Source organism: Prochlorococcus marinus str. MIT 9313 (assembly GCF_000011485.1).
In the GTDB taxonomy this organism is placed as follows: Bacteria; Cyanobacteriota; Cyanobacteriia; order PCC-6307; family Cyanobiaceae; genus Prochlorococcus; species Prochlorococcus marinus_D.
Genome location: NC_005071.1, coordinates 287,672 through 345,342, shown reverse-complemented (window position 1 = coordinate 345,342; position 57,671 = coordinate 287,672). Strand labels below are relative to the sequence as shown.

Sequence of the window (57,671 nt, the reverse complement as noted above, 5' to 3'; positions counted from 1 at the left end):
ATTTAAATCTTTTCAGGAACCATTGGTGAATTCGGTCTTGACCAAAATTATTTATCAATAGGATTCTCCAATCCTTAGCAATTATCTTAAAGTTTATACTTATCCTTTGCATGTTTCCAAGCGGCATTGAATTTGTGTATTGCGCCAAAAAGTTCCTCTGTTGAAGCAACACTGGAGTACTGACGGGCACCCTTTCGAAAATTTTTATAAGCATTAGGCAGATTATCTGCTTCTTCCCTAAACTCTGAAATGAACTCACGGATAACTTTGTCCGTTTTTGCTGCTTCAGCAGATTTGCTTGTAGACCTGAATTTATAGGACAGTACTACTGCTGATGAACCTAAAGCAGCAGAAGATGCAATAGTCATTGTTCTTTGTGCTCCAATTGCAGAAACACCAATAGCAGTGATCGCAGCAACACCAATTCCTATCCCTACAGATGGTCCATACGTACGAATAGGTGAAACAGACGTGTTTTCCTCAACAGTACTATTTTTGAATTGATCCTCTTTCTTTAATTGAGATCTATATGCACTATTGAACTTTTCGATGACTAGTTTATTGGCATCATAAAGATCATCCTCACTATATTTTATTGCTTTTTCTTTGAGTTTATCTTCCACAATGCACATAACTTCTTCCTCACCCTGATCAATCGAAATATTCATTTTGTCTAGATTTCTCCTGATTTCGCCCAGGGAAACAAGATCGGCAATCTCACTTGGAGTCATTTTCGACCTCTTCCAGGGCAATAGTCACTTTCTCATAATCCTTAGATGCGCGTGATCAGCACTGGATTAACGGGTCTTGATATCCCTTGAGATGCTGTCAGGGAGAGACTTCTTGCCTGTTACAGACCGATCTGAAAGCACTGAGAGGTCACTGACAGTGCTCCTCCAGCAACAAGGCAGCATCTTCACTTCCTAGTTCTTCTAAGGTTTTAAGGATTAGAAGAGGAGAAAAAAAGAAAAAGAGTTTTTAAATGATATAATTGTTACGCAAGAGAACTTGGAATGCCTTTTTAACTATTATAATTTTCTAGTTAGATTCTATTGCTCAAAATGACAACTACTCCTGACGATTCTAGTTTATTTGAGTTTATACGTCAGGATATTCCGGATTTGACTGATGAATTATTCGAAAAGATTTTAGATCTAGGTATAAATGATATGTACTGGGGAGACGCTTACGTGTCTACTCTACCTACAGATATTCGCGTTGAGGCAACATTTTCCAGGAATTTATGCCGCGAATTAGGTTATCTAGATGATTCAGTTATTCCCGAATTTATTACCTGTCAGATTGATTGGCAGGCAGTGTGGGATGAAACATTAATCCATGATTATTTCACTATTGAATCGCAAGGCAGCACTCATTTCTTTTCTAATGATTACTGATCTCTATATTTCCAAGGTATTACCATTTATTGGCAGTCAGGTTCCATTTCAAGATCCAATCGAGTTTATTTGATCCTTTATATTAGTAGATTCATTCTAAAAGAGACTTCTATACATTGGGTCAAACCTCTGAAGCAACGCCTAGGAAACTGACAGTGCTCCTCCAAGCACTTGGCAGCATCTTCATTTCCTAGTTCTGCTGATTTATTCCAGTCCTCACAGGTACTTTTGAGGTCTTTTAGTTCTTTTTTTGCATCTCCGCGGTTTTTATAGGCATTGGCATACTGTGGATCAATCTCTATTGCCTTGTTGTAATCATAATTTACGCCTTCATAATTTTCTTATTCACCCTTGGTATTCCCTACATCGTTGTAATCTTCAGCACTTAGACTCGTCCTGCTTTTGGATGGTTGGCAAAGCATATAAAAGACATAGAGTACAGTTGCTATTTTTAGAAAACTAAAAACTATCGAATTTGGAAGAAGTATTAACACGAGTGTCCATAACCACCAAGTCCCATTACCTCCATCTCCAAGGCGCCTCAGAGTAAGAGTTCCTGGAGGAATGAATAAAATAGAGAAGATAACTGTATTGATAATAATGTATGCTAATGGACTGAGCGATTTCAACTTCTGTGTGGCATGATTGACTATTGAGAGATAAATTAGTCCATTTATTATCAACCCTAAAATAGACCACACATATTCCTCCCGCGAACAGAGTCCATCAATATCAAGACATCTTTCCCACATTAGAAAATAATGTCTAAGTATTTTCTTAGGCAATTTGATTAGAGGATTTTTCACTGACAGTGCTCCTCCACCAATTTGGCAGCATCTTCGTATCCTAGTTCTGCCGCTTTCTTCCAATCCTCACAGGCACCTTTGAGGTCTCCTATTTCTTTTTTTGCCTCTCCACGGTTGTAGTAAGCAATGGCAAGTTGGGGATTAATCTCTATCGCCTTTGTGTAATCAGCAATTGCTCCTTGATAGTCATGTAATGCAACCCTTAGGTCGCCACGTTTAGCATAGAGAAACGGATCATCAGGATCAACCTCTAGCGCCAGATTATAATCATCAATCGCGCCTTTATGGTCATCTAACACATACTTTATATCGCCACGATTGAAGTAAGGGGCAGCAGAACTAGGGTTGATCTCTATTGATTTATTGTAATCCTCAATAGCACTCTGATAGTCTTCCAACTTACGCTTAGCATTACCGCGGTTGTTATAGATAACTGCATCATTAGGACTCAGTTCAAGCGCTTTGTCGTAAGCATTAATTTCACCTTCAAAATCGCCAGATTCACATCTATCACTTCCAAGGTTTAAATAATAACTCAGACTGGCAAGTACACCCTGTGAGGCACATTCCTGATCTAAAAGTAGGTCAGCAGTTTTATTTTCCAATTCCGATGCTTTCTTCCAGTAAGCACAGGCACCTTTTACATCAGAACTATGAAACTTTATGCTTCCTATATTGAGATAAGCATTACTATATTTTGGATTTAAATCAACTGCCTTCAAAAAATCACAAATTGCTCTTTCCTGATGCCCTGAGTCCCTTAAAGTAACACCACGTTCATAGTATGCATCTGCAAAATCCGGATTAATTTCTATTGCCTTGCAATAATCACTAATTGCGGATTCAGGGTCCCCTGACATATCCCTATAAATCCCTCTATTTACATACAAATGACAGTCTCTAGGTTCTAGTTCTATTGCCTTGCTGAAATCATCAATTGCGCCTGGGAAGTTCTTTAAATCTGCTTTTCTGATACCTCTCAAATTATACTCTAATGAATCACTAGGTGTAATTTTAGGTTCACGCACCAATATTACCCCTATCAAGTCGCCTGCGTCTTGATAGGGTTCAGATTTCCCATCTAATAGATAGTTTACAAAGTTACGAAGTTCAAAATACTCCTTGAGAAGGAGATTTCCTGCTTCGATATCTAATGCTCTTCTGCAATCTTCAATTGCTTGTTTGGGATATCCTGCTTTATTCTTGACTAAAGCAAGATAGAAGTAAACATCGACACGCTCAGAATCAATTTCTAATATTTTTGAATAATCCGCTATTGCTCCATTCGGGTCAAACTTTTCTTTAAGGAGAGCACGTCTTATGTAATGTTCAAAATTAGAAGCATCCTTCTCAATTTTCTTTGTTTCTAAATCAATTAAATTCTGTACATTTGGATAAAAACACTTCTTGAGCATCTCCATAGCATGTTTGTCGCCCAACTCGGATGCCTTGTACAAATCATTACGCGCTAATTCCTTTTCATCACTAATAATCCTCGCAAGACCACGAATGTGGTAGGCACTCGAGTCCTTTGGATCAATTTCTATTGCCTTGCTGCAATCAGAGATCGCACCTCGATAATTTTTCAATAGGAACTTTTCCTTAGCACGTTTTATATATTCCTCAGCGGTGTTTCGTTCATGCATCAGCAGAAAGCATCTTCCTATGACCTCACACTAGGCAGGGAGAGACTTCTTGCCCTCCTAGGGGGTCTTGGAGGCGTTCCTCTCAGCAATGATCGCCAACCACTCAAAAACGCTCTTAGATGGTCCTATAGGCAGAAGGTCAGAGCACGACCATGAACCTCCCGGCACTGGTTGGATCACTCCTACTCGTGACTGGAACTCAAGTGCCCCTACAGGTAAGGCAAGACCATGTACTTCCTGTCTTTGGATGTGGGACAGGTTGCAGTGTTGAGACAGAGCAACTGACCTATCCAGAAACCATGGATGACGGGTGGATCAGGATCAAAGTCATCCAAAGAACTTGGATAAATTCCAAAGACGAGAATGGGGTCTATAGGACAAGACTATGTAGAGGTGATGAAGACGGATGTGGTCCTGCCGAATCTGAAATTTGGTTATTCGCAGATTGTGCTGGAGAGAAGTTTGCTACCAGTTCCAATGCCGACCGTTCCGACAGTTGGGAACAAGATGTCTTCTACAGAGAAGGGGACTGGAAAGGTCAACCAAAGTTTCAAACGGTTCATGGCAACCCCTTTATGAGATGGGCAAAGTTGTGTCCTGCAGAATCAGCAGAAGGCAGGGAGTACATACGCCAGTGGTATCAGAAGTTATTTGACTCCTTTAAGTCGATCAAAAACACCCCATGAGATTTCTGCCTGCTCTTTTGCCACTTGCATGTCTCCTCCAACTACCAAAAGTGATAGGGCAAGACCTCCAGTGCCCTGGTCAAAACACTCTTGAGATGAGGTACTGCGCTTCTCTTGATCTGGAGGACTCCAATAAGAACTTGAGATCTCAATTACCTGCTGGAACCTTTGAGCGATGGCAACAGACAACTAAAGAGGTTTGTGCCAAGGCATATGCCCCCTATAAAAAAGGCACTATTTACCCGCAGGTGATCATTCGCTGCGATGACAACCTCAACCGTGCCCTACTCAAGGAACTAAAAGGACTGGGCGAGAACTGATGGAGCACTTGCACTGGAGTTATCGCGAAGTTGGTTTGCTGGTTGTTTTCTACGGGGTTTTGATGATGTGGTGGATCAGGGGATCTAAGAGAAAGCAAGACCTTGCCAAACCGTTGACGGAGAAGGAGTTTGCCAATTGCTTGGATCGGATATGGGCAAGGGATTTCTAGTTCTGCTTCTTGCTCTTTGGGCAGTCCCTTCCAATGCAGCAGAAGTACTTTCGATCGGTGATGGCGACACTCTCACCGTCATAGAAGGCAATCAAAGAACCAAAGTGCGACTTGCCTGCATTGATGCTCCAGAGACTTCCCAATCGCCCTATGGCAAAGCAGCACGGCAAGCACTGAAGAGTCTTCTGCCGGTTGGTTCTGATGTGACTCTCCGCTCCAAGGCAACTGACCGCTATGGAAGAACCGTTGCTGAAGTCATTCTCAATGGCAGCAACATCAACCACTCATTAGTGAAGTCGGGGAATGCCTTTGTCTATTGGCAGTACATCAAAGGGTGTGATCGGCAGACCTACTCCCAACTAGAGACCTATGCCAGACGGGGAGGTATTGGGGTCTGGGTCTGTTCCTGGAGGAATACACCGACCTTGGGAATACAGGAAAAACAAGCAGACCAACAGCAGGAGAAAGCGTTATCGGTGCAAAGAGATCAGATCATGGAATGCAGCACAGGAACTGCTCAGGGAAGGGCACTCCTATCTGGATCGGGATAAAGACGGGGAGGCATGCGAGTCACTTAAATGAGGACTTCACTGACAGTGCTCCTCCACCAACAAGGCAGCATCTTCATTTCCTAGTTCTGCTGCTTTCTTCCAGTCCTCACAGGCACCTTTGAGGACTCCTAGTTCTTTTTTGGCATTACCACGATTTTTATAGGCATTGGCATACTGTGGATCAATCTCTATTGCCTTGTTGTAATCAGCAATTGTTCCTTGATAATCCTTTGAATCATACTTGGCAAGACCACGATTGTTGTAGGCAAGGGCAAGTTGCGGATTAATCTCTATTGCTTTGCTGTAATCAGCAATTGCTTCTTGATAATCTTTTAATTCACTCTTGGCATTACCACGGTTGTAGTAGGCAGGAGCATCCTTTGGATCAATCTCTATTGCCTTTGTGTAATCAGCAATTGCTTCTTGATAATCTTTTAATTCACTCTTGGCATTACCACGGTTGTAGTAGGCATTGGAATACTGCGGATTAATCTCTATTGCTTTTGTGTAATCAGCAATTGCTCCTTGATGGTCTCCTAGTTCTTCATCCTTTACAAGACCGCGGTTGGAGTAGGCATCGGCATCCTTTGGATCAATCTCTATTGCCTTGGTGTAATCAGCAATTGCTCCTTGAGTATCTCCTAAATGACTCTTGGCATAACCACGGTTGGAGTAGGCATCGGAATCCTTTGGATCAATCTCTATTGCCTTGGTGTAATCAGTAATTGCTCCTTGAGTATCTCCTAAATGACTCTTGGCATAACCACGGTTGTAGTAGGTAGGAGCATCCTTTGGATCAATCTCTATTGCCTTGGTGTAATCAGCAATTGCTCCTTGAGTATCTCCTAAATGACTCTTGGCATAACCACGGTTGGAGTAGGCATCGGCATCCTTTGGATCAATCTCTATTGCCTTGGTGTAATCAGCAATTGCTCCTTGATAATCCTTTGAATCATACTTGGCAAGACCACGATTGTTGTAAGCAAGGGCAAAGTGCGGATTAATCTCTATTGCTTTACTGCAATCAGCAATTGCTCCTTGATTATCTCCTAATTTTCTCTTGGCATTACCGCGGTTGTAGTAGGCAGCGGCATACTGCGGATTAATCTCTATTGACTTGCTGTAAACAGCGATTGCTCCTTGAGTATCTCCTAAATCACTCTTGGCATTACCACGGTTGAAGTAGGCATTGGCATACTGAGGTTTAATTTCTATTGCCTTGTTGTAATCTGCAATTGCTCCTTGATGATTACCTAATTCATCCTTGGCAAGACCGCGATTGTTGTAAGCAAGGGCAAAGTGCGGATTAATATCTAATGACTTGTTGTAATCAGCAATTGCTCCTTGATAATCCTTTGAATCATACTTGGCAAGACCACGATTGTTGTAGGCATCGGCAAGTTGAGGATTAATATCTAATGACTTGTTGTAATCTGCAATTGCCCCTTGATGATCACCTAATTCATCCTTGACTAGACCGCGATTGTTGTAGGCATCGGCAAGTTGCGGATCAATTTCTATTGCCTTGTTGTAATCTGCAATTGCTCCTTGATAATCCTTTGAATCGTACTTTGCAAGACCACGATTAGTGAATGCATCTGCATCTTTAGGATCAATTTCTATTGCTTTACTGTAATCAGAGATTGCTCCTTCAGTATCTCCTATTTCACCTTTCACATTACCGCGCATAAAATAAGTCTCAGCATCATTAGGATTAATTTCTAACGCATAATCGAAGTCTTCAAGTGCTCCTTGGTAATCATCTAATTGAAACTTAGCGACACCACGAAGACTGTATGCATCGGCATAATTAGGGTTCAGTTCTATTACCTTTGTTAATTCCTTGATTTTGCCATTAGTGTCACCTGTATCTGAAAGGTCTAGACCATCGGACTCATTAGAACTTTGCTTACCAATAGTTACTTGAAACATCTGATCAATCAATGAACCAGTCTTGAGTCTTTCCTCTTTCAGCAATTCTGCAGCGCCTTGATCTCCTAATTCTGCTGCTTTCTTCCAGTCCTCAGAGGCACCTATTAGGTCTCCTAATTCTTTTTTAGAATGTCCTCGGTTCCGATAGGCAAACGCATATTTTGAATCAATCTCTATCGCCTTTGTGCAATCAGAAATAGATCCTTGAAAATCATTTGATTTACTCTTTGCAACACCACGGTTGTTGTAAGCAAGGGCGTCCTGAGGATCAATCTCTATTGCCTTTGTGTAATCAGCAATTGCTCCTTGATGATTTCCTAATTCGTCCTTGGCAACGCCGCGTTTCAAATATATGTTATCAACCTGTGGATCAATATTTAAGGCATGATTGAAATCAGCAATTGCCCCATCAAAATCTCTCTGATTTAATTTTGTATGCCCCCGGTTGAGATATGCATCGGCATTGCTCGGGTTGATATCTATCGCCTTGTCGTAATCTGCAATTGCTAGTTGATAATAGAAATCATCAAGTTTACGCTGCCCTAAATCATCCTCGATGATCCCACGATTATTATAAGCGCTATCATTTTTAGGATCAATTTCAATTGCCTTTGAGTAATCAGCAATTGCTCCAGAAATATTTCCACTACTATGTTTTGCCTTACCACGGTGGAAATAGGCACTACACTCATCTCGATATTTATACAGTTGGTCAGGATCAATCTCAATCACCTTTGAGTAATCAGCAATTGCTCCATCAAAATTTCCGATTTGGTCTTTTGCCATGCCACGGAAGAAGTAGACATCCTTAAAGAGTGGATAAATTGCTAAAGCGTGATTGTAATCAGCAATTGCTCCTTGAATATCGCCTAATTGCCACTTAGAAAAACCACGATTGTAATATGGGTGGGCATGGTTAGGATCAATCTCTATTGCCTTTGTAAAATCATCAATTGCCCCTTTATGGTCACCTAATTTCTCTTTTAGATTCGCACGTTTACTATAAGCAGCGACATCCTGAGAATTGATCTCTATTTCTTTATTTAAGTCTTCAATCGCTCCATAAAAATCCTTTTTCTCTAACTTTGACTTTCCGCTTTCAAGATATTCATCAGCATTCTTCCCACCTCCCTTACGACCAGCAACAACCCCACCAGCAACACCTAAGGCAGCAGCACTCCCAATAACTACTGGTGTCTTTGCGCCTACTAGAGACAAAACAACAGCAGTAGCAGCACCAACCCCTATTGCAATGGCACCAGTACGACGGCGAGACATCAAGAGGTGGCGTACTCCGATGCCTTCAGACTAGGTGGGGAAAGACTTCTTGCCCGTTAGCGACCCCTCTGAAGCAACGCCTAGGTCACTGACAGTGCTCCGTCACAAACTTGGTTACTTCTTTATTGTTTTCCAACCGCACCTTCATATATGGATATTGATTGCCAAGTTCTGCTGCTTTCTTCCAGTCCTCACATGCTCCATTGAGGTCTCCTAGTTCTTTTTTAACTAATATTCGATTTATATAGGCATATATGTTCTCTGGGTCGATTTCAATAGATTCAGTAAAATCCTCTAATGCTCCTTCTCTATCATTAATCCTTGCTTTTGCTTCTCCACGGCGATTATATGCACCTACGATGAAACGTATTTCATCTTCATAAGGGTCAATTTCTAATACTTTCGTATAATCAGAAATTGCCCCTTGGTAATCACCAAGATCTGATTTAAGAGAGGCACGATTCATGTAACTACGTATATCAGGAGAGATGTCTATTGCCTTGGTAAAATCATCAATTGCCCCAGGATAATCTCCTAAATCTTCTTTGCTAATTCCACGATAGAAATATGCATCGTGACAGTATGGATTAATTTCCAATGCCTTCTCATAATCATACATTGCTCCTTCAAGATCTTCTAATTCAACTTTTGCAGCAGCACGCATAAGATAAATCTCAACATTGGGGTTAATTTCCAATGCCTTACTGTAAGCATCTATTGCAGAAGCATAATCATCATCAAAATTTTCATCTCCTAGTTTGGCAAATTGATATGAAGTGGTTTGCAATTCACAAGAGTCACAATGCTCTTCTAATAACCCTTTTGCTATTTCATCTCCTAAGTCTGACGCTTCATTCCAATCGCAACAAGCACTTTTTAATTCTGAATGTCTAAAGTGGAGATTCCCTCGATTCCTATATGCTAATGCATTCCATCTGTCTAATTTAATAGTTAGGGTAAAATCTGAAAGTGCACCTATATCATCACCGGAGTCCCTTAATGTAACTCCACGGGTGTAATAGATATCTGCATTAGAGGGATTCAGTTCTATGGATTCTGAATAATCATCAAGCGCTGCTTTTGAATCTCCACTTAAATCATGGCAAGCACCTCTGAACATATATGCCAAAGAGTTCTTACTGTCTAATTCTAGTGCTTTAGTATAATCTTCTATAGCGCCTTGATAATCACCTTCACTACATTTACTCGCAGCACGATAAGTATAGTTAAGCGAATCCTTTGGATTGATATCTGTATTTTGCCTTAAAAGATCACCCAGTAATCTCTTGATAAAAGTTTGATAACGCTTCTCAAGCACTTTCTCTCTTTTAACACATAAGCAATGATTATAGTCATTAATTGCTCCCATATAGTCTTCCATTATGCTCTTTACAAGACCACGCTCTCCATAAGCAGTAGAACTCTTCGGGTCAAGTTCAATCGCCGTGCTTAAATCAATCAACGCCCCTTCATTGTCTCCTATTCTCCTTTTTAACTTGCCGATAGAGATATAGTGTTCGGCATTAGAAGGTTCGATACTTAGTAGTGTTAAGTATCCATCAATTGCCTCCAGAGGATCAAAATCCTCTAGGAGAAGGCACCGCCTTGAGTGCCTTTCAACTTCTGTTAGGTCATCAGATTGAGCATCTATCATACTTTGAGAGTGACTATAAAATAAATCTCTCAAACAAATACTTGCATGCTTATCTCCTAATGCTGCTGCTTTAAACCAGTCCGATTTGGTCCCTTCTTGATCTTCCAACTTCAACTTTGGGAATCCTCGATTAAAGAAGAATTCAGCATTATTGTCATCTATTTCAATTGCTTTGCTGCAGTCAATAAGTGCTCCTTGATGATCCTTTAAGTCAAACTTAGCATTACCTCTTTTTGTATACGCAATAGCATGTAAAGGATTTATTTCAATTGCTTTGCTGTAATCTTCAATTGCTCCTTGATTATTGCCTAATTTTGCTTTAGCAAGTCCACGATTATAATATGAATCAGCATTGTAAGGGTGACTATCTAATAACTTATTGAAATCATCAATCGCCCCATGAAAATCCTTATTTTCTAACTTTGATTTTCCGCTTTCCATCAATTCATCAGCACTCTTTCCAATCCCCTTACGACCAGCAACAACCCCACCAGCGACTCCTAAGGCAGCAGCACTCCCAATAACCACTGGTGTCTTTGCTCCTACTAGAGACAACACAACAGCAGTAAGAGCACCAACCCCTATCGCAATGGCACCAGTACGACGACGGGACATCAAGTGGTGGCGTACTCCGATGTCTTCAGACTAGGTAGAGCAAACAGTCTCACCATTAGGGCAGCAACTGCATGACATGAAGAAGGGCACCCGCATCGGATGCCCTCAAGTCCAGGACAGGTTTTCAGGGTCTCTACGTCCTCGGACTCCTAATACAGGTCTAAGCACGGAGATTGAGTAGGGGTATGAGCAGTAGTGCCTATTTCTTATGTTCCAATAAGCGATCGGTTAACGATCAATCTGGTTAAGAAGCGTTCATCCCTCAAAATCCAGTGAAGTCAATCTCAGATGTGTTCCATTAAGGCGTTCTGGTTGCTAAAGTAGAAATACAGGTGAAACACCCCTCTTTTTGGAACACGCATGGGCAAATTCCAAAAGCGCAAGTTCGAGAGACCATCATTCATGGATAAACCCAACTACAAATCGATTGGTTATGCCCGCGTCAGTACCTCAGGGCAGACCACTGAAGGTCAGGTTGTTGATCTGAAAAAAGAAGGGTGCTGTGTTGTTTTCCAGGAAACGATCAGCACAACAGTCAAAGAGAAAGAACGACCTCAACTGATGGCAGCACTCAGTGCTCTTGATGAAGGTGATGAGTTGGTGGTCTCGAAGATGGATCGATTAGGTAGGACCCAGGTCGAGGTGGTTAATCGCATCCATGACCTGCAGCAGCAAGGCATCCATATCAGGACCTTGGATGGACTGATCAATACAAGAGGACTTGGGAAATTCGCTCCTGTGCTCATTGGTCTGCTCTCTGGTCTTGCAGAAGTAGAGCGCTCACTGACCAGAGAGAGAACGATTGAAAGCATCCAACACCGCAAAGACACTGGCGGGAACTTGGGAGGTAGACCCAAGACCAGTCGCATCAAAGAAGGTCTTGTCCTACGCCTAAGAAAGGAAGGGTGCTCTTACAGGTCCATAAGAGAGCAAACGGGTCTTGCTCTATCGACGATTAGAAGGATCATCGTGGAGCAAGAGGTCGTGACGGCATGATCAAAACTCTTCTACTTGCTGTCATCGTTGCCCTTCTGTGGTCTACACCTCAAGCAAGAGAGACAACAGCAAATGCACTACGAATTGCGGCAAACTGGTTAGACCCAAAGGAAGAACCAATAAAGATCCCCAAGCACCTACAAATTCAAATCCCTCCAAAGGAGTGAAATGGCGTAAAATAAAAGAGACAAACTAAGGTAATGGTTGCAAACCCTAATGGAAGAAGGTAGTTGGAGTGAAAAGGATGGAGAAAAAATCTTCACCTATGAAGGTGCTGATTATGTGCTTGACCCAGAGCACTCAGGAACACTACTTATTACACAAAAATGTATTGATGACAATAAGTTAGAGATACAAGAATATAAGTTGACTAAATTATCTGATTACCCAGAAACTTATGAAGAAGATATAGAGGATGGATATGACTACGTACTCAGCATAGAACACCTCTGTGCTGTGGATGACGATGGGGACGACGATGATGAAGAAGCAACACTTGCTGTTAATAACTTACCTACCAACCTACTGGAGTTAGACGGATGTGAAGAAAAGTATTGGCGTTATGGGTAAGAAACTCTTGGGCAGTAGATCAAGTAACTGATTATAAACTTTGTTGTTTAACCTAAAAGTTATTAATATTGATTGGAGCATCAACGGCATGAGTGTTACTTGTATTCTTGTTTATCTTGGTGGTCAAACCTTTAAGGAGACCTATATGGTGAAAGACCTGCAATCAGCAAAGAAGACAGCGGAGAATGAAACCCCACCGCCAAGTTTGTTGCTAAACCAGTTTTTTAGTTCCCCTTATGCCACTTACACGACTAAGAAGAGTGCATGACTCGACGATTGATCGCTATAGAAGGTTGGGTCTGAACAACTCCACGATTGCCTGGTTGCTTTTTGCAGAAGGACTATTTGTGCTTCTGGTAGGCAAAGCGCTTGTGGGGTTTATTGCTTTATAGATTTTCTGGCATTTGAGTAGTAAGTGAGAAGTAGAAGAGTGAGGAAAAAGCACCACCGAGTAATCGATGGTGCTGTAATGGTCATAAAGCAGATTAAAGAGTACTGATTTATATCCTTGCCTTACTATTCACCAGTAGCATCAAGATGAATCTTGACACACATATTTGCAGTGAACGTTACATCATTCATGATAAACTTTTCTGCAATTGAATAAATGTCAGAAGAAGTCCACAGATGAGTACGCTTATAACGACCAGAAGGAGCAGGAACCTTGTTAGTTCTCAATAGATCTTGAAAAGTGCTTTCGCTATTGATCCTCAAAATTGCTTTTACCTGTACACGATTAAGTAGTGGAGCAGGAGAAACAACTGAACACATAGAAAAAGTAAATCAAAGGACTCGTAACGCAATTTCCCTGATAGTTCCAGGGGTTAATTAGGCGGTTTGCGTTCGCCCTTGCCGTTTGCTTTGGCATGAACCAGGGTGGGAATGTCTGGTTAACTAAAGGATCCCTTTCGGGCGAAGAAGATATTAGATTTGTATCGCAGAGAGGGTTGCTTGCATCACCCCGTATCGATACCCTTATTCTAACCTAATAGAACCCGACCCGCAACTACTGGCACACACACTGAAATAGTGATGCCAACTGTTCTGCTCCTTTTTATTATGATAACTAGACAACCATTTTGCTATTCATATGCGACCTTGATAGACCATTTTTTTTACCCCAGAAAAATTTTAATCCGAAGTGTATTCAAAGGTCGATCTGGTCCGCATATAGATTAGATTTATGGAACCTTATAAACCCACTATTGGATTACTCATCTACTTTCTATTGAAAACCTCTTGTATTAACTCTTCTAGGTAATCAAGTGGTTTAATGTGCTTCTTCTTTGATAGTTCTAATAGCATCTGATAATGGACTGCTGATAGTTTGATTGTGTTCATTATTGTTCCTCTTTAAATCATTCTGATCTTTGCAAATGCATCCCTTACAAGAGTCTTATGTAATCCACTGTAGTCATATCCATAATAATCTTGTAGTTCTTTTTCCATCTTTAATACCTTCTGTTCTGTTCTCTTATAGGAAACTGATTTGATTAGTTGCTTTGGTTCTTGAATTGCTTGCATAGTTCTTGTAAATAAAGTAAGGATGGTCCTGATTCTCAATTGATGCTTTATCGCTAGAAAGTAGTCTTAGGTAGTAAACGTACTTATATTTATAAATACTTTTAAAATCACCTTTGATCCTTAAGATGACTTTGAGAACACTTAAGTGAACTTAGTTAACTCAAGAAGTCCAAAATTTCATACCCACTCTATCTATACAAGTTGTTGACTAATTGTTGATATTGTGTTAAGTTATGATAACAAGTAGAGAGATAATCTTATGGGTTATGAGTTTAAAACTGATCTCAAAATTGAATATCCATTCTTCATTGAAATGGCATCAAGATTAGGTGGAATCAAAAGAAGAGATAATTTCAACGGCAAAGAGACCTTCCAGGTTCAATGCCCTAACTGCAAGAAGCACAAGGCAGTGATGGGTTATGCACGCTCTAAGGACACCTATGTGCTGGCATGTCCTGTTGATGGATGCACTCTCAATGGTGTTGTTCTCCATGACCTGATCAAGCGTTATGGAGGCACGCAGATGTTTGATGAGTGGCGTAAGGCGAGATGGACCAGTACCTACTCAGAAGACTGGTTGCCAATTAAGAGCAGGTGCAAGAAGGGTTCCTCGACCAATGGAACTGCTTGATGCCCCTTCTCAAACCTCAAGTCCTTGATCCAGGAGAGCATCACACCAGGCACGCATGAACTTCCACCTCTCATCAAGAAGTTGGGACTTGTCGTATGCCTGACGAACCTTGTCCCCAACTGCATGGTCCATCTGCCGTTGAATGACCTCAGCAGAGAACTTGAGGACTTCCTGCCCTGCTGTTAGTGGCAAAGAACGAAGTCCATGAGCGGTTTGCCTTCCTCCATAACCAAGGCGCACTTTGAGGTGTTGGTTCAGTGCTGACTCATCGATATGGGGTTTGCTTCTACCCCTTGGACTCCAGAACACATAATCCTGGTCACCATTGATTTTCCTCAGATGTGCCAGCAGATCCTTAATTGGATCAGTCAGAGGAACCCAATGATTCTTGCCACTCTTCATCCTGGATCCAGGCACAGTCCATAGGTTTGCTGCGTAATCCACTTCATCCCAACGCATTGGAACCAATGACCCAACACGCAAGAAAGTCATTAAATCCAACTTGATCGCAGCAAGAACCACCTGTGACCCATTCCCCTTATTGCGGTTTAGGTCATCCAATAACTGCGGCAACTCATCCCACGACAAACAAGGGTTGTGTTGGACCTCATGCCCTGCACCAACACTCCTTGCTTGCACTGCAGGGTTTTGACCTCTCTCCATCCATCCCCGTTCTATGGCGTAGTCAAAGAGGTGCCTCATCACACCAAGCACCTTCCTTGCCTGATTTAGAGACCCCCTCTTCTCTATGGAGTCAGTGATCTCAAAGACCGCTTCTCTGCCAGTCCTACCTTTTGATTTCTCATCCCATCCCAAACGACTAACAGGAGTACTTCCACCTAATGCAGGGATAATTTCATTGGACAACTTATTTTTCTTGTCCTTAATGGTGGTCTCTGATTGTTTGTATTTCGTCTTACATGCAATCAAATAAGAATCAACCAACTCATTAAGTGTTTGATCAGAGGATTGTTTTGCTAATTGCCTTTTCTCATCCTTTTGCAATTCTCTTGGATCTCTGCCTGTCTCTCTATACCAACTCCGCAAACGAAACCATTCATCTCTTGCTGCTTTGAGAGTCCACTGCCCTGGACCTTTGCCAAAAACGCCGATACGAACATCAATTTGCTTGCCATTAGAACGCATTTTCCCTACAAAACTCTTGCCACCACTACCTTTTACAGGTTCTACTAATACATATAGGGAGTCTCCCACGGACCTGCTGTACCTCTTTGACTTGACTGATAGTGACCTGACTTCCCTTTCTGTCAGACCCATCTAACGAAATCCACCAACATACATTTTATCCACCAACACAACCACAATATCCACCAACATATCCACCAACAAATCAAGCGCTTCGGAGGGGTTTTCCGAGGACCTCTCAGGACAGCGTCACGTCCCAGACACATTGCTATGAAAGCACTCTGAGACCTGTCAGGTCCCGGCAGCACAAACTAAAAACGGAGAGGGTGGGATTCGAACCCACGGACGGTTGCCCGTCAAACGATTTCGAGTCGTTCGCTTTCGACCACTCAGCCACCTCTCCAGACGCCCGTAAAGACGCAAGGAAACTTTAAAACGCTAGACCACCATGCTGAAGGAGCCGCTGGCTCTACCACTGACCCAAAGCCGCCCTGCAGTGTGTTGTAGCAACCATCGCCGCTCAAGAGAGGTTGAGACAAAGCCAAGCCATACCCCTGTCAAACCCTCTGATTTGACTAAAGGTTGACGCTCCACGCCATCCAAACCCTGGCGATCACGCCAACTCCAATAGGCCTGACGCGTTGGCGCAGATGCCAACGCAAACAACAAGCTCGCAACTGCAAACTCTTCTCTGCCGCAGCAATTGGTCTCACCTCCAGGCCAGGACTAACTAACAGCTGTCCAACATGCAAAGGCATCACACCCTGATGCTCAGCCAGCACGGTATGGGCCAGATTCCGCCAACAAGACGCCGCCTCACTGGCAACCAGATCCAAGACCATCGCCCAATCAAGACGGGCATGGCCAAACGCTTCACTCAGCCGACGAGCCTGCCAACAGCTACGACCATCTCCATGCGTACTAACCAAAACCGCCCGCCCACGATGCCTAGCTAGCAACCATTGATGACTGCGCTGATGCACCACCACGAGTCCATCGCCCATCTGTACAACAGCCTGCGATAACGAACAAACCAACAACGCAACCACTCCCCAGTGACGCCAGTGACGCCAGTGACGCAATCCCGTTACCAACCAAAGCAGCAATCCCAACACCAACAACAGCACCAACCAAGGCTGGGGATGACCGGTGAACAACTGCGCCATTGGCCAAGTGCAGATCCAAAATGAACAATCTGTAGTGGCAGCGTCCAGACGATTGCGGACAAAGGAACAGCCAGCGCTGGTGCCAACCCTCGAAGCCATGTAGGTAGACGCTTGGATAGAGCCTGCTCTAGAGGCCCTGCTGTGATGACCAATCCTGCAGTAGCTGCCGCACTCAATTGAAAACCAATCGATCGCGCCCAGGCGGGATTCACCAACAGCATCAGCACCAACGTCGCTAGCAACACACCTAGAGGACGACTGCGGCCTCCGCCTTTGTTGATCAACAACACCGTGCTACCCATCAACACAGCTCTCACAACCGACGGTTGTGGTCCGGCCAGCATCAAAAAGCTGATCAGTGCCGTTGAAGCAAACGTCAAACGGAGGGGCCTTGGCAGCAACCGAGCAATCCCCAGCGACGCTCCCAACAGCACAGAAAGGTGAAAACCCGAGGCCTCCAAGGCATGGAAAAGGCCAGCAACGCGGAACGCCTTCACCAAATCAAGCGGCAGATCAACTTGGGCACGACCCAGCACCAAAGCCGCCAGCAATCCTCCCGAACGGGTCCTGCCAGTTGCTTTAAGCGCATGGCGAGCATCAGCGATGGGCGTCCAGGGACGTTGCAACACCTCAACCTGATCTCCCCAGAATTGGCTCCAACTTCCCTGCTGTTGAAGCCGCTCCGCTGGCCCAGGCAATAGCGGATGAGGCCCTAGAGCCGGAGCGCGCAACTGACCATGCACACGGATTCGCCAACCCTGCTGCAAAAGCTGAGGGCAAGGTCGTAGCTGAACTTCACTACGACCATGGCGCGACAAGCCATTAATCCGGTGCACCGCCAACAAGGCACGACAACTATCAGCCACAAACCTGCTATCACGAAGCAATCGGCCATCACTCAGCAGCCGGCCTTCGAGGCTGCTTCAAAGCGGTAGGCGCGATGAACCATCAAAAAGAACCGGCACTCGCCAACAAACGCACAGGGTCCAAAGGTCCAGGCCTCGGCTGCCCCCACCAGCAAGCCCATGCCAACAACAATGGCAACATCAACGCCAATGCTGTAGCCCTGCTTTGGGTCATGCCGAGACGAATCAAGCAGAAACGAGCCGTGATCAGCAACCCCACAGCAACGACAACCATTGCTTGAGAAGGAAAGGGCTGGGCACCAAGCACTAGTGCTGTAAGGGCCAAGCCTGCAACAAGCAAATGCGAAGAAAACCCTCTCAAACAAACTCAAACGACTATCTCGAGAATTCCCCTCTCTGCGCTTCGCAGTATGCAGGGTTCAAGGAAGAACCTGGCAAAGGATCTCCCTAAGAAGGGCTCTAGCCCTGAACCCACAAGCCTAAAACCCTATTTCCAACCTGATTGAGCCATCAACTGAATCGCCTTGGAATTATTCGCTCCGAGCTGGCTAATCGTGACCCGATCGGGGCGGAAAGTGCCGAACTTTTTGAGTTCTAACGACGTGCCATAGCCATTCAACGGATGTTCATAGGTGGGGCCAGCCATGCCTTGACTGCCATCGGGTGAAGCAAGAAATTCAAGCAACTCAATCGCCTCCTTCTTATTCTTTGCATACCTAGCCAACCCACCAGCACTGACATTGACGTGAGCGGGATCAGGTGTGATTACCGTGAGCTTATTAGCAAGAGCCTTGTCTTTCGATCCGCTCACACCAGCACGCATCCGCGCAACATAGTAGTGATTAACGATGCCAACGCCGCAGATGCCTTGTGACACAGCACGAGCCAGGGAGACATCTCCTCCAAAGTAAGGCTGGGAAACGTTAGAGATCATTCCCTGTAACCAACTCTTGGTTGCCGCCTCACCGCGCAACACAAGCTGATCAGCGACTAACGATTGGTTGTAGACGTTGTTGCGCTTGCGTAGACACACCTTCCCTTGAAGTGAGGGACTAGCCAAATCGGCATAAGTGCGAATACTGCCGACGTTCACCTTCGATGGATTGGCAACAATCACCCGCACGCGACGGGTCAGGCCATACCAACGACCTCGCGGATCGCGATAGGCACTGGGGACTTCGCTATCCAATTTTGCTGAGCGCGAAGGTTGCAAAAGACCCTCTTTTGCTGCATTACTAATCCGTGCAGCATCAACAAGGATGATCACATCGGCCTGAGAGTTTGCCCCCTCTCGTTTAAGACGCTCTAACAATGAAATCCCAGAAGATTCGATCAGCCGAACCTTGATCCCTGTTTGCTCGGAAAATTTCTTATAAATTTGACGATCAGTGTTGTAGTGCCGACCTGAATAAACACGTACTTCTCGAGCATTCGCAACACCGTTTTGGCTGAATCCAGTGCCAAGGGCGAGAACGGCCGCCAAGCCTGAATACGTAAGACGCGCCTTCAAACCCATTGCCAACAAACCATTAACGTTGCAAGCCTCACCCTATTGAGAGCACTCAAAGCCTCCTTGCGCATTCCATACCAGCTGCTGTAACAAATGATGCGCTCACGACCCAAGAGGCTCAACGCTCTGATGATGGAATTTCCTCAGCAATCTCTATGGAGCCCCTGACCCATCCATTGCTTGATGAGGCAACTGTGAGCCAATTGCGTGCAACTCTCTTGGCTGACGAAACCTCATGGCAGGACGGACGTAAAACAGCGGGCTATCAAGCAGCCGAAGTCAAGAACAACCTCCAGCTGGATCGCAACTCAAAAACCGCCAAAGAAAACAGCCAGCTGGTGATTAAGCAGCTCGAATCGGATCCGCTTGTGAAGAGCTTTGCCTTGCCAAGGCACATCCACGGGGTGATGTTCAGTCGGTCCGGCATTGGCCAGGGCTATGGAATGCATGTCGACAATGCCTACATGAGCTCAGGGCGTAGCGACCTCTCCTTCACGCTGTTTCTAAACGAGCCAGAAAGTTACGAGGGGGGGGCTCTGTGCATTCAAACCTTGCAAGACAGCAAACAAGTGAAGCTGCCAGCTGGCCAGGTGATCATTTATCCCAGCACAAGCCTGCATGCCGTGGAAACAGTCACTGCTGGTGAACGGCTGGTTTGTGTTGGCTGGATCCAGAGCTACATCAGCAGCAATGAAGACCGCACTATTCTGTTTGGCCTCAATGCTGGTGCCCGCGCCCTTCTTGCCGAGCATGGCCGTTCACCAGAACTGGACTTGATCTTTCAGGCCTACACCAACCTGCTCAGGCGCCTCGGCAGCTGAAGCCAGAGTCATTTGATACCAAGCCAAGTAACGAATCGCCAAACAATGGTGGCGTGGAGGAGCCAAAATGTATGTAGATTCACTTATCTGCAAAGCATGAGTAAAAAGTCTCCTGTAGCAATATTTCTTGCAGCTTCTGCACTGCTGGCGGCAAACGCACTTCAGCCAAATCTCAGTCACGCTGGCGAAGGCGGTGAAGGTGATATGGGTGGACTGAAAGAGTGGACCACTGATCAAGACATCGATGCTGAAAGCAAACCTGATGAAGATGCGAAGAAAGCTGCCAAAAAAGCAAAGAAATCTAATATTTGCGTCCCGATCGGCGAAGGAGAAAACTGCTGGTGAACCTATTCTGAAATAGTTTTCAAAAACACCGCTCTAAACGAAGACAATCAAGCTCATTCACAAGGCTTCTTCTGATCAGGAAGGAGCCTTTTTTATTAAGGCTAATAAAACTAATCTACTCAGAAAAGAGGCAATACTAATCCTGAAGAAATAGGGGAGCCATAGTTTCCCATCACTGTGATCGTGGATTGATTGATAAAAGAACAAGAGCTTGTTTGCGTGATGAAGTCTTCTGCTTTGCTCTCTTCAGCTTTAAATGACTTGCAAAGACAAAAAAAGGCGCCCGCTCTAGGGGCGCCTTGATGTTCTGACGAACCAGGGGGGGGGGTGATCCCCTCCCTCGCTCAGATCAGAACTTAAATGTCGTTTGAACGAGGCCACCGAAGGTACCGAAAGTATCAGCTCCTTTGCCACCGTACTTTGTAGCTGTTCCTGTTTTCTCTCCAAACGGACGGCTCAGATAGAAAACAGCTGGTGTCACAGAGATGTTATCTGTGACCTGGAACTTGTACCACAGCTCGAACGCCATGTTGCCGTCATCAGGAGTGTCATCACCCTTCTGTTGGGTCACCCACTGAAGCTCAGAGACTGCAGCGCCAAGGGTATTGCCCTCAATGAAGGCATCCTTCCACATCATGCCTGCGAACCAAGCCATGCTTTGCTCGCGGGTGCCATCTGCTGCCTCATCTGGCAGGTTGTAATCAGTGAAGTCGTAACCAACACTGAAGGAAGGAATCAAGCCTGGCTCATCTGGCTGCCAAAAAGCTCTAAACGCGACTCCATTGGAATCAGCACCACAAGAACTTGTGCCTCTGCACTTGCTATAGACGCTGGCACCACCATCTGACGTACCAAAGCCTTGAGTCATGCCTTGTTGGGTGTAGGCATAAGCCGCAGAAACTTGCCACTGAGGATTGCCGTAATCGACCTTGGCGAGAAACTTACCTTTGGAATTACCGTTGCCTACACCACCATCAGAAGGATCACCATTGTCGCCTTCTTTGGCCACATAATTGGCACTAATGCCAAACCTGGCATCCATCGGATCGTCGACTGGCGACTTCCAGGCCAAACCTAAGCCTTGCCCTGTACTTGCACCGTAAACACCATAGTTACCACCCAACTTGAAGGCTTTCAAGATTGGCTGGTAAAGTGATGGTGCACTACCAAGCATGTAGTAGTTTTCAATCTTGGCACCAATCCAAGCAGTGAAGTCGTCACCAATGGGGAAGGTATACCAAAGCTTGTCGACTTTAACGACATCTTGATTGTTATTGGCAACATTCAAGTAGGCGGGCTTCACATAACCCTTGCCACCAAATGCACTATCTGCAAAGTTACCTGTCTTCAGACGAGTATAGAGAAGATCCTTACCCGTGAAACTGGTGTTCAGATCTAACTGCAGAGTGTAGTTGAAAGTAAGTGCGTCAGTTCCCAGATAGTCCCCATCATCCGTAAGGTCATCGGTCTCGTCACCGGTATAGCTGGTTCCGCCAAGAACCATATGGGCCTTACCGTTCAGCTTGGTAGTGGTGGAGAACTGAGTGGCCTCGAGTTCACCAACGCGGGCTTCTAGCCCATCAACACGGCCCTTGAGGATGGCGAGCTCCTGCTCGAATTCCTGCATCAAGCGACGCAGTTCGTCAGTTACCTCAGTGATGCGATCGAGGCAGGCATTCAATAGAGCAGCCGCTTCAAAGCGGGTCATTGCTCTGTTGCCCAAGTAGCTACCGCTTGGATAGCCAGCTACACAGCCGTAGCGCTCAATCAGGTTGCTCAGCGCCTGATAAGCCCAGTCGGTTGGGTAAACATCTTGGAATTGGGAGATGCTGGTGACCTGCTCGCTGGAGGCCGAATAATCGGACACACCTTTGATGTCTAGGTCTGCGGCATTAGCAGCCATGGGGGCCATCAGGCCCAAGGCAGCAGGTGCCACCAGCAATTGCTGGAAGAGTTTCATTTAGTTCCTCACACAAAGAGCCCAAAACATGGGCCAGCAAAAGATAGTGAAAAGATCAGTGTTCACAACGGACACAATTAACAGCCCTAAGTATCAATTGATACAGGCAAGGTCAGGTGCGTGAAAACAGGCCCTTGAATTTTATTGAGTCATTTAAGATTGCAATGGCTGGTCTAAAGGAAGTGCCTTGTTATTAAGCAATGGGAATCCCATTGCCTCCCTTTCTGTTAACCAAGCCTCTGCCACCCCGCGAGCCAAACTGCGAATTCTGCCAATCGTGGCTGTTCGCTCCGTGACCGAAATCACGCCACGAGCCTCCAGGAGGTTGAAAGTATGGCTACATTTAAGAACGAAATCAAGTGCGGGTGCTGGAAGCTGCTTTGCGATCAGGTCTGACGCTTCCGCTTCATAAAGATCGAACAACTGTTTAAGGCGACTTGGATCCGATGATTCAAAATTAAAGTCGCACTGACCCTTTTCTAGAGAAAGCCAGATATCGCCATAGCTTCGTTTGTTATTCCAGCTGAGATCCCAAATATTCTCAACATTCTGTAAATACATGGCCAGTCTCTCAATGCCATAAGTGATCTCGATCGGCACAGGGCTGCAATCAAGACCACCACATTGCTGAAAATAAGTGAACTGTGTAACCTCCATACCATCAAGCCACACTTCCCAACCAACCCCCCAGGCTCCAAGAGTGGGTGATTCCCAGTTGTCTTCTACAAAGCGAATGTCATGTTCCGCCGTACAAACTCCTAAAGCTTCAAGCGATGCAAGATACGTCTCCTGAATACCAACTGGAGAGGGCTTGATCAATACCTGATATTGAAAATAGTGTTGAGCGCGATTGGGGTTGTCGCCGTAGCGACCATCGGTCGGCCGACGACAGGGCTCTGGATAAGCCACAGCCCAGGGCTCTGGTCCAATAGCGCGCAGAACGGTATGGGGACTCATCGTGCCGGCACCCTTTTCCGTGTCATAAGGCTGCAACAGCACACAGCCCTGATCAGCCCAAAAGGAATTCAGGGTCGTGATGATGTCCTGGAAGTGCACTAGCGTTGTTCTGAGGGGCTTTGATCGTAATTATATTGTATTCCTACTTATCCATTACCTAAGCAAAAGCTTGTTTAATTCGGATAGACTCGAAAACATGCAAATGCTATAGTCAGTTAGTTAAATCCACTAAAAAGTGATCAGAATACAGCTCAATCGGACGAAATACTCTTATTTAATAATCAGCATACTCATAGTAGCTCTAATGATTTATATTGCTCAATTTCTTGATGTATCAACGATAGGAAGTTGGCTAAAAGCTATCGATGGCGGAGTTGAATCGTTAGGGCTATGGGCAATTGGGATTATTTTCGCCCTACGGTCAATAAGTATCATCATTCCAATACTTCCTGGCACATAATGCTCTGTTCTCTCTGGTTATTTCTTTGGATTCCAACAAGGCTTGTTGGTTATTTTCGTAGCAGATCTGGTCGCTTGTTGTTCTTGCTTCACCCTTTCCAGGAAATTTGGCAGAGCTTTAATTGAGAAACTCGTAGGTAAGAATCTGATGAATCGTGTTGAAAATTTTAGCAAAAAACATTTAGAGCAAAACTTTTTCTTGATGACAAGTTTTTTAATGTCGAATTTATTTGATTTTGTTTGTTATGGATTAGGACTTACAAAAGTTACATGGAAAAAGTTTCTGCCTGCATTATTCTTTAGCATCATAATATCAGACGCCCCATTTGTTGCAAGTGGATATGCACTAAAACGCCTTGGAGGCATTGAAATCCAAGAAATTATTAATGGGAATATAAAGGCACTCCAGGGACAACCTCTAACAATATTCATTGCCTCTATCACAATAATATTTTCTCTGGCAATAATCAATATAGTCCTACAAAGAAGGCAAGATAATACCAAAAGAACAGCCAGTCAATGATTATCTCTTAAAGAGAAAGTCTTTGCAATTGTTTCTTTCAGCATCTCATTTCTAGATCATCAAATCAGAACAAGGTTAAGGCTCATTTATAGCCTTTTGATGTCATAGTCCGATTAGATTAGAAGAATGCGAATCGCAGAAAGTCATTATTCTATTCTCCAAAGTATATCTGCTTGTAGCAACTCAATAAAAGAATGGTAAACACCTAAAGGAATTAGAGCTATAAACCTATAGAATTTTCAAGATATAAAACAGTAAAAAATTCAAGGAAGTTCTAGTGAGCAGTATTTACACTACCTGATTCAAGCAGTCTTGGTGAATACATTAACAGCGAGCGAACAAACAATACGCTTTGAAAGCAAACAGCAAGATTAAGACAAGACTATTTATTTAGCATGTATGTAAAGTATCCAATAATTGCAATATTAACACCAATTAATCCAAAGAAGATCAACAACGGGTTCTGCATTCCCGCTGGTGCAGATAATTGTAGGCCTAACACATTAAGCACCTCTTTTTTAGGCATATCTTTTTCTTCTTTATCAGTTGCGAGCAAATATGGTATTCCAAATCTATTTTTTGGCGGCTCGAAGGCTTCCGTTTGGTCGTTACTCGAACTTGCATTGCTCTCAGGATCTTCCATGATCATTGTATTGATTATGAGCCAACATTATACCATTGGACTGGTTGCCAGGCAATCCACCCATATAAGCATGGTGTTCAACACCAAAATGATCATTATTTATGCAGAATATTTAGGCATAAGCCATTATCTTTGATTCGTCCAAAATTGGTACATTTGTCGAAAGGTGTTGGGATTGACTTGTTCATACTGTTGCCAATAGCCGAGGTCAGTCTGCATTGAATCAGATGGATAAGCTCTGCCATAATCCTTTTTAACAAAACTGGGTAACACAAAGCCTAAGAATCTAAGTTCAAATTGGTCAAGCAGAGATGCTATCATCTCTAGTGAATAACGATGTTCCATAATATGAAAACAAAGATCTCTACACATAGAAGTTGTGTAAAAGTCTGGCCAGTTTGAGATTGAACTAATGTTCGGATATTCACCATTAATTATTTTGTTCCTAAATAGACGAATACCTTCATTACTAGCCTCAAAAGATTCAGATTTAATAATTTTCCTAGCCTCGACAATATCTTGACGTGCTAACTCACTATAAAATCCTAATTTGAGCATTCCATCCGCTGCGAGTATTTTAAGTAGAGATTGCAGACCTTCAGATGGATCCTTCATATGATGAAGAACACCCGTACATTCTATGAGATCAAACTCTTCATTTAGTTTCGGAAGATCAAGAATATCCATCTCAATAAATCTTATATGCTCAATTCCATATTCATGAGCCTTACGCTTTGCATAAGCGATACTAGAAGAGCTGAGATCGATAGCAGTTAATTCAGAGTTAGAATAAGAGAGGGCATCGAATATTTGCTGTCCTGTTCCACAGCCAGCTATTAAAACTCGAGATCTCTGATTGGGCAAAATAATTGAGACCCGATTAGGGTTTATTTCGTTGTTAATCGCTGAAGATATAGTTTGAACATTTTCACATGAATAAGAAGCATATCTCCAACGCGGATAAGGGTTCTCTTCATACTGCTTTTTAACCTGAATAGAAGTACCATCATCTATAGATCCATATTTAGGAATAGATGCTGCAAGCTCATGTTCGCGTTCTGGTTCAACGAGTTGCATTATTTTTAAATTATTTAATTTCTCATTTGCATCGATGAATCCTCTTAATGAAGGGAACTGTTCACAAAGATGAGTAATGGGTATATAACAAGCTAAGATGGAAAGAGTTTTCAGATCAAAGTCACTTCTCAAGCAAGAAAGTTTAAACTGTTCGATTGCATCCAATTCTTGCTTGGTGCATGTAAAAATATATTCATTAAGGAAACACTGCTCCGCAAGAGCAATAGTCAAGTCAATAATCCTTTTATTAAAAACATTATTTTGGATTGAAATGCATATTTGCTTGCGTATATTAGTCAACGCCTTCTCCCAGGCTATTGTGGTGAATAACATCAAACCAAGAGCACTGATGATCTCATCATCAGCAAGAATTTTTTGAAAAGATGGGTGGTCAAATAAATTATGATTAATGCCTGAAATGTTGTCTAGTGTTTTTTCAGAGATCAAGAGATTAATTGCTGAAAATAGATTTTTATGTGCAATATCATTTCTCTTTAATAGGCCACGAAGCAAAACTCTAGACTGTCGTTCAGGCAAGAATGAAAGATCAGATTCCTCAAGTAGAGAGTTAAGAAGCAAATATGATGATTGCTTTTGTGGGTAAAGCTCAATTTCTCTTGTTACATGAAATACAGCCTCCTCAATTCTACCAAGGTCCTTTAGAATTATAGAAAGGTTTAAATTGACATCAGGCAGATCGGCCTGTAGATGCATTGCCTTTCTTGTATTCGCTTCTGCATCAGTTAAATCACCTTGGTCTTGCAGGATACCACCTAGATTCAGATAAATACTTGCTGAATCATCTTGCAATTCAATTGCCTGGCGTGTTGTATGTTCTGCTTCATCTAGTTTGCCTTGATTCTGTAGGATCTGACCAAGATTAACGTATGCATCAACCAAATCTGGCTGAAGTTCAATGGCCTTTCGGGTTATATCTTCTGCATCAGTTAGTCTTCCTTTTTCTCGTAAGACTAAACCCAAGTATGAATAAGCATTGGCAAGGTTAGGCTGTATAACAATTGCCTGGCGGATCGCTGCTTCAGCATCATCTAACATTCCTATCTGAAAGAAAAGATATCCCAAGTTTGCATGTGAAAAAGCATGGCGTGGAAATAGTTTGATGCTTCTCTTATAGATGTTTATTGCCTTGTCAATCTCTCCTTGGGATTGACAGATCAATGCGAAATTAGAGAATACATCTGGATCACTTAAACCACTATTAATAAATTCCTGATAGGCTTTTTGTGCCTCATTTATATTGCCTTGTTGGTGATGTTTAAAAGCGATAGCCTTGAGTTGATCAGGCGGTATTCGGGCAAACTTCTTGGAGGGCTGTTTATTTTTTATTTCTTTCTTTTCTCCAAATCCTTTCATGTTCGCAACGAGATATTCTTCTTTAATCTAATCGCCAAAGAAATTCTTGAACCTTGAAGGTAATAGCATGAAATGATGGACTTTTTTGATAGGCAAGAGCTCGACAAAAGAAAGGGAAAGAATCCTTGGACCTCAGAAGAACCGAGAATGTCATATTGAGGTTTCTTCAAGGAGATCATCGACAATTAAAGTCTGCCAATTCATTGACATTAATGCGTCAATGGCATGACATAATTCCCAAAAGCAACAGTCAAGGCATTGAAGCAAGTATTCCCCTTACTCCCCTTATTGATATGGACAGTACTTGTCCCATCCAAGGCAAATGAGTTCAAGTGCCCAGGAGACAACAACTATGAGCTTAGCTATTGCGCCTCCCAAGCCCTTAAACGATCAAATAGCCGTTTAGAGTCTCAACTAAAAGCTTCGACCTTTGAGGTCTGGAAGAGTGCGATCGGGGAGGTTTGCGCCGAAGCATATGCTGCATACAGTCAAGGTACGATCTATCCATTAATGATCATGAGATGTGATGATAACTTAAACCAAACTCTTCTTGAAGAAATGAAGGAACTCGGTGAACGTCAATAGAGAAAAGTAAAGCATAAAATTTTGCAGGGTATATATCACCCTCTTTGAGGTAGGATATAAAGCTCTATTCAACGATATTAGGGAGGTAGGAGGAGGACTATAAGCTGCCTAAATCCGTGAGCTAGCTTCTAACATAAATGATAAGTTCAAAACCATTTGATATTTCTAATGAAAAGCACTTGATAGGCTTGAAATGATTTCTCTACTCATCACACCAGCTTTTGGTGATCAGCTCTACTTCTACGAGTAGGATGATTGATGGAATTTGATGACCCTCATGCCAAAACCAATAGAGTTCAAAGAATTCTACGAGCTTCTCAAGGCAGCAAAGAATGGTAACAAAAAGGAGAGAGAGAAATTAGAGTGGATCTTGGCAGAATATGAACATGCAGAAGGCTCTGAAAGTGCTTACGATGAATTAGGGCAGGTTTTTTGCCATATAGGGGTGATGGGTCTATATGACTACGCTGGTAGTGATGATATTCAATTTATTAGTCGCTTAGAAAAATCTGTATGGGATTACCTTGAAATCAGAGTAGGAATGAGCTTAACTCAACACATGGTAGAAACAATGATAGAACATGCTAAGCAACATGAATTATCAACAAAAATGTGTGAAAAATGGGATATATCTAGAGAAGAGCTGGCAGAGAACATCGAGGATTTAGCGGTTTATGTTGCCGAGGGCATCATAGAAGTTATCGATTAGGGCAAGTTATTGCTATCATTGAAATCCTTTCTCTTCATCATTCGATCAGCTCATAAGTGCAACAGAACCTTTTGTTCTGAGCAAGAGTTAACTTGAAAACAACTAAAGATCTCTTCTCAACATTGACCATACTTTGGAATCGTTGATCCTATATTTATCACTCAGAATTCCCAGTAATCATAGCATATTTTGCAAATTAAATGATGATGGCAATAGCATTAGGGCCATGCAGGTTAATTTGGCCTATGCCGCCAACAATTTCAAGATCAGAGCATGACCAAAACACCTTTCTGGCAAGGCATGATTCTTCAATAATGAGCTAAGGCTGTTTTTAGCACAATTCATTCACTACAATAAGCTTTTTTATTGTCTAACGAAAAGCCAATAAAACATCTTGTTTTGCTACTCACAAGCATTTTATTCACACCAACACCAATTGACGCGAATCAAGATAAATGGGGCAGCAAGGTAACTCCAGGAGCTTGTTATTACCATCACATGCACCAATTAATTTGCCCTTCTCAATGGCCAAATCCTGCAAGCAGAAGTGATTGCCATCTTTCATGATGGTTATTTTTAGTGATTTCAAATGATCTTGTAGATATCAACAGGCGTGAAAATGGAAGTCTTGTTATCTTTACTGCAATCAGCCTATTTATGCCAAATTAAAGTTTGCTTCTGCTCCTCGAAACAAGAAGATTTTGCTAATTTAGTTTGGACGTTTACTTTGGGGAAGCGGTAATTTTAAGTTGCGAAGATATTCCGTTTTTCAACCTGGCAGAAGTTTTCTTAGCATGGTTTAAGAATGTAAAGCACCGGAGGGTGAAAGCTGATTTGAAACGAGACAAAAAGCCTGATCTCTCTGCCAACAAGTCAACTACTAGTTAAGCAAAGTAGCAGACATGCTCATGCTCAGAAGAGTTATTCCCTTATCAAGGCCTTCCTTGATGGCGTGAATAACTCAACTGCTAAGAGCAAAACAGCGATCGAGGTGTGCAACAGCACCATCAAGGTTCGAGTGACTGCCGTTCAGACCCATCATTCCCAGCCAAAACCTGTCATCACCTTGAAATACCAGCACAGGCTTCGCTCCCCCACCATCATGGTCATCAAGGAGTGCCATGCACAACCGTTCAACCACAATCTGACCATTGGGGCGTGCCCGCACCATGCGCAACAAAGAATCCACCTGCGAAAAGGGCACAAAGGTGGCCTGCTGAGAATCAGTCACCAAGATCAAGCCATCAAGCCACTGCACCTCCAAAAGCAAGTCCTTAATTGAGGAGAGAAGAGAAGGAAGAGGGAAGGCCACAGCGAACTGCGTCTTAATATTTTCTTCATAAGTCATCGATCCGTCTTTTCGCAAGAGTCTTTTTGCTCTATCGGCTCATCAAGCGGTAAGCAGCAAGGCCCCCATCTGTCCCGCAGCCAGAGGTCGATGGCTCGCTGCGGCAAATCCCGCGTCCCGAGCCAGTCGCTCCTGAACCTCTCCCTTTGGGAACTGCTGCAAACTGGCCTCCAAATAGGCGTAATGCTCGCGCAGACCCACCTGGGCAGCTACCGTCACCACCAACCTTCGCAGATAAAACCGCTGAAAACGTGCTGCCAAGGAACCCTCGCCCATGCGATTGAAATCAAGGACGCCTGCCCGAGCACCAGGTCGCAAAAGGCGTCGAAGCTCTATTAACCCAGCGCCTGGATCCGCCAAATTGCGCAGGCCGTAAGCCATCACAGCACCGTCAAAACGATGGGAAGGCAAGCCAGTATCCAGAGCATCTCCCTGCAACCAGGAGAGGGGCAACCAGGGCTCAACCGCGGCGCGGCGCCTTGCCACGGCTAGAGGTGCCGCAGCCGCATCTAGCCCCCAACACAGACCCTCCAGGTCGCAACCTGCGGGCCAATGCCAGTGTCAGATCACCAGTACCGCAGCAAAGGTCAAGCCAATGTTCACCTGGAAGCGGAGACAACCAGGCCAACAACTGGCGTTTCCAGATGCGGTGCAAGCCAAGACTCAACAAGTCGTTAAGCCGGTCGTAATTAGGAGCAACCGCATCAAACAACTGCTCCACCGCCTGGGGGTCACCAGGCCTCATCAGAAGATCCCATCCAGGGGCGTGAACAATGCTTGGAGCAACTGCTGCGCCCAAGGGTGATCGATGAGCAACACATCCAAAAGCAGTCTTGCCAACAAAACTTCTGCCAAATTTAGGAGTGTGTTGCTGAACACAAAGACAAAGCCTCAGAACTCAAGAGGCCGAATCGACAAACCTCGCATCAGCAGATCAGTCTTAATTTGCTCCACACTCAGCACGCCATCGTGAAGTAGAGAGGCCAACAATGCAGCTGAGGCCTTGCCAATCGTGAAGGCTTCTGCGATGTGATCTAGACAACCTGCACCTCCCGAAGCGATCACAGGCACCGGCACCGCTTCCACGACTGCTTGCGTGAGCTCCAAGTCATAACCAGCCTGAGTTCCATCTCCATCCATTGAGGTCAACAGGATTTCGCCAGCACCAAGTTCCGCTGCCTGCCGAGCCCAGCTCACAGCATCCAAACCGGTGTTTTGGCGTCCACCCTTAACAAAAACATCCCACCCCGAGCACTCAGGACGACGCCGAGCATCGATGGCCACCACAATGCACTGACAGCCAAAACGGTCGGCTCCCTGCGCTACGAGATCTGGATCCCGCACCGCAGATGAATTAAGACTCACCTTGTCGGCTCCAGCCCGAAGCAGCTCTGTGATGCCATCCAAAGAGCTGATACCCCCTCCAACTGTGAATGGAATGGTCACAGCCTCAGCAGTACGTCGAACTAACGCCACCAGCGTGGCCCGACCTTCATGGCTGGCGGCGATATCAAGAAACACCAACTCATCAGCTCCAGCCTGGCTATAGCGGCAGGCGAGCTCCACGGGATCACCCGCATCACGAAGGCCCACAAAGTTCACGCCCTTCACAACGCGACCATCAGCCACGTCAAGGCAAGGAATCAAACGAAGCGCGACCATTGGAATAAAGCAGTGACGACTGTTAAGGTTGCGCCACCTTCTAAGCCTTGCAGGCCATGTCCCAGGCTGCCACTTCCTACAGAATCGGCTCCAAGGTCCGAGTCTCTCGCGTTCGTGATCGCATTCCAGCCAAACTGGTAGAACTGCTCAAGAAATCTGACGTTGGCAGGGTCACCGGCTACAAAATGACTGACGGCATGGGCATTGGCTTGGTCGTAGAACTTAGCGATGGCACTGTCAGCTGGTTCTTTGACGACGAAGTTACCTCCGCCTGAGACGCCTGCCGTGAGCGACGCTCGCCAACTCCTTGGCATCAAAGGTGCCACTGGCACAACCAACATCTGGAAGCTGCGTCTGCAGCTCATGAAGCCTGTCACATGGATCCCACTGCTCTGGGGTGTGATTTGTGGAGCCGCTGCCAGTGGTCAATACCAATGGCGCGTACCAGATGTGCTTGCAGCCGCGGCCTGCATGGTCATGAGTGGCCCGCTTCTAACCGGTTACACCCAAACCATCAACGACTACTACGATCGCGAGATCGACGCAATCAATGAGCCCTATAGGCCGATTCCCTCCGGGGCCATCCCGCTGACACAAGTCAAGCTTCAGATCTGGATGCTGCTTCTCGGTGGTCTTGCAGTTGCCTATGGCTTAGATCGTTGGGCTGAACACACCACTCCCGTTGTGCTGTTTCTTGCCCTAGGCGGCTCATTTGTGAGCTTCATTTATTCAGCCCCACCTCTCAAGCTGAAACAGAACGGTTGGATAGGAAACTACGCGCTTGGGGCCAGCTACATCGCCCTGCCATGGTGGGCTGGTCAGGCGCTGTTCGGACAACTGACTTGGACCACAGCACTGCTGACACTTGCATATAGCTTGGCTGGTCTTGGTATTGCCGTCATCAACGATTTCAAGAGTGTAGAGGGAGATCGAGCCCTCGGTCTTCAATCCCTGCCAGTTGTCTTTGGAATCAAAAAGGCCAGCTGGATCAGTGCAGGAATGATCGACATCTTCCAACTCGCAATGGTTGTTGTTCTGATCGCCATTGGCCAGCATTTTGCCTCAGTCGTTTTGATCTTATTGATCATTCCCCAGATCACATTCCAAGACATCTGGTTACTGCGTGATCCCCTGGCCTTTGATGTTAGATATCAGACCAGTGCTCAACCGTTTCTAATCCTTGGCATGCTGGTTACTGCTCTAGCCATAGGCCATAGCCCATTAACACAGGGGATGTGACTCGCAAGCGCCGTCACTGGATTGTTATTTCAGTTAGTGCTGTCGCCATCGGGTGTGTCGCAGCCTTGGCTGAAAGGACTCTCACTCATGGCTTGGATTCGGTTCTGCCCGATGCCCGGCGGATAGCCAACTTCAACCGGCCAGGCACCATCACGCTGCTCTCCACTGATGGGCAGGTGATCCAAAAGCTTGGTCCCGCGACCCGCGAGAAGGTTGCGCAAGACAAGATGCCTCTGCTTGTGGAGCAAGCCTTCGTCGCGGCAGAAGACCGACGCTTTTACTACCACAATGGCTTGGATATCTGGGGTATCAGCCGAGCCCTGGTGACAAACCTCCGCCAGGGTTCCGTGAGGGAAGGTGCCAGCACCATCACTCAGCAACTTGCTCGAACCGTATTCCTGAGTCAGGAACGAACCCTGCCGCGCAAACTCAAAGAAGCTGCTCTGGCCTACAAGCTGGAGCGACAGCTCAGCAAACAGCAAATCCTTGAGCAGTATCTGAATTATGTCTACTTGGGCTCAGGTGCTTACGGCGTAGCCGATGCAGCCTGGGTGTACTTCTCTAAATCCCCCAATCAACTCACACTGCCGGAAGCCGCTCTAATCGCTGGCATGCCCCCTGCTCCCTCAGTTTATTCACCACTGGTCAACCAGAAAATTGCCCTAGAACGCCGCGCAATTGTCCTTAAACGAATGCAGCAGGCCGGATTTATCTCTGCCAGAGAAGCCGATGCAGCTCGCGACAGCCCCCTCACTCTCAAGCCAGCGATACCGAAGTACTTCAACAGCAGCGCACCATTTTTCACCAGCTGGGTAGCCCAGCAACTCCCCAATCTGCTCACCCCAGAGCAACTAGAAGTGGGTGGACTCAAGATTCACACCAGCCTCAATCTGGCTTGGCAAAAGCAAGCCCAAGATGTGATCAGCAAATACGCCCCCGGGAACACAGAGGGTTCCATGGTGTCTATCGAACCAAGCACCGGTGAAGTGCGGGTGATGGTAGGAGGCAAAAACTTTAATACCAGCCAATTCAATAGAGCAACACAGGCTCTGCGTTCACCTGGCTCCACCTTCAAGCTTTTTCCCTATGCAGCAGCCATCAACGCCGGCATCAAGCCAGAGGACAAGGTTGTGGACGCGAAACGCTGCTGGAGAGGATATTGCCCAAAGAACTTCGGCAACAAATACCTGGGATCAGTGGCACTCGCTGATGCCCTGAGATACTCCCTAAACACTGTTGCAGTCCAACTACTAGACAAAGTGGGCTTTGATGCCGTGATCAGCATGGCCAATAATCTTGGCATCGGCACCACTCGCCCATTAGGCAAGTACTATCCGCTCGCTATTGGGGCCTACGAGCAAACAGTACTCGACATGACGGCAGCCTATGCCGCAGTAGCCAACCGGGGCATTTACATGAAGCCCACGCCATTTGAAGAGATCCGAGGCCCAGACGACGAGGTGATCTGGAACCACCAGTTAGAAGGCTACAAAGGTCGTCGAGCCCTCGATAGCGACGTAGCAGACACCATGAACTGGATGCTCCAGCGCGTTGTCAGCGGTGGCACTGGAGCTGCGGCATCCCTCGGTGACCGGCCAGTAGCGGGCAAAACCGGCACATCGGAAGGTGCCCGTGACCTCTGGTTCATTGGCTCAATACCACAACTAACAACCGCCGTATGGTTTGGCTACGACAACAACCGAAAGACATCTGGCGGCAGTGGTGATGCTGCATGGGCCTGGAAGCAGTTCATGACCAAGATCCAAGACAATTTTGAGGTACAACCCTTCCCACCAAAACCAGTTATGAACCGCACCTTTAGGCCACCAGGCAAAACGAGGAGCAAACCAAAGAACGGCAGCGAGGATGCTGCCAAAGACCAAGATCAAACCCAGGGCCCTCCACCCAGATACATCGCACCTCCAGGGGGACCGCCGCTCAATGAAAACTTCGAGCCAATGCCTATTCCCTGATCAGGCTCAGCTGAGATCCAACACGGCTGAATAAAAACCATCACCACCATGCTCAGGATCAGGCCATAGTTGCTGTTCCTGAGACAAGCTCAATTCAGGATGCCGACCCAGGAAGGCCTCGATCTGATCAAAGTTCTCGGCCGGATGGATGGTGCAAGTGGCATAAACCAACCGGCCTCCAGAGCTAAGCAGAGGCAGAAGGCCTTCCAGCAGCTTGGACTGCAAGATCACCAACCCCTCAACCTGCAACGGAGTGACTCGCCAACGTGCGTCCGCATGACGGGCCAAAGTACCTAACCCAGAACATGGGGCATCCACAAGAATGCGCTGGAAGGATCCTCGCCAGCTTGGCTTCACCGCCAACAGATTCGAGGCATCTGCGACTAGAGCATTGAGGCAGTCACCCCCCAAGCGAGCAGCATTATCCGCCAAGCGCTTGAGTCGACCAGCGGAACGATCCACAGCCCACACCTCTCCCGAACCACCCATCAGCTCAACAAGATGAGTGGCCTTACCCCCTGGTGCTGCGCAAGCATCAAGAATCCGATCCCCAGGCTGTGGCCGCAAAAGCGGTGCGACCAACTGTGAAGAGCGATCCTGCACACACCAATGTCCTTGCTGATAGCCAGGCCACTGGCTTAGGTCACCAGCACTACCAGTCACCATCAAACCATCAGGGCAGCTCTCGATCGGAGTGCTCTCTACTCCAATAGCCTCAAGCGCCAGCCTTACTTTCTCACGGCTTGTACGACGTCGATTGATCCGCAAATCAAGTGTTGGTACCTGGTTGCTGGCACGAGCAAACAGCTCAGCTCCCACCTCGCCTCGCCAAACAAGTAACTGCTCCACCAACCACAACGGTAGAGATTCCGCTTGCGCCAACCGAGCAGCAGAGTCCTCCGGCTCGAGGAGCACCATACCGGCATCGCGTGCACGCAATGCCGCCCGCAAAATGCCATTCACCACTGGAGCTAATCGGGCAAGCTTGCCGGTCTTAGCAAGTTCAACGCTGGTGTTCACTGCCGCTGCAGCTGGAATCCGCTGCATACGCAGAATCTGATAGAGCCCCAAATGCAGCAACCAGCGCAGCACTGGTGGCTGTTTGCAAGCAGGCACCTTGCCAAGACGATCCAACCAAGCATCGAGCCATTGCCGCTGACGGATTGCGCCATAAGCCAATTCCATCACCAGGCCACGGTCGGCACCGCTCATGGGGTTCTGACGAAGAGCTCGTTCGAGAGCGACATCTGCATAGGCCCCTGCCGCCACTGCCTGTAACAGCTCCCATGCCACCCGCCGCGGCAGCAGTCCCGGTACAGGTACAGATCCATCAGAGGCAGCAACGGAAGAAGAAGACAACATCAATGGTTGTCCTGGACTGAGATGAACCTTCCAGAGCTAACGCCTTCCTGAGCCATTCCCGGCAAAAGGCCCTCATCACTCAACTGCGGCCGCCAAAGATGCCGTCGTAAGGGCAAATGACCCTCGGCATCCACAAGGATTCCTTCAGCGATCAACATCTGCCGCTGCATCCAGTCAGATCCTTCACGGCTCAAACTCATCGAAATCATCCCTTTCGCATTCACCACTCGATGCCAAGGAACCTTGGATGGCAAAGGTAATCGACGCATAGCCCAACCCACCTGACGGGCACATCCATAGGCACCGATCATCTCGGCAATCTGACCATAGGTCGCTAACTGGCCGAAAGGGATGAGGGACACGGCATCCCATACCCTCAAGTCAAAAGACGCTTGGCCCATGCCTCTGCTGCCTCGCCGATTTGATCGTCTCAAGGCTGTTCTGGATTGCCGAATGGCAGATCTGACGGTTCTGCTTGAGCACGTAGAAAAACCCCACAACCTCTCAGCCATTCTGCGCAGCTGCGATGCGGTGGGTGTCCTGGAAGCCCATGCAGTGAACTATTCAGGACGCCTGCCCACCTTCAACAGTACCGCTCAGGGAAGCCAAAAGTGGATACCGCTCAAAGAGCACAGCAGCATCGAAGTTGCCGTCAAGGCCATCAAGGACAGTGGCTTTCGCCTTTATGGAACCCATCTAGGTGGAAACGCACGCGACTACCGAGACTGCGACTTCTGCGAACCTACAGCCTTCGTCCTGGGAGCTGAGAAATGGGGCCTTAGTAAGCTGGCGACGCCGTTGATGGATGAAGGGATCTTCATCCCTATGAGCGGCATGGTGCAGTCGTTGAATGTTTCGGTAGCAGCAGCAACCTTGCTCTTTGAGGCCCTACGTCAACGACGGCTGGCTGGTATCGCACCTCAAGCAGGCGAAGGCCTAGAACCAGCGCTTTATCAACAGCGCCTATTTGAGTGGGCCTATCCAGAAGTTGCAGCATGGTGCCAGCAGGAAGGCAAGTCATATCCTGCCCTTAACGATCAAGGCGAAATCCAAGGAAGCCTCCCCCGCAACGTGAGATTGCGCTGTTAAGCAACCAGCCAACACTCAAAATGGCATCTGCACATCTTTGCTTGCATGCGATCAATTGATCCCAAGTTGTTTTTGACGTGCCGCGGGAAGACGCAAGCCAATCAGCAAGACAATGCTTTCCAGCAAAATGTTTTGGCCTATAAACAGCACAACCATGGCCAAGCCGATCGCTAGCATCTTCTCAAGCAGACCGATCACATCATCAGAATTTCGGCGCCCGGAGACCCAAAGGAAGATCATCATCGCCAGCAAGATCAATGTGATCCACCAGGGCATGGCTTGAAGCAAAGACTTCCCCCAGTGTGGCCCTCCAAAGGATGCAATGGGAGTGATCTGAAATCAGGCAGTCGACTCATCGAGACCACTCACCCATGCCTCCAGCCCCTCACCAAGGAATGAGAGTCCCAGCACCAATACGAACATGGCCAAGCCTGGATAGAGAGCAGTCCACCAAATCCCAGTTGGCACTGCTGCCAGAGCCATATTCAGATCACTCCCCCATTCAGGCACAGTTTCCGGCAATCCCAGGCCGAGAAAACCAAGGCCACCAAGCACCAAAACAGCATCAGCAGCATTCATGGTCAGCAGGACTGGCACGGATGTGATCACATTGCGAAGCAGGTATTTGCGCAAGATCCAAATGGGGCCAGCACCGAGGGAACGGGCAGCCTCCACGAACAGTTCTGCTTTCACCTGGGCTGTTTGGTTACGAACCACGCGGAAGTACTGGGGCACATAAACAACACAAAGGGCTGCGGCCGCATTGGGAATACCCCGTCCAAGCAAAAAAGCCAAGACCACAGAAAGCAAGAGCACCGGCAATGTGTAGAGGGTGTCCATCACCAACACCAACATGCGATCAAAAGCACCTCCGAGGTAGCCACTCATCATCCCTAGGGGCACCCCCACCAACACAGCCAAGGTCACCGCAAGAAGAACCACCTGCAAAGCCACACCACTGCCCTCCATGGTGCGAACACATACGTCCCGTCCGAGACGATCAGTTCCGCACCAATGCCCCCATGAAGGAGGCGCATAAATGGGATTATCAAGACCAGCGTTGGCCTCAGGCAAAACACCCACCATCACCAACAAGGGGGTGATTAAGGCCATCAACAGATAGATGGCAACAATCACCATCCCCCAGCGCGCCATGCGAGTCGACAAGGTCACTCGTGACAGACGCAAAGACGAAAGATCAAAGCTCACTGCTGAGGAAGCAGACAGAACAGTCTCTGCATTGTTGCTAAGCCGGCTGAAAACGTTGCAACTCAATCACAAAGATCGCTCCACCATCAGCAGCATTCTCAACCCAAACGCGGCCTCCCATCCGCTTCACCAACGAGTACACAAGAGCTAGACCAACGCCACTGCCAGGTTGTTGTGCCGTGTTACTACCGCGCTGAAACTGCTGAAAAATCAGCTCCTGATCTGCCTCTGGCACACCAGGGCCATGATCTCGAACTTGCAATCTCACATGTTCATGCGTGCTAACGCAGCTCAATTCAACTCGCTTTTCTTCTGGGCTGTACTTGAAAGCGTTCTCAATCAAATTGCTAAGACACTGCACGACCCTATCGTGATCACCAAGAGCCCAGATCTGATCAAAACCGTGTGAACTCGATTGGATTTTCAAGCGAGTCTCATGATCACCTTGGTTTAGTAAAAGCACCTGCTCTAACGTCTCAAATGCGGAAAAAGGCTCGGACGTAATCACCAGAGCGCCAGATTCCTCACGCGCAATATCTAATAGATCAGTGATTAACCTTCCGAGACGACGAGTCTCATCATCAATGATCGTCAATTGATGCCGCTGATCTTCACTAAGGTTTCCTGATCGGCGCAAAACCCTAGAGGTATAGCCAATAATTAAAGTAATCGGTGTGCGCAGCTCATGACTGAGAGCATTAGCAAACTTCCTCTGACGATTCCAAGAATCAGCCAAATGATCTAAAAGAGCATTAAACGAACCGGCAAGCGGCTTAAGTTCCAGAGGTTCATATTTCGGATCACAGCGATGATCGTCGAGAGATCCAGACGAGACTGATTCGATCACGCCGCCAAAGCGCTGCAAAGGCTCCAAACCTCGTCGAATGCCTGTACGCGTTAGGGATAAGGTCACCATCGAAGCAAGTAAAGCAGCTAAAAAAAGAATGATGGTTAGAATATTTTGCTGGCGAATCTGACGACTAACATCCTGCACCAGATAAATATTCCAATCATTTCCATGCAGGTCAACTTGATCTTTAATGATTGAATAATAAGCTGAATCAATATCAATAAGAACAGGTCCATATCTGGAATCACCTTGATATTTCTGCAAACCGTAAGAAGCTAGAACCTTGCCAAGACCGATACCTCCTCTCACATCAGGGATCACAAAACCAGCCTCAAACCCCTTGGGGTGCATCGAAATCAAAAGATCAAAAGATGAAAAATCACTCAGCAATCTCTTCAGCAAAAGTGTATCAATACTGTTTTCAGATGCCGATACTGAATCGGCGCGAAGGATCAAATCCTTCGACTGACGAAGAATAGCCTTGGCATCGTTAAGATCTTCCCGCTGAGCCTGCCTACGCTGTTCAGCCGGTAGCTGCAGGTTAAACAACAACAACAAGCCATATCCCAACCCCACAGCCATCAAGCTGGTGCGCTCTATAACGCGGCGAATCGAATAAGGCGGACGCCTAAAATTGATCCAGCCCCCTCTTGCGTTCAATGACTTACCAAGACGGTTAATGTCCAACCAAGAGCTCCTTGCTTAGCATTACATACTTTTGCCGTTCTCAACGACTACACCTGTGACCGGAATCATTGATCCCTGTGATCGAGCTCACAATCCCAATGAGGGAAGGGATCTAAGTTAAAAAGATTTGTTAAATTGTTTTTCCTAATAAGTTGATTATTCAACCCTAAATTCCGGTCTCCCTTGATGCAACCCTTCCAATGAAGGGTATTGGTGGCATCTGCTGTTCTGCAGTCAAAATAAGCAGGCGTGGAACTCCATCACAAAACAGTTGCGTACTGACATCCTAAATTCCGCAAAAAAAGCATTACACCAAAGCCATATTGCGAGCAAGCTATGCATCATTAGTGTCGAACATTTCGTCTAAAAAATTTGTACCTTATCCGAATACAGCATCGATAAAAGTAAAGTTGATTGAGCCTGACATGCTTTTTGCATACGCCAATCAATTGTCAACGCGCAGGGCATCAAGCAGAGGCAGCTGAACGGATGCGCTGCATCTTCCCGTTAGGAGCCTTAAAATTCTCCTCCAGTTCAAGGCGCAACACCGGCAGAAGAGGATCCGGGCGAGCCACAAAACCAGGTTCCCCATGACTGAGCGAGGCAGGCAAGCCATAGATCAGCACACGGTTCTGGAAGCCGCCTGCGAGGTTAGGCTCGCCGTTGATGTCAAACGCCGGGCCACAGCGCATCAACACCTGGCTGCACCAGATCGGCGATGGAGCCGAGCCAACCGAGTAGATGATGGCCCTTCGACGGGCTTCGCGATCATCTTGTGCTGTAGCGATTGCCAACACAGGCTGACGACCGGCCAAGGAACAAGGCCAAAGGTTGGAGATTGGCGGATCAGCCAGCCAGCCATAGCCGCGCACCAAGTCAGCCTTGATCAACATCAGCGCATTGAGAGCCCAAATCATTCCAACGACTGGAAGGCCAAGTGAGAAGGCAGGCATGGGAATCTGTAGCCAGCTGTGCGAAGTGCTGCGCAGCGGAGCGAAGCTGATCAGCGCGCATCCGCTCGGCCATGCTGATGCGCGTGCGACTACGGCTCAGGAGCGCTAGCGAAAATAGCGAAGTGCTGCCAAGCAAAACCACAAACGCAGCCGCAAGCGCCAGGGGCAACACCAAGCCAGCGGTGGTGCTTTGAGAACAGCCCCGCTGGCGATAGGAAGTCATCTCAAAACAACAACTACGACAAGGGTTCCCCGCCGGCGTAGGCAAGCAGCACTCGCAGAAGATGAAGACCTTGATCAGTAAGAAGCCAGCAGATCAATCCTGCAAAAGCCTGCTCAACAAGGCGTTGAAATCAATCAACAGCGATAGCAATCGGCAACTAGCCTTCGGATTGGTAAAAGCCTGAAAGGCCAGAGGCCAGAGCGGATCAGCTGAGGGGCAAAAGCATGAAAGCAAGCATCTTGGGCCAACAGTTAACGAGCCTCTAAGCCGGTTCAAAGGGAACTCTCAGAGAAGCCTTAGACGATCCTTCACCACAAAATCGCCATATCAAGGCAATATGATCAGGCAAGTATTGATATTGCATATCATCATGAGCATCCTCAACCAACAGCTAAAGCTTGCGCTGTTGAGACGCCAGAAGGGAGCTAGTGCTTTACAGCAAGGCTTCACCCTGGTGGAGCTGATGATCGTGATTGTGATCGTTGGCATCCTGAGTGCGGTTGCCCTGCCGCAATTCACCGGGATTAAAGAAAAAGCTGAGCTCAACACACAACTCGGCGAAGGAGCTGGGCTTGCCAAAGAATGCGCCGCAGCAATCATTACCGACGGCCCATATCCCGATAATTACGCATCACTAACTCCAAGTACAGGCCTAACCATCTCAGGCAATTGCAATGATGGCTCTGGTGGAGCACCCTCGGCAAACGTCACCTACACCACACAAGCAGATGCCAATGGAGGCAGGGCTAACTGCAATGGAAGCGCTCTCGCGAAAGGGAAAAAATGCCGAATTAGCGTAGACAAAGACAATGGACAAGTAAGCCAATCAGCAGTCTGACCTTCAACGACAGAACGAGACGGATATAACATTAATAAACATAAGCACTAATTACAAATAGGCCATCAATAAGAGCAATTGGTCCAATCAACACGGCTATATATTTCGCGAATGGCTCATTCTGTACAAAAAGATTCTCCGCCAAAAATTCTGGCAAAAGTAACCATGGCCATGAGCTAATCTATCAAGCCTTTTTTGAAATCATCTTCTGCATAAGACTCTCAACCACTTCTCAGATTATTCTCAGTATTTACAGAAAGAAGCCTAATAGGATAGCAACGAAAGAGAGAAGAATTCAGATGAAACTTCTTCCACTGCAAGCAAATAGCGAAATAACTGGGGGCTTTACGCTGATAGAAGTTCTGCTTACGGTCGTAATAATAGGGATCCTTAGTGCCGTTGCGATGCCAAATTACTTTAATCAAGTGCAGAGAGCCAAACAAAGTGAGGCTGTAGCGACTCTGGCTCAGATACAAAACACCCTGGCAGCCTATATCGATGAGTTCAACCTAGCGCCTACTGGATGGAAAGACCTCAATGAAATTGCTGCAATCATGACAACTAAAGGGCCTGCAAATCAGACAACATTCAATCAGATTATTTTGCCAGGTGGCAACTATGCACTGAGCCGGAGTGATAATGGCGAGAATGAAAACTATTTTGAATTCACAGCAAGTTCTACTAACACTAATAGCGAAACTGCCAAGTTTAATGTGATGGCATGCATTGATCTTGAAGGAGGAGCTAGTGACATAAAAAGAGGAGTAATCGATAGCAAAAAGAATGATGCCGTTAGCGATACAGATCTAGTATGTATACCCAAATAATAATGTCTAAAATTAATCGGTATAAATTTCATCATCTACGAAGCCAATTAGAACGGAACAAACCTCCAAAAGGAGAAGAAGGCTTAGCAATGTTATTGGCATTGTTAACAGGATTAACCTTGCTTGCCGGTACGACTGGTTTACTCATCCGTCAACTGATGGCAAGAAAAATTGGAGCCGCCCAAAGCTATCAACAGATGGCTGAAGCAGCCGCATTAAATGGGTTCAACCGTATTCTCAACACACTTAATAGTAACGATCCTGAGAATTACAAAGGCTATCTTTTTACGATTAACAATGGTGAATCGACATCAACGAACAATTGGATTCGCATCAACACAACAGATGAAGCAATGCTTGAAGAGCTTTGTACAGACATCACAGCTCTTCCAAATCATCCATCCAATCAAGAAGCTGTATGGCCAACAGGCCTTGTGGCTAAAGACAATAATGAAACAAAGGTCTCGTTGCCATTTATAGAAGATCAATCGAGAACCCAAAGGAATGATGGCAAAGGGAGCATTCAGACTTTTTACCGGCTTCGTCAATACAAACCACCTGCCAAAGACATACAAGGGGGCTACGAAGGTAGAAAGGGGGCTGCAAGGTTCCAAGTAGAAGGCTTCACCAAAAGGGTGGGATCTGAAGATAACTATTTGGCCAGAGCACTTTTAAGTCGTTCTCTCTTTGTTCGTTCTGTTGTCAGCAAGCCGGAAGATTGGGGAGTAATGGGAGCTAATAATTATGATCTAGGCACTACAACAATTAATGGTCCAGGCCTGATTCTTTTGAATGTAAGCAACAAGAATGAAATTCTAAAAGATGATGGTAGTTGCAGGAATGATCTTGCAACTTCAGTCTTAAATAATAGCTCCAATGCACTAAGAGATCGAATATGGCCTGTAATGAATAGAGGGTTACCAGCAACTGAGCTTTTTGCTAATACAAAAAACTCAAAAGAAGGTAAAGAAATCTTCGATGAAGATAGCCAACGCAAAGACACTCCTCGCGTATGGAGTTTTGACGACTCAAGTAAAACCAATGATTTTGACTGTGGTGAGGATCAGATTGTTTGCACAAGAGCAATCAATAGCACGAAAATGTCCGCCCCAAAAGGTATTGATATTGACTCCAAAGTTATCGACAAAGAAACTAGTCCCACTCTTAAAGAATACCGTTCGAAAGTCCTATATAGCAATAGCATTGCAATTCGTGCATGTTATCGGTGGACATGCATTGACGGCAAACCAAGAATCAGAGATGGCTGGAAATTTGGTCAAAACCCAGGCAATATAGACTATGGAAATCAATGGACTTTTTGGATTCCAGAAGAAACAGAAAAAGATCGCAAAAAGTGGACCGTGCGAATCAAAAAGCAAGATATTTGCGCAAATACTGACGAAGCATGCCATCTCTATATAGAACACATCAATCTAGAAAATACAACCGTATTGATCGAGAATGATCAACGGCCCGTAGTTTTACACCTTGGGTCCCCAGACGAGACGAAGCTCAGTAACCGCATCGATTTATCAGAGAAGAGCTTGCTTTGTGGCGTGAATCGTCAAGGTACAAAATGCAATGAAGCGCCAGAGAAATTGATATTGGTCTCAAAAAATAGTCTCAAAGCCTCAAAACAATGCAATTCAAATGATCTTAAAAATGACGAAAAATATGTTTTGAGCATAGCAGGCAAAAGCTTACCTGCAGCATTTGTCTTACTGAAAGGAGGAACATTCACCCTCAGCAATGATGCAGAGATGCGCGGAGTCGTCTGGGCTGATAACTTCTGCTCACAATCTAAGAAATTCTCTCTAACAACAAAAAATCAAAATAGCCTTAAAGGATCTGTCATTGAAGCTGGCGATGAACTCTGGAATTTAGTTGATGGGGAGGAATACACCGGTTACGGACGGACCATCACGCGTGGTGTTCGTGGTACAGGTTTAGATATCTTCCAGCGATGGTGAAATACATAATACCTAGAAGAAAGACGAAAGAGGTGACTTGGATTCATTCAATCAGAGAGTACTGGAATGGGCATTTAGCTCAAGCAAGTGAAAAATCCTTTAATCAAGCAAAGGTTGAACAGCAAGAAATTTATTCCGATATTTTCATATTTAAATGCAAAAAGCTTATAACCACTAAGCTAAAATCTATAGCCGCCTTCAATGCCAAAAGGATTCCAGCAATAAATCATCAAAGAGGTTCTGGATTTACCTTGGTCGAAGTACTCATCGCTGGTACCATACTTAGCATGGTGATGGCTGCTGTCAGCAGGATATCCCTTGCCGCACTAACAAATAGCATGCATCAACATGAACGGACTACGGTTGAGGCAGATATCAATAACAATATCCAACTTCTACAACACGCAGACTCCCAATTAACTGACAAGAAAATCCTCGCTGATAATGAGCTAGAGGCTGCCTGTGAAGACCCTGCTAAATACTTAAACAGCCAGATTATTAATAGTGGTGGTGATTTCTATGTAGAGCCCCCATCCAGCAATGGACGCAAAAGGGCAAACCGAGGAATGATCAAAAGAAGCACTATTACCAATGACAAAAGTGGCAATCTGATTATTGTCTACAGCTTTGAAGGGCCAGGTGTTAAAAAAGAGCTCAAAAATGGTTCAACTAAGCTGCTACATGACACTGAGCTTCAAAACGCAACAGAGCAAAGAATTTTTGAACTTAGTCCTCAATTCCAAGCCGAGTTGTGTGGGCTAGGAAACATGACACATGAGCAATAGTATGTTAATGAATAAAGCAACATCCTTAAAACAGACCAAAACTGGCTTCAGCTTGCTTGAAGTTTTGGTTACGATCACAATTGTAAGCATTATTTCTGCATATGCCATCCCAACATATAGACGAAACCTCTCCCAAGGCCATGTTGATCGCTACACACAATTTTTAAAGACTGGATTATTTAGCCTTCGATCAAGGTTGGCAAAAACAAAACAAATCTGCCGCTTCAATCTCAATCAAGATTTAGCAACAAAGGAGTTTGGATCTCCATCGAAATTGGTTGAGTTCATGCAAGCTGATGGCAGCCGCAGCGATTCACAACGCTTGAAATGTTGCTCAAACAAAGATCCATCCACGTTAGACGATTCATTAACGAAAGATGATTTTTATCTATGTACAAAAACCGACCTTCAAGGAAAAGAACCTTATCGTTTTCTAGCCCTTGAGGGTACAAGAGAATCAAAGGAAGTTGAAGTGGCTGCTCTACAAGCCGAATATGAATTAATCCCTTCAGGAATCAGTGCTCAGCAATATAATCAACTAACAATCCTGGTGAAATCCCGTCATAGCGATAATGAGCCTCGCTTAAGAACCCGATGCATCGAGCTCGAAGGAAGCGCTCAAATTCACAGCGGAACCTGGAATGACGACACTGGCTTCTGTGACACCAGTTAATACTGGTTATCAGACAATACTCAGGGAATTTTCACTATAAATCGAGCAATTTAAGCAGCATCCCTGAGATAATTAAATCATTAGAGGCACGCTTTAACGATGACATCAGATCCATGAAATCACTTAAGGCCCTTTCAAAACAAAAAGGCTTTGGCCTCAGACGCAATGGTTTTGGTTTGTCTGAGACCGTTGTTGCCGCAGGGGCCAGCATTCTTCTCATTGGAGCTTCTTCTCTAGCATTACGCTCTACCCAAACATTGGTTGACAGATCTGAAAGTAAAGCCAGCTTGCGCCAAAATACTACAAATGGTCTTAGGCTATTGAGATCAGAAGTCGAACGAAGTCTACATATCCTGGTCAATAATAGTGAAGCTATTTCAAATGAACAAACCCGCACAGACTTGGGTCATAAACAATACGCAGCCACTCTCAAACAATGTGAGAGCTTGGCGGAAAATCAAACAAAAGCATTTAAACCAGTCTTTGGCATCAAAATGGCTGAGATCGATACACCAGTCATTTATGGATTTAGCGTTAGTTCAAGTAATAACGGCTATGCCTTAATGAGATGTGGTGCTCCACTTGATCTTGATGGACGTTATAATGATGCCAATGGAATCAGCTCGCTGTTTCTAGCTAAAGCAATTGAAGATATTGGTACCATGGGGTGCTATAAACCTGAAGGAAATTGCAAGCACCCCACAACCCCTGAAGGGGATATAAAAGGCCTCAAAGAAATCGTAGAGGATCTTGATGTTGATTTTGAAAAAGATCAAACACCAATACGAAGTTTCATGGAGCCAGCTTTGCGCATGGAGACTGATCCCACTCGTAAATTGGTCAAATTTATAGATCCAGATCCCAACAATGATCCTAAGAAATTTGAAGAGGATAGTTACCTGGAAACCAAAAGCGGGTCACGTACAATTGCAAAATACCCCCTTTTCCTTGCTGCCTTCGCTAGAGCCGATAAACGCCTTGAGAACTATGGAAGTGATAGCTTCTACAATGGAACCTATTTTCGTAATGTTCGAAGCAAACGAGTACGTTTCCTAGTCGATGGTTCAGGCTCAATGAGCGCATGCATTCTTTGGGGTAGTAAAGATTATCCTAGTCAGGCTAGAATATATTGGGCTGAAGTTCTCAACTATAGAGGCAGAACATATAAAAATGTATGGTATAGGTCTAGCCAATATTGTGCATTAACCCGAATGGAATCGCTGCAAACGGAACTCAAACGCCTGATTACATCACTGCCCGAAGACACTAAGATTAGTCTCCAATCCTTTAGTTCGGCAGGGAGTAATAATCACAGAACATGGGAAAAATCAAGCAATGGCTTAGTCAAGATTGGACAGGATGGATTCCGCGAATCAGCAATTTCATTCGTGAATTCAATGGATAATGGTGATCCCAGGTCTTGGGGGGGTACTTACCCATGGGAGGGTTTAGACAGCTCTTTTGATGACAATGAAACGGACACCCTATATTTCCTCACTGATGGAAAGCCCAACAAAAGGCGGGATGGGAGCAGCTGGCAAGACTATAATTATGACTCTACAGTGAATCACTATCTAGATCATAATAAAAGAAGAAAGCAAACACTAAAGACGAACACCATTGCCATTGGCCTTGCATCACCATGGATGGAAGACTTATCAACTAAAACCAGCGGTAATTATCTACAGGTTGACAAACATACCGCTGCAAAGACATTAAGTAATGGTCAATAGTAAAAGATAAATCAGCTCGTTTGATTCAGCTTCAATACAGCCATAAATGCTTCCTGAGGCACATCCACTTTGCCCATGGCCTTCATCCGCTTTTTACCCTTGGCCTGCTTCTTCAGCAACTTTTTTTTCCTTGAGATGTCTCCTCCATAACACTTAGCAAGCACATCCTTGCGCATGGCACTGATACTCTCACTGGCAATAATGCGACTACCAATGGAAGCCTGTAAGGGAATTTTAAACTGTTGTCTTGGGATCAGCTCCTTGAGCTTCTCCACCAAACCCTTACCAATGCTATAAGCCTTATCACGGTGCGCAATTGTGGTAAGTGGATCAGCCTTTTCTGCATTGATCAAGACATCCAAGCGCACCAGATCATTGCGGCGATAGCCAATCAAGTGATATTCCATTGAGGCATAACCCTTTGTGCGACTCTTCATCTGATCAAAGAAATCCGTCACCACTTCAGCCAAGGGAAGCTCATAAATTAAGGTCACTCTCTCAGTGGTGATGTACTTCATATCAATGTATTCACCACGTCGTTCCTGGCACAAACCCATCAGAGTGCCGTTGTACTCATTGGGTGCATAGATCTCCATCCGCACATAAGGCTCCTCTATTGATTCCCGCCTCTGCGGATCTGGCAATGTTGCAGGGTTATCCACCATCAACATCTGCCCATCAATCATGTTCACCTTGTAAATCACTGAAGGAGCAGTAACAATCAAATCCAAGTCATATTCACGTTCAAGCCGCTCCTGCACAATTTCCATATGCAGGAGTCCTAGAAAGCCACAACGAAAGCCAAAACCCATCGCACTGCTGGTTTCAGGTTCATACTTCAGTGCTGCATCTGAAAGCTGCAGCTTGTCAAGCGCTTCCCTTAGATCTGGATATTGATCTGAATCCGTAGGGAACAAGCCACAAAACACCATCGGCTTTGCCTCGGTGTAACCAGGTAGCGGCTCATCTGCTGGGGCATTGAGGAGAGTAATCGTGTCTCCAACCCGTGCATCAGCAACCGCCTTGATCGAAGCCGCCAGATAACCCACCTCCCCTGCATGAAGTTCATTGACCTCACACTGGTCTGGTGACATCACACCAATCTCATCAAGCTCATAGCTCTTCTTGCTGGCCATCAGCAACACTTTGTCCTTCGTGCTGATCCGGCCACTGATCACCCGGAAATACACAATCACGCCTCGGTAGGAGTCGTAGTAGGAATCGAAGATCAATGCCTTCGTTGGCTTATCGATGGTATCTGCAGGGGGCGGAATGCGATCCACCACCGCCTGCATAATCTCTGGTACGCCTAAGCCTGTTTTGGCAGAACAGGCAATTGCTGTTGAGGTGTCAAGACCAATGATCGCCTCGATCTCCTCTTTAATCCGTTCTGGATCAGAGCCCGGCAGATCAATCTTATTGAGCACAGGAATAATCTCTAGATCGTTTTCCAGCGCTAGATAGACATTTGCCAGGGTCTGGGCCTCAACACCCTGACTGGCATCCACCACCAACAGGGCCCCTTCGCAGGCCTGCAAGGAGCGGCTCACCTCATAGGAGAAATCCACATGGCCAGGGGTATCAATCAGGTTGAGCACATAGCTTTCGCCATCGGCAGCCGTGTAGTTCATCCGGGCAGCCTGGAGCTTGATCGTGATGCCCCGCTCTCTTTCCAAATCCATGTTGTCGAGAAACTGCTCCTGCATATCCCGACCGGCAACTGTGCCAGTGTCCTGCAACAGCCTGTCAGCCAAAGTCGACTTGCCGTGATCGATATGGGCAATGATGCAGAAGTTCCTCAAGCGAGAAACGGGAACGTCGGTCATGCGTTGGCGAATTCCCCTCTCGGGCGCTTTGGAGTCAGAATCTAGATTCTAAGGATCCTGCTGATCTGACCAGCCATGAAGAATGCTGGCAGCCATCTCATCAGGCCCATTGCTGCATGAGTGTATGGAGGGATTTTGCAACATCTACAACCTAAATTTACTCAAAAGCATCAAATATTCCTCGCCGGGATACTGATGCTTAAAGCTTGTGCATCCATATCACAGATGATCTCGATAGTATCAAAAGCTAATAAAGCAAGAAACTCTCTCTAAAGAACTAAAGCAAAACTAGCAAAATAGCGACTAAGATTCAAATTAAGATCTTAATGACAAGATTCACAGCGACAGATATCAATACGGCCAAATAAGAACGGCCTTGCACTCATTATGTAAGAAAGAGATGCTCAGAGAACAGGAATCATACCGATCAAGTGTTCCAGGTAATAGCCAGGTATCAAACTGAGCCTGAAGAATCGAGGCCTCAAATTGGTGAGCAAAGCCAGGCACAGGTGATCTGTGCTGCTCAACTCTCTTCATGCAATCTGAAGGTAGAAATAACTGATTGATCACCCAATCCTCACTCATTTCTCAGCCTTGCAACCCTGCTTGCATGGGATTCTCGTCGAGAAGACACACCCATACAGGCCATCTAGCGAACCATGCTCTATTCGCACAAGACCCATTACGAGACAAGCGTGAAAGCTGGACGTCAAGAACTGCTCCTGGCTCTCTCAGTGTCTAGCCCCCTGACCACGTTCCACAACAACCAAGCCACACCGTTTGAACTAGGAAAGATCACCTAGAGATTCCAGTTAGCACCTTGATAAAGACCTCTCATGAAATTCTCAGAGCAAGAAGCATCCCATTCTTCCTGGCCTCCTTTCCACTCTGGTCAAAAGCATTCATAGGTGAAATCAGTGGCAATAAGTAGTTCCCTGTTCTACCCAAATCATTAACCGATGGCTTCAATCACCAACTTCACAGCAAATGCATCTGATCGATGGGGTTGGTGGAGATGGAACCGGTGGTCGCCTCGGGGAACAACTGCCACAGCGATTGAAAATCAAAGCCTGCGTATCGATAGCGACGAACTGCGCATCTCAGCCACAGCCAACTCTGGCTGGCGTACAGCACGTGCAACGGGTCTGCTGAATAGCGAAGTTGAATACACCGGCAAAGCTGTAAGCATCAACACCTACGCGCAAGGGAGAGAGGCCTACTCCATTGGTATCGATGGCTCCCGGCTTTCTCTTGTTGGTAATGACAACAAGCTGGTTGATATCAACGCCACTTCAAGGGTCTTTGGATATGACCCAGCCTGGGGCCTTCGTCATTCCTCGCTAAGCACCCAGGGTGGTGATGACATCATCAGCATCAAAGCTGATGCTGGAATCCTTGGTGGCAGATTCGTCAACGCTGCGATCTTGGCAACAGGCCTTGAAAGCAGCTCGGTCAATACTGGCGCGGGCAATGATTTCGTTAGCCTTCAATCAATCGCAAGCGGTAGAACAACTGCCACTGCCTACGGCTCTACAGACAGTTCGATTGATCTCGGTTCAGGTAACGATTCCCTATTCATCAATGCTTCAGCTAGCGGTTCAGGCGGATGGTGGGGTGGCGGCAAAGTTGCAGCCTATGGAGCTCTTAACAGCGATATTCAAACTGGAAGCGGAGATGATTTCATTGTCATCAATGCCTCTGCTAGCAACCGTGGTGGTTGGTGGCGAGGTGGTGGTTATGCAGAGGCTGTAGGTCTTGGCAATGGCTCATCAATCAATACAGGTGATGGCAATGATGCCATTCACATCACCGCTCGAGCTGATGGACGCACAACCAATGCTTGGGCGATGCGCGACAGCAACATCAATACAGGCTCAGGCGATGATTCCGTCACTCTCAATGCATTTACCAATTCCAGGTTTATTGATCCGGCCTACGGCGCAAGCAACAGCTCAATCAACCTTGGATCTGGCAACGACTCGCTGCTGATTAATGCCTCTGCAAATGGGCGAACGTGGGGTTCGATTGCTGCCTATGGAGCATTAAATACCAAGATCAATACAAGTGGCCAAGAGCTTCAGGGATTACCTCCATTAGATGGTTTTGATGTTGGTAGTGAACAATCACCTCTCATCATCGGCATTGGCGAAGACCCCGTCATTGCTAATGACAACGACTCCATTAGCATCAATGCCTTTGCAACCAATTGGGGTGGTTATGCAGAAGCGATCGGACTAGGAAATAACTCTTCCATCAAAACAGGAGCTGGTGATGATTCGATTGACATCACAGCAAGAGCTGTAGGTCGCAATACCAATGCCTGGGCGATGCGTGATAGCGAAATCCATACGGGCTCTGGTGATGATTCCGTCATTCTCAACGCCTTCACTCAATCTAGAATTTGGGATCCGGCCTACGGCGCAAGCAACAGCTCCATCGAACTCGGCATTGGCAGTGATCAGCTAACAATCAATGCCAATGCACGTGGCAATGGCAGAGAAATCAAAGCTTATGGCCTAGAGGATAGTTTTGTAGAAAGTGGAGAGGGCAATGACGACATTAAAATCAATGTTTCAGCAGAAGGTGGCAATAGCAGAATCAACAAACACTCTTGGGAGCATATATATTCATACGAGTCCTCAGGCGATAGAAATTATAACAATCAAAGAGTTTATTCATATACAAATGAATACGATTATAACTCTGGCAGAAAATATAGTAACAGCTATGAATACGCGTCTTCCGGCTCCTACGATTACAGCCACGCTTCACAAAGAAGCGGTAGTCGAGACTATCAATCGACTTACAAAAATTCCTATAGCTACGGCAACAGCTGGTACAACAACAGCCGTGACTACGAACGCTCACACCTCAACAGCTACGACTACGACTACAGCAACAGTTCAAGTAGTTCCAGCAACCACAGCAATTCCTACTCGCGCTCTTACAACTACGACAACACCCGCAGCAGCAGCCATTCCAGCGATTACCTCAACAGCTACAGCAACTCCCATCAATCCTCCTACGACAACAACCGCTTCAATCAATCCTCCTACGACTACGACCACTCACGCATTCACTCCTACGGAGAAGCCACTGGTGCTGATGGGTCCAACATCTCTACAGGCTCTGGCAGTGATTCCGTCAACCTACAAATCAACGCCGGCTCTTCTGCCATAGGCCTTAACGATTCAATTCTCTCCACCAGCGATGGTAATGATGACATCACCATTGATATCACCGCTATAGGTGAAAACAGCTTCTACAACAAATCATCGAGCTCACGCTCCTCCTTCGATGATTCCACTGGCAGCAACAGCAGCGACTACAGCAGAATCGATTCTCGCTCTTCCAGTTACAGCAACGACTACACCAACAGCTACAGCAACTCCTACGAACGCTCTGACGCCAGCTCCAGCTCTTTCAACCGCGACTCAACAAATAGCCGCAGCGGCATCAATCAATCGACTTACAAAAATTCCTATAGCTACGGCAACAGCTGGTACAACAACAGTAGTGACTACGAACGCTCACACCTCAACAGCTACGACTACGACTACAGCAACAGTTCAAGTAGTTCCAGCAACCACAGCAATTCCTACTCGCGCTCTTACAACTACGACAACACCCGCAGTTACAGCAATTCCAGCGATTACCTCAACAGCTACAGCAACTCCCATCAATCCTCCTACGACAACAACCGCTTCAATCAATCCTCTTACGACTACGACCACTCACGCATTCACTCCTACGGAGAAGCCACTGGTGCTGATGGGTCCAACATCTCTACAGGCTCTGGCAGTGATTCCGTCAACCTACAAATCAACGCCGGCTCTTCTGCCATAGGCCTTAACGATTCAATTCTCTCCACCAGCGATGGTAATGATGACATCACCATTGATGTCAACGCTTTTGGCGAAAACAGCTTCTACAACAAATCATCGAGCTCACGCTCCTCCTTCGATGATTCCACTGGCAGCAACAGCAGCGACTACAGCAGCATCTATTCTCGCTCTTCCAGTTACAGCAACGACTACACCAACAGCTACAGCAACTCCTACGATCACAGCTCTTCCGGCTCCTACGATTACAGCCACGCTTCACAAGGCAGCGGTAGCAGCATCAATCAATCGACTTACAAAAATTCCTACAATTACAGAAGCAGCTGGTACAACAACAGCCGTGACTACGAACGCTCACACCTCAACAGCTACGACTACGACTACAACAACAGCTACAGCAGATCTGGAAACTACGATCACTCCTCCTCAGGCTCTTATAACTACGACTACAACAGGAGTTATAATTATGGCTACGACTATAATAACAACTACAACGGCTCTCATCAATCTAATTACGACAACAACCGCTTCAATCAATCCTCCTACGACTACGACCACTCACGCATTGAGACCCTTGGTGTTGCTATTGGGGCGGAGGATTCCACCATCTCCACAGGCTCTGGCAATGATTCCGTCAACTTGCAAATCAATGCTGGTTCCTCTGCCATAGGCCTTAAGAATTCTGTTCTCGAAACTGGCGAGGGACAAGATCAAGTCAACATCAGTGTTAATGCCCTAGGGCATTCCTTCTACCACGGCAAATCAACGGAGAAAGGTGATGCCAAAACTCTGTTGAATTCCACTATCTCAACAGGAGGTGGAGACGACCAGATCTTTGTGAACGCCATCGGCAGCCATTCTGGAGCGGCACTCACCAACAGCACAATCAAAACAGGAACAGGTGATGACTCTGTCTTGTTGAGTGGTGACCTAGTCAACAGCAGCATCCACGGCGGAGATGGTGACGACCAGATCCTGCATTCAGGCGGAGGCAACGCCGAGATCTACGGTGATGATGGTAATGACACAATTATCGGTGGATCAGGAGCAGATAAAATCAGTGGTGGGAAGGGTGATGATGACATCTTTGCTGGCGATGGAGGTGACACAATTGATGCTGGAGATGGCAAGGACAACATCACCATTACCGGCGGTAAAGGTATAAGTGTTACGACGGGTTTCGGCTCAGACACAATCGTTTTCACTGCCGATTACTACAGAAGTTTGCTAGAAGGAGCAAGTTCCGGAACAAACATCTTCGCAGACGACATAAATAACATATCTTCACCTCTGATGATCAAGGATTTCACTGTTGAAATATCCGAGAAAAAAGCAATCTTCAATCATAATGTAGCAATAAGAGGTGACAGTGCTTACACAATCGTCGAAGGGCCTACCTGGGAAGAAGCAGAGGCCAATGCTCAGAAGCTAGGCGGAAACTTAGTAACAATTAACGATGCAGAAGAGAATAAAGAAATGGGGATTTCTTTCGGCGATAATCTAGAGCTTTCACTAGAAGATGATCTTGTAATTGCTATTGGCGGTGATCCAGAGCCTGCTCTAGAGGATGATCTTGTAATTGCTATTGGCGGTGATCCAGAGCCTGCTCTAGAGGATGATCTTGTAATTGCTATTGGCGGTGATCCAGAGCCTGCTCTAGAGGATGATCTTGTAATTGCTATTGGCGATGATCCAGAACCTGCTCTAGAGGATGATCTTGTAATTGCTATTGGCGGTGATCCAGAGCCTGCTCTAGAGGATGATCTTGTAATTGCTATTGGCGGTGATCCAGAGCCTGCCTTCGAGCAAGATTCGATCATTGCGTTTGGCGAAGATTCCGAGCCCCTCCTAGAGGAAACTCCAATTGCTCAGCCATCAAGCAATCATGACATGATGAACTTTGATGACCTCCTTAATAATGTTGCAATCAACTACGACGGATCCAACGCCTTCGCTACAGGCCACATCAACTTGTCACAAGATGGAGACGATACATTGGTCAGCTTTGACGCAGATGGTATTGCTGGAGACAAAAATATTGGTATTGTCATAGCAACACTCCAAAACGTGAATACTTCAGACTTGAGTACGGGCAATATTGATTCGGATTATTCACTAGAGGGAGGATTGGATCCAATCACAGGAGCCGCAGAAACACAAATCGAAGAAGATTTAACAACAATCACTGCTGAAACAACTGATGCAATCATCAATCCAAGCAATGACTCACTTGTAAAATCAACAACATCAGAGGAGACTGATTCTATGGCAATTTCAGAAGCCATCAACGCCCTAACAACATCAGAGGATGTCGCCTCTGCGACATCCCTTACATCAACAACATCAGAAGCAACAAGTTCAACCGATATCGTCACAGCAGCGATAACCGCTGCTGTTGATCAAAGCACCATTTAACCAAAATAAGGCTTTCAAGGTCAATATCTACAGTCTCATCAAAAGCTAATTATCAAACATCAAAATCAGACCATCTTTTGATCAAGTAAAATTGAGTAATTTATTGCTGCGTATGCGCATCTGCGTCAGCAGTAAGGGCTCAGAATTTGGATCATGGCCATAACTCGGCAACAATTTTCGCAATCTTTGTTGCCAAGACTCACTTGCCATACGCTCGCTCCAGCAACGCTGCAACACTTCCAGCATGACCGTCACCGCTGTACTAGCCCCAGGCGAAGCTCCTAATAAGGCAGCTAGGGAGCCATCTTGAGCGGATACCACCTCTGTACCCATCTGCAACCGCCCCCCCTCGGCTGTGCGTTTGATGATTTGTACTCTCTGTCCAGCAACTGAGAGCTTCCAATCATTCAACTGCGCATTGGGAAGAAATTGCTTTAAGGTTTCAAAGCGATCTTTCTCACTCTGCTGTAGCTCTGAGAGGAGATAAGTGACTAAATCAAAGTTTTTAAAACCCACCTCCAACATGGAGCGAAAATTGCTGCGCCGTACCGAACGCAAGAGATCCAAGCGGGAGCCTTGCTTGAGGAATTTGCTACTGAAACCCGCATAAGGCCCGAAAAGCAACGAGCGGCATCCATCAATCCAACGGCTATCAAGATGTGGCACAGACATTGGCGGAGCACCCACCTTCGCCTTGCCATACACCTTGGCGTGATGCCTTGCCGTTAAACCTGGCTCAGAGCAGACTAACCACTGTCCGCTCACTGGAAAGCCTGCATAGGCAGCTGCCTCTGGAATGCCAGATCGCTGCAACAAAGGCAATGCCCCCCCCCCTGCACCGAGAAACACAAAAGGTGTCTGCACAGAGCGACTTCCAGAAGAATGCTTGAGATCAAGATTCCACTGGTGCTTGCCGAGCCGGTGCAAATGAACGACTTCGCAGCCGCAACTCAATTCCAAAGCTCCGCTGGCTTGCAATGACTTCACATAGGCCCCTGTCAGCAATCCGAAATCCACATCCGTCCCCCGCTTAATGCAGGTTGCAGCAACAGACTCTGCATTGGCTCGCCCTTCCATCACCAATGGCATCCATTCGGCAAGCTCAGCGACATCAGTACTCCATTGCATGGAGGCAAAGGCAGGCAGCGCACTCAATTGCTGAAAGCGCTGATGCAAGAAAGCCAAATCAGCATCGCCAAAAACCACACTGATATGAGGGACCAGATGTAGAAATTGCTGCGGTAGCAACT

General features: G+C 46.0%; 49 protein-coding genes, 1 tRNA gene and 4 pseudogenes (1 of these 54 cut by a window edge). 25 read left to right on the top strand and 29 right to left on the bottom strand.

The window, feature by feature from the left end:
- Window positions 1-86: 86 nt before the first annotated feature.
- Entirely contained in the window at window positions 87-731 is a 645-nt protein-coding gene (locus AKG35_RS01605) for a hypothetical protein (RefSeq protein ID WP_011129680.1), read from the bottom strand.
- Window positions 732-1,061: 330 nt separating this feature from the next.
- Here AKG35_RS01605 and AKG35_RS01600 point away from each other — a divergent pair, with 330 nt between their 5' ends.
- Complete coding sequence (locus AKG35_RS01600) at window positions 1,062-1,397, top strand: hypothetical protein (RefSeq protein WP_041384271.1); 336 nt, start codon at window positions 1,062-1,064, stop codon at window positions 1,395-1,397.
- Between the two features lie 77 nt (window positions 1,398-1,474).
- Here AKG35_RS01600 and AKG35_RS12685 read toward each other — a convergent pair.
- From AKG35_RS12685 to AKG35_RS01590, 3 genes and pseudogenes are all read right to left on the bottom strand, one after another.
- Window positions 1,475-1,705, bottom strand: a pseudogene (locus AKG35_RS12685) (hypothetical protein); the annotation flags it as partial.
- A gap of 33 nt (window positions 1,706-1,738) precedes the next feature.
- On the bottom strand, window positions 1,739-2,149 hold the full coding sequence (locus tag AKG35_RS13735; protein WP_419177153.1) for a DUF805 domain-containing protein: 411 nt from the start codon (window positions 2,147-2,149) through the stop codon (window positions 1,739-1,741).
- Between the two features lie 50 nt (window positions 2,150-2,199).
- Window positions 2,200-3,849, bottom strand: coding sequence for a tetratricopeptide repeat protein (locus AKG35_RS01590; RefSeq protein ID WP_011129679.1), 1,650 nt, complete (start codon window positions 3,847-3,849; stop codon window positions 2,200-2,202).
- Between the two features lie 152 nt (window positions 3,850-4,001).
- On the opposite strand from AKG35_RS01590, the gene AKG35_RS01585 reads away from it, so the two are divergent.
- The 4 genes and pseudogenes from AKG35_RS01585 (at window position 4,002) to AKG35_RS13440 (ending at window position 5,607) form a co-directional block, all read left to right on the top strand.
- Window positions 4,002-4,535 (top strand): hypothetical protein, encoded by a 534-nt coding sequence (locus AKG35_RS01585; RefSeq protein ID WP_011129678.1) that lies wholly within the window; start codon window positions 4,002-4,004, stop codon window positions 4,533-4,535.
- Window positions 4,532-4,855, top strand: coding sequence for a hypothetical protein (locus tag AKG35_RS01580; protein ID WP_011129677.1), 324 nt, complete (start codon window positions 4,532-4,534; stop codon window positions 4,853-4,855). The genes AKG35_RS01585 and AKG35_RS01580 overlap by 4 nt, the downstream gene beginning before the upstream one ends.
- Window positions 4,856-5,006: 151 nt before the next feature.
- Window positions 5,007-5,363: pseudogene (locus AKG35_RS13445) on the top strand (thermonuclease family protein); the annotation flags it as partial.
- Between the two features lie 31 nt (window positions 5,364-5,394).
- Window positions 5,395-5,607, top strand: coding sequence for an excalibur calcium-binding domain-containing protein (locus AKG35_RS13440; RefSeq protein WP_236069630.1), 213 nt, complete (start codon window positions 5,395-5,397; stop codon window positions 5,605-5,607).
- Between the two features lie 5 nt (window positions 5,608-5,612).
- Here the strand turns inward: AKG35_RS13440 and AKG35_RS01570 are convergent, their stop codons facing one another.
- Window positions 5,613-8,786, bottom strand: a complete 3,174-nt coding sequence (locus AKG35_RS01570) for a tetratricopeptide repeat protein (protein ID WP_011129675.1) — start codon at window positions 8,784-8,786, stop codon at window positions 5,613-5,615.
- 85 nt (window positions 8,787-8,871) lie between these two features.
- On the bottom strand, window positions 8,872-11,055 hold the full coding sequence (locus AKG35_RS01565) for a tetratricopeptide repeat protein (protein ID WP_011129674.1): 2,184 nt from the start codon (window positions 11,053-11,055) through the stop codon (window positions 8,872-8,874).
- Window positions 11,056-11,415: 360 nt separating this feature from the next.
- On the opposite strand from AKG35_RS01565, the gene AKG35_RS01560 reads away from it, so the two are divergent.
- The 4 genes from AKG35_RS01560 (at window position 11,416) to AKG35_RS01545 (ending at window position 14,776) form a co-directional block, all read left to right on the top strand.
- Window positions 11,416-12,051 carry a recombinase family protein gene (locus AKG35_RS01560; protein ID WP_011129673.1) on the top strand — a complete coding sequence of 212 codons (636 nt, stop codon included), beginning with the start codon at window positions 11,416-11,418 and terminating at the stop codon, window positions 12,049-12,051.
- A gap of 216 nt (window positions 12,052-12,267) precedes the next feature.
- Window positions 12,268-12,621: a hypothetical protein gene (locus tag AKG35_RS01555; protein ID WP_041384268.1), complete on the top strand. Its 354-nt coding sequence runs from the start codon at window positions 12,268-12,270 to the stop codon at window positions 12,619-12,621.
- A gap of 88 nt (window positions 12,622-12,709) precedes the next feature.
- Complete coding sequence (locus AKG35_RS01550; protein ID WP_157859778.1) at window positions 12,710-12,889, top strand: hypothetical protein; 180 nt, start codon at window positions 12,710-12,712, stop codon at window positions 12,887-12,889.
- A 1,569-nt stretch (window positions 12,890-14,458) separates the two neighbouring features.
- Complete coding sequence (locus AKG35_RS01545) at window positions 14,459-14,776, top strand: hypothetical protein (protein WP_236069629.1); 318 nt, start codon at window positions 14,459-14,461, stop codon at window positions 14,774-14,776.
- A 9-nt stretch (window positions 14,777-14,785) separates the two neighbouring features.
- Here the strand turns inward: AKG35_RS01545 and AKG35_RS01540 are convergent, their stop codons facing one another.
- The 5 genes from AKG35_RS01540 to AKG35_RS13430 form a co-directional block, all read right to left on the bottom strand.
- Complete coding sequence (locus AKG35_RS01540) at window positions 14,786-16,054, bottom strand: tyrosine-type recombinase/integrase (RefSeq protein ID WP_011129669.1); 1,269 nt, start codon at window positions 16,052-16,054, stop codon at window positions 14,786-14,788.
- 186 nt (window positions 16,055-16,240) lie between these two features.
- Window positions 16,241-16,325, bottom strand: a tRNA-Ser gene (locus AKG35_RS01535).
- Window positions 16,326-16,360: 35 nt separating this feature from the next.
- Window positions 16,361-16,516, bottom strand: coding sequence for a hypothetical protein (locus AKG35_RS12680; RefSeq protein WP_157859777.1), 156 nt, complete (start codon window positions 16,514-16,516; stop codon window positions 16,361-16,363).
- Window positions 16,498-17,088, bottom strand: coding sequence for a hypothetical protein (locus tag AKG35_RS13435; protein ID WP_236069627.1), 591 nt, complete (start codon window positions 17,086-17,088; stop codon window positions 16,498-16,500). Before AKG35_RS13435 ends, AKG35_RS12680 begins: the two co-directional genes overlap by 19 nt.
- Window positions 17,010-17,954 (bottom strand): ComEC/Rec2 family competence protein, encoded by a 945-nt coding sequence (locus tag AKG35_RS13430; protein ID WP_236069626.1) that lies wholly within the window; start codon window positions 17,952-17,954, stop codon window positions 17,010-17,012. Before AKG35_RS13430 ends, AKG35_RS13435 begins: the two co-directional genes overlap by 79 nt.
- Window positions 17,955-18,028: 74 nt before the next feature.
- On the opposite strand from AKG35_RS13430, the gene AKG35_RS13150 reads away from it, so the two are divergent.
- Entirely contained in the window at window positions 18,029-18,235 is a 207-nt protein-coding gene (locus AKG35_RS13150) for a hypothetical protein (protein WP_162009606.1), read from the top strand.
- A gap of 206 nt (window positions 18,236-18,441) precedes the next feature.
- Here the strand turns inward: AKG35_RS13150 and AKG35_RS01515 are convergent, their stop codons facing one another.
- Window positions 18,442-19,470, bottom strand: a complete 1,029-nt coding sequence (locus tag AKG35_RS01515) for a Fe(3+) ABC transporter substrate-binding protein (RefSeq protein ID WP_011129666.1) — start codon at window positions 19,468-19,470, stop codon at window positions 18,442-18,444.
- A gap of 149 nt (window positions 19,471-19,619) precedes the next feature.
- Here AKG35_RS01515 and AKG35_RS01510 point away from each other — a divergent pair, with 149 nt between their 5' ends.
- Complete coding sequence (locus AKG35_RS01510) at window positions 19,620-20,285, top strand: Fe2+-dependent dioxygenase (RefSeq protein WP_011129665.1); 666 nt, start codon at window positions 19,620-19,622, stop codon at window positions 20,283-20,285.
- Window positions 20,286-20,381: 96 nt separating this feature from the next.
- A complete protein-coding gene (locus AKG35_RS01505) occupies window positions 20,382-20,630 on the top strand; it encodes a hypothetical protein (protein WP_011826666.1) in 249 nt (82 codons plus the stop codon).
- 349 nt (window positions 20,631-20,979) lie between these two features.
- Here AKG35_RS01505 and AKG35_RS01500 read toward each other — a convergent pair whose 3' ends face one another.
- Both AKG35_RS01500 and glyQ read right to left on the bottom strand, forming a co-directional pair.
- Entirely contained in the window at window positions 20,980-22,590 is a 1,611-nt protein-coding gene (locus AKG35_RS01500; RefSeq protein ID WP_011129663.1) for an iron uptake porin, read from the bottom strand.
- A 153-nt stretch (window positions 22,591-22,743) separates the two neighbouring features.
- On the bottom strand, window positions 22,744-23,646 hold the full coding sequence (gene glyQ / locus AKG35_RS01495) for a glycine--tRNA ligase subunit alpha (RefSeq protein WP_011129662.1): 903 nt from the start codon (window positions 23,644-23,646) through the stop codon (window positions 22,744-22,746).
- A gap of 379 nt (window positions 23,647-24,025) precedes the next feature.
- On the opposite strand from glyQ, the pseudogene AKG35_RS01490 reads away from it, so the two are divergent.
- Window positions 24,026-24,529 (top strand): annotated as a pseudogene (locus AKG35_RS01490) (TVP38/TMEM64 family protein); the annotation flags it as partial.
- 382 nt (window positions 24,530-24,911) lie between these two features.
- On the opposite strand, the gene AKG35_RS01485 reads toward AKG35_RS01490, so the two are convergent.
- Entirely contained in the window at window positions 24,912-25,172 is a 261-nt protein-coding gene (locus tag AKG35_RS01485; protein WP_157859776.1) for a hypothetical protein, read from the bottom strand.
- 126 nt (window positions 25,173-25,298) lie between these two features.
- Window positions 25,299-27,623 carry a tetratricopeptide repeat protein gene (locus AKG35_RS01480; RefSeq protein WP_011129659.1) on the bottom strand — a complete coding sequence of 775 codons (2,325 nt, stop codon included), beginning with the start codon at window positions 27,621-27,623 and terminating at the stop codon, window positions 25,299-25,301.
- 853 nt (window positions 27,624-28,476) lie between these two features.
- On the opposite strand from AKG35_RS01480, the gene AKG35_RS01470 reads away from it, so the two are divergent.
- A complete protein-coding gene (locus AKG35_RS01470) occupies window positions 28,477-28,917 on the top strand; it encodes a hypothetical protein (protein ID WP_041384264.1) in 441 nt (146 codons plus the stop codon).
- A gap of 961 nt (window positions 28,918-29,878) precedes the next feature.
- Here AKG35_RS01470 and AKG35_RS01465 read toward each other — a convergent pair.
- From AKG35_RS01465 to hisF, 4 genes and pseudogenes are all read right to left on the bottom strand, one after another.
- Window positions 29,879-30,265, bottom strand: coding sequence for a hypothetical protein (locus AKG35_RS01465; protein ID WP_236069623.1), 387 nt, complete (start codon window positions 30,263-30,265; stop codon window positions 29,879-29,881).
- A gap of 42 nt (window positions 30,266-30,307) precedes the next feature.
- Window positions 30,308-31,010: pseudogene (ubiE, locus tag AKG35_RS01460) on the bottom strand (bifunctional demethylmenaquinone methyltransferase/2-methoxy-6-polyprenyl-1,4-benzoquinol methylase UbiE).
- The gene (locus AKG35_RS13605; RefSeq protein ID WP_268869575.1) at window positions 31,010-31,144 is read right to left on the bottom strand and encodes a hypothetical protein; all 135 of its coding nucleotides are present in this window, start codon (window positions 31,142-31,144) and stop codon (window positions 31,010-31,012) included. The pseudogene ubiE and the gene AKG35_RS13605 overlap by 1 nt, the downstream one beginning before the upstream one ends.
- A 12-nt stretch (window positions 31,145-31,156) precedes the next feature.
- Window positions 31,157-31,927 carry an imidazole glycerol phosphate synthase subunit HisF gene (gene hisF / locus AKG35_RS01455; protein WP_011129653.1) on the bottom strand — a complete coding sequence of 257 codons (771 nt, stop codon included), beginning with the start codon at window positions 31,925-31,927 and terminating at the stop codon, window positions 31,157-31,159.
- Window positions 31,928-31,983: 56 nt separating this feature from the next.
- On the opposite strand from hisF, the gene AKG35_RS01450 reads away from it, so the two are divergent.
- The 3 genes from AKG35_RS01450 to AKG35_RS01440 are packed head-to-tail and all read left to right on the top strand — an operon-like array spanning window position 31,984 to window position 35,139.
- On the top strand, window positions 31,984-32,202 hold the full coding sequence (locus AKG35_RS01450; protein WP_041374878.1) for a cytochrome b6f subunit PetP: 219 nt from the start codon (window positions 31,984-31,986) through the stop codon (window positions 32,200-32,202).
- A 10-nt stretch (window positions 32,203-32,212) separates the two neighbouring features.
- Window positions 32,213-33,166, top strand: coding sequence for a chlorophyll synthase ChlG (chlG, locus tag AKG35_RS01445; protein ID WP_041384262.1), 954 nt, complete (start codon window positions 32,213-32,215; stop codon window positions 33,164-33,166).
- The gene (locus AKG35_RS01440) at window positions 33,163-35,139 is read left to right on the top strand and encodes a transglycosylase domain-containing protein (protein WP_011129650.1); all 1,977 of its coding nucleotides are present in this window, start codon (window positions 33,163-33,165) and stop codon (window positions 35,137-35,139) included. The genes chlG and AKG35_RS01440 overlap by 4 nt, the downstream gene beginning before the upstream one ends.
- Before the next feature lie 6 nt (window positions 35,140-35,145).
- Here the strand turns inward: AKG35_RS01440 and AKG35_RS01435 are convergent, their stop codons facing one another.
- Together AKG35_RS01435 and AKG35_RS01430 are read right to left on the bottom strand one after the other, a co-directional pair.
- Window positions 35,146-36,501 carry a 16S rRNA (cytosine(967)-C(5))-methyltransferase gene (locus AKG35_RS01435; protein WP_011129649.1) on the bottom strand — a complete coding sequence of 452 codons (1,356 nt, stop codon included), beginning with the start codon at window positions 36,499-36,501 and terminating at the stop codon, window positions 35,146-35,148.
- Window positions 36,501-36,902 carry an MGMT family protein gene (locus AKG35_RS01430; RefSeq protein ID WP_011129648.1) on the bottom strand — a complete coding sequence of 134 codons (402 nt, stop codon included), beginning with the start codon at window positions 36,900-36,902 and terminating at the stop codon, window positions 36,501-36,503. Before AKG35_RS01430 ends, AKG35_RS01435 begins: the two co-directional genes overlap by 1 nt.
- Between AKG35_RS01430 and trmH the strand changes: the two genes are divergently transcribed.
- Window positions 36,901-37,590 (top strand): tRNA (guanosine(18)-2'-O)-methyltransferase TrmH, encoded by a 690-nt coding sequence (gene trmH, locus AKG35_RS01425; RefSeq protein WP_041384261.1) that lies wholly within the window; start codon window positions 36,901-36,903, stop codon window positions 37,588-37,590. The two genes, AKG35_RS01430 and trmH, sit on opposite strands and share 2 nt — an antisense overlap.
- 51 nt (window positions 37,591-37,641) lie before the next feature.
- On the opposite strand, the gene AKG35_RS01420 is transcribed toward trmH, so the two are convergent.
- The 5 genes from AKG35_RS01420 to AKG35_RS12670 all read right to left on the bottom strand — a co-directional run bounded on the left by AKG35_RS01420 (window position 37,642) and on the right by AKG35_RS12670 (window position 41,512).
- On the bottom strand, window positions 37,642-37,866 hold the full coding sequence (locus AKG35_RS01420; RefSeq protein ID WP_011129646.1) for a hypothetical protein: 225 nt from the start codon (window positions 37,864-37,866) through the stop codon (window positions 37,642-37,644).
- A gap of 63 nt (window positions 37,867-37,929) precedes the next feature.
- A complete protein-coding gene (locus tag AKG35_RS01415; RefSeq protein WP_080502877.1) occupies window positions 37,930-38,745 on the bottom strand; it encodes an ABC transporter permease in 816 nt (271 codons plus the stop codon).
- A 91-nt stretch (window positions 38,746-38,836) separates the two neighbouring features.
- Window positions 38,837-40,336: a sensor histidine kinase gene (locus AKG35_RS01410; RefSeq protein WP_011129644.1), complete on the bottom strand. Its 1,500-nt coding sequence runs from the start codon at window positions 40,334-40,336 to the stop codon at window positions 38,837-38,839.
- Window positions 40,337-40,803: 467 nt separating this feature from the next.
- Window positions 40,804-41,229 carry a prepilin-type cleavage/methylation domain-containing protein gene (locus tag AKG35_RS01405; RefSeq protein ID WP_236069621.1) on the bottom strand — a complete coding sequence of 142 codons (426 nt, stop codon included), beginning with the start codon at window positions 41,227-41,229 and terminating at the stop codon, window positions 40,804-40,806.
- Entirely contained in the window at window positions 41,213-41,512 is a 300-nt protein-coding gene (locus AKG35_RS12670) for a hypothetical protein (protein WP_052646160.1), read from the bottom strand. Before AKG35_RS12670 ends, AKG35_RS01405 begins: the two co-directional genes overlap by 17 nt.
- A 370-nt stretch (window positions 41,513-41,882) precedes the next feature.
- Between AKG35_RS12670 and AKG35_RS01395 the strand changes: the two genes are divergently transcribed.
- From AKG35_RS01395 to AKG35_RS01370, 6 genes are all read left to right on the top strand, one after another.
- Window positions 41,883-42,350, top strand: coding sequence for a pilin (locus AKG35_RS01395; protein WP_080502876.1), 468 nt, complete (start codon window positions 41,883-41,885; stop codon window positions 42,348-42,350).
- Between the two features lie 299 nt (window positions 42,351-42,649).
- Window positions 42,650-43,177, top strand: a complete 528-nt coding sequence (locus AKG35_RS01390) for a type IV pilin protein (protein WP_011129641.1) — start codon at window positions 42,650-42,652, stop codon at window positions 43,175-43,177.
- Window positions 43,162-45,147, top strand: a complete 1,986-nt coding sequence (locus AKG35_RS01385; protein ID WP_236069619.1) for a hypothetical protein — start codon at window positions 43,162-43,164, stop codon at window positions 45,145-45,147. The genes AKG35_RS01390 and AKG35_RS01385 overlap by 16 nt, the downstream gene beginning before the upstream one ends.
- Window positions 45,141-45,932: a PulJ/GspJ family protein gene (locus AKG35_RS01380; protein WP_011129639.1), complete on the top strand. Its 792-nt coding sequence runs from the start codon at window positions 45,141-45,143 to the stop codon at window positions 45,930-45,932. Before AKG35_RS01385 ends, AKG35_RS01380 begins: the two co-directional genes overlap by 7 nt.
- A gap of 7 nt (window positions 45,933-45,939) precedes the next feature.
- Window positions 45,940-46,605, top strand: coding sequence for a pilus assembly FimT family protein (locus AKG35_RS01375; RefSeq protein ID WP_236069618.1), 666 nt, complete (start codon window positions 45,940-45,942; stop codon window positions 46,603-46,605).
- 113 nt (window positions 46,606-46,718) lie between these two features.
- Window positions 46,719-48,338 carry a hypothetical protein gene (locus tag AKG35_RS01370; RefSeq protein ID WP_011129637.1) on the top strand — a complete coding sequence of 540 codons (1,620 nt, stop codon included), beginning with the start codon at window positions 46,719-46,721 and terminating at the stop codon, window positions 48,336-48,338.
- Between the two features lie 11 nt (window positions 48,339-48,349).
- Here the strand turns inward: AKG35_RS01370 and lepA are convergent, their stop codons facing one another.
- Window positions 48,350-50,164, bottom strand: a complete 1,815-nt coding sequence (gene lepA, locus AKG35_RS01365) for a translation elongation factor 4 (RefSeq protein ID WP_011129636.1) — start codon at window positions 50,162-50,164, stop codon at window positions 48,350-48,352.
- A 959-nt stretch (window positions 50,165-51,123) separates the two neighbouring features.
- On the opposite strand from lepA, the gene AKG35_RS01355 reads away from it, so the two are divergent.
- A complete protein-coding gene (locus AKG35_RS01355) occupies window positions 51,124-56,421 on the top strand; it encodes a hemolysin-type calcium-binding domain-containing protein (RefSeq protein WP_011129635.1) in 5,298 nt (1,765 codons plus the stop codon).
- A gap of 81 nt (window positions 56,422-56,502) precedes the next feature.
- Here the strand turns inward: AKG35_RS01355 and AKG35_RS01350 are convergent, their stop codons facing one another.
- Window positions 56,503-57,671: the 3' portion of a malate:quinone oxidoreductase gene (locus tag AKG35_RS01350; RefSeq protein WP_011129634.1), read on the bottom strand. It continues 322 nt past the right edge of the window; the window shows 1,169 of its 1,491 coding nt (coding positions 323-1,491); its start codon lies beyond the right edge, outside the window — the gene reads right to left on this strand; its stop codon occupies window positions 56,503-56,505.

Coding starts and splice junctions, on each gene's coding strand:
- AKG35_RS01380 (WP_011129639.1), top strand. CDS start 45,141: ATGGTGAAATACATAATACCTAGAAGAAAGACGAAAGAGGTGACTTGG.
- AKG35_RS01450 (WP_041374878.1), top strand. CDS start 31,984: ATGTCCCAGGCTGCCACTTCCTACAGAATCGGCTCCAAGGTCCGAGTC.
- AKG35_RS01370 (WP_011129637.1), top strand. CDS start 46,719: ATGAAATCACTTAAGGCCCTTTCAAAACAAAAAGGCTTTGGCCTCAGA.
- AKG35_RS01565 (WP_011129674.1), bottom strand. CDS start 11,055: ATGTCCCGTCGTCGTACTGGTGCCATTGCGATAGGGGTTGGTGCTCTT.
- AKG35_RS01435 (WP_011129649.1), bottom strand. CDS start 36,501: ATGTTGTCTTCTTCTTCCGTTGCTGCCTCTGATGGATCTGTACCTGTA.
- AKG35_RS01600 (WP_041384271.1), top strand. CDS start 1,062: ATGACAACTACTCCTGACGATTCTAGTTTATTTGAGTTTATACGTCAG.
- AKG35_RS01465 (WP_236069623.1), bottom strand. CDS start 30,265: ATGACTTATGAAGAAAATATTAAGACGCAGTTCGCTGTGGCCTTCCCT.
- AKG35_RS01580 (WP_011129677.1), top strand. CDS start 4,532: ATGAGATTTCTGCCTGCTCTTTTGCCACTTGCATGTCTCCTCCAACTA.
- AKG35_RS01510 (WP_011129665.1), top strand. CDS start 19,620: ATGGAGCCCCTGACCCATCCATTGCTTGATGAGGCAACTGTGAGCCAA.
- AKG35_RS01505 (WP_011826666.1), top strand. CDS start 20,382: ATGAGTAAAAAGTCTCCTGTAGCAATATTTCTTGCAGCTTCTGCACTG.
- AKG35_RS12670 (WP_052646160.1), bottom strand. CDS start 41,512: ATGACTTCCTATCGCCAGCGGGGCTGTTCTCAAAGCACCACCGCTGGC.
- AKG35_RS13440 (WP_236069630.1), top strand. CDS start 5,395: ATGCCAGACGGGGAGGTATTGGGGTCTGGGTCTGTTCCTGGAGGAATA.
- AKG35_RS01390 (WP_011129641.1), top strand. CDS start 42,650: ATGAAACTTCTTCCACTGCAAGCAAATAGCGAAATAACTGGGGGCTTT.
- AKG35_RS13150 (WP_162009606.1), top strand. CDS start 18,029: ATGAACCATCAAAAAGAACCGGCACTCGCCAACAAACGCACAGGGTCC.
- trmH (WP_041384261.1), top strand. CDS start 36,901: ATGCCTCTGCTGCCTCGCCGATTTGATCGTCTCAAGGCTGTTCTGGAT.
- AKG35_RS01395 (WP_080502876.1), top strand. CDS start 41,883: ATGAGCATCCTCAACCAACAGCTAAAGCTTGCGCTGTTGAGACGCCAG.
- AKG35_RS01585 (WP_011129678.1), top strand. CDS start 4,002: ATGAACCTCCCGGCACTGGTTGGATCACTCCTACTCGTGACTGGAACT.
- AKG35_RS01405 (WP_236069621.1), bottom strand. CDS start 41,229: ATGTTGATCAAGGCTGACTTGGTGCGCGGCTATGGCTGGCTGGCTGAT.
- AKG35_RS01485 (WP_157859776.1), bottom strand. CDS start 25,172: ATGGAAGATCCTGAGAGCAATGCAAGTTCGAGTAACGACCAAACGGAA.
- AKG35_RS01515 (WP_011129666.1), bottom strand. CDS start 19,470: ATGGGTTTGAAGGCGCGTCTTACGTATTCAGGCTTGGCGGCCGTTCTC.
- AKG35_RS01470 (WP_041384264.1), top strand. CDS start 28,477: ATGACCCTCATGCCAAAACCAATAGAGTTCAAAGAATTCTACGAGCTT.
- AKG35_RS01415 (WP_080502877.1), bottom strand. CDS start 38,745: ATGGCGCGCTGGGGGATGGTGATTGTTGCCATCTATCTGTTGATGGCC.
- hisF (WP_011129653.1), bottom strand. CDS start 31,927: ATGGTCGCGCTTCGTTTGATTCCTTGCCTTGACGTGGCTGATGGTCGC.
- AKG35_RS01555 (WP_041384268.1), top strand. CDS start 12,268: ATGGAAGAAGGTAGTTGGAGTGAAAAGGATGGAGAAAAAATCTTCACC.
- AKG35_RS01430 (WP_011129648.1), bottom strand. CDS start 36,902: ATGGGCCAAGCGTCTTTTGACTTGAGGGTATGGGATGCCGTGTCCCTC.
- AKG35_RS01540 (WP_011129669.1), bottom strand. CDS start 16,054: ATGGGTCTGACAGAAAGGGAAGTCAGGTCACTATCAGTCAAGTCAAAG.
- lepA (WP_011129636.1), bottom strand. CDS start 50,164: ATGACCGACGTTCCCGTTTCTCGCTTGAGGAACTTCTGCATCATTGCC.
- AKG35_RS01605 (WP_011129680.1), bottom strand. CDS start 731: ATGACTCCAAGTGAGATTGCCGATCTTGTTTCCCTGGGCGAAATCAGG.
- AKG35_RS13435 (WP_236069627.1), bottom strand. CDS start 17,088: ATGGCGCAGTTGTTCACCGGTCATCCCCAGCCTTGGTTGGTGCTGTTG.
- AKG35_RS13735 (WP_419177153.1), bottom strand. CDS start 2,149: ATGTGGGAAAGATGTCTTGATATTGATGGACTCTGTTCGCGGGAGGAA.
- AKG35_RS01375 (WP_236069618.1), top strand. CDS start 45,940: ATGAATAAAGCAACATCCTTAAAACAGACCAAAACTGGCTTCAGCTTG.
- AKG35_RS01550 (WP_157859778.1), top strand. CDS start 12,710: ATGAGTGTTACTTGTATTCTTGTTTATCTTGGTGGTCAAACCTTTAAG.
- AKG35_RS01560 (WP_011129673.1), top strand. CDS start 11,416: ATGGGCAAATTCCAAAAGCGCAAGTTCGAGAGACCATCATTCATGGAT.
- AKG35_RS01500 (WP_011129663.1), bottom strand. CDS start 22,590: ATGAAACTCTTCCAGCAATTGCTGGTGGCACCTGCTGCCTTGGGCCTG.
- AKG35_RS01570 (WP_011129675.1), bottom strand. CDS start 8,786: ATGTCTCGCCGTCGTACTGGTGCCATTGCAATAGGGGTTGGTGCTGCT.
- AKG35_RS01545 (WP_236069629.1), top strand. CDS start 14,459: ATGGCATCAAGATTAGGTGGAATCAAAAGAAGAGATAATTTCAACGGC.
- AKG35_RS01590 (WP_011129679.1), bottom strand. CDS start 3,849: ATGCATGAACGAAACACCGCTGAGGAATATATAAAACGTGCTAAGGAA.
- AKG35_RS01420 (WP_011129646.1), bottom strand. CDS start 37,866: ATGCCCTGGTGGATCACATTGATCTTGCTGGCGATGATGATCTTCCTT.
- AKG35_RS01385 (WP_236069619.1), top strand. CDS start 43,162: ATGTATACCCAAATAATAATGTCTAAAATTAATCGGTATAAATTTCAT.
- AKG35_RS01355 (WP_011129635.1), top strand. CDS start 51,124: ATGGCTTCAATCACCAACTTCACAGCAAATGCATCTGATCGATGGGGT.
- AKG35_RS01480 (WP_011129659.1), bottom strand. CDS start 27,623: ATGAAAGGATTTGGAGAAAAGAAAGAAATAAAAAATAAACAGCCCTCC.